Source organism: Marinobacter sp. AL4B, from assembly GCF_019916045.1.
Classification (GTDB): domain Bacteria; phylum Pseudomonadota; class Gammaproteobacteria; order Pseudomonadales; family Oleiphilaceae; genus Marinobacter.
The window spans coordinates 1-57671 of sequence record NZ_JAILWZ010000007.1; the positions used below are offsets into that span (position 1 = coordinate 1).

Sequence of the window (57671 nt, forward strand, 5' to 3'; positions counted from 1 at the left end):
CTCTGGCTCTGGCTCTGGCTCTGGCTCTGGCTCTGGCTCTGGCTCTGGCTCTGGCTCTGGCTCTGGCTCTGGCTCTGGCTCTGGCTCTGGCTCTGGCTCTGGCTCTGGCTCTGGCTCTGGCTCTGGCTCTGGCTCTTCGACAGTGTTTGCGGGTTCAGGCAGAGGGTCCAGCACAACCGGCTGCTCCAATTCGCGTGCTGGAGGCGTGTCATCCTCAGGAAGCTCACGCTCAGAAGGAAGCGACACCTCCGTGTTATCCGCAATCACAGGTTTTTTATCTTCTTTTGGTGCAGAGTCCGGCCCAATCGTAATACTTTTACGCACACGCTCAGGCGTGGCTGTCGCCTCTGGCATATTTTCAACCGTTTGGTCGTACTGCAAAGAGACGAGCCACCAGGAAATACCAAGCAACAAAAGAGCGAGTGCAGGCCAGCGAAAGTTTTTGATCGAGGGGACGTTAAAACGGGACAAACCGTGAGCGCCGGCCACCATGTCGAGCCACACACCCGGCGTCACCCGCTTTAACCGACCAAAACTGCCCTGACTCAGAGTATAAATCTGCTTTAACCGATAGGAAGAGAGCAACTCCTCAACAGAGCCGCCCACTTTAACCACGCGAGGCTCCAAATAAGCAAAAACGTCTTCTTGAGACAGAGGGGGCAGCGCAAGGTGGTGTACATATCCGGCATCAGGCTCTGACGAAAGCACCTGTTCGACGGCTTCGCTACCCGCAAACACGGGAACGGCTGCGGCGGTCCGATCGGCGGCAACAAATGCTGAGACAATAAGATTCAGAACATCAGGTGGACACCGGTCGGCATCATCTACGAGAAGTACCTGACGCTGCCCACGCTCAACACGACTCTCAGACCAAGAAAAATAACGGTAAACCGCTTCTCGAGGCTCAAAATTTTCAGGAATAGCCGAGCGAGATATGCGCTTAAGCTCTCGCGCCAATGCCGAAGCGCTCGTCAGGGCAGTCACCGGAACGTGTTGGAAGTCGAGCCTTGCCGATTCGCTCTTAACCAACTCGGCCAACAATCGCGTTTTCCCCGAACCAGGCGCTCCCGTCACAACCAAAGCCATGTCACCAAAGCCGCTGAGATGGCGCAGCGATTCCAAAGCATGTTGCCGCATCGCTCCGGGAAAGAACGGCGCTTCTAGTTCAAGTGGGTTCTCACTCAAACCGTAACGCTGCTGCAAACGCGGGAACAACCCACCGCCATCAAGGCTGTTTAACGTGTCCTGAGCCACACCTCATCCCTGTATTATTGTTTTCTGGGTAGACAACCGGTTAGCGAATAAATGCTTTCAAGGTCGCACGCAAGTTCTCAGGCTTGGAGCCTGCAGTAACCCAAGCATCGCCCAGTGCGCGCATGAGCACCAAGCGGATCTGGCCATCGACATTTTTTTTGTCCACAGCCATCAGGCTCATAAAGTCATCTTCCGTCATTCCTTCCGGCGCTTGGTCTGGCAAACCGGCACGCCGAATCAAGGCGTCAGCGCGGTTTCTGTCTGCCTCGCTAATATGCCCCTCGCGCACGGACAAATCTGCCGCCATCATCATGCCAGTGCCAACCGCTTCCCCATGCAACCAGTTACCGTATCCGGCAAAAGTTTCAATGGCATGTCCGAAGGTGTGGCCGAGATTCAGGATGGCTCGCAACCCGCCTTCTTTCTCGTCCAGCGAAACCACTTCAGCCTTGCAGTCACAAGAGCGGTAAATGGCCTCACCCAAGGCCACCGTTTCCAAGGCTCGCATCGCATCGATGTTATTTTCGAGCCAATCAAGAAACGCGGGCGTGCGAATTAAACCGTACTTGATCACTTCCGCCAGACCAGCTGACACTTCTCTGGCTGGCAAGGATCCAAGCGTATCGGTATCAATCAGAACGGCTTGCGGCTGATGGAACGCGCCCACCATATTTTTGCCTAAGGGATGATTAATGCCCGTTTTACCACCGACTGATGAGTCCACCTGCGACAACAGCGTGGTTGGAATCTGAATGAACGGAACACCACGCTGGTAACTCGCTGCAGCAAAGCCTGCCATGTCTCCGACCACGCCACCGCCTAAAGCTGCGATGGTGGTATGGCGGGTGTGACGATTTTCCAGCAAACCATCGAAGATGAGGTTCAGCGTCTGCCAGTTTTTATGCGCTTCGCCATCTGGCAGCGTAACCACATCAATCTGCTTTCCCGGAAAACACGCTTTCGCTTTTTCCAGATACAGCGGTGCGACAGTGTCATTGGTGACGATCATCACCTGGCCGCCGCTCACCCAGGGCGTGAGATCGTAAGAACCCAGTAACCCCGAACCAATAACGATGGGGTAACTGCGCTCGCCAAGCTCAACTTTGAGTTCTTTCAATACCTTGTACATGCTGACGACCTTCCTTCCGTCTTTGCCTTCTATGCCTTGGGGTTTTGGGACTGATTCTGTTCACCAATTGCCGAACGACAAGCCGAGGGCTTTTTCGGTCGGTGTACATCACGATATCGGCTAACTGGGTATACAAAGGGTCCCTGATCGCAAATAGCTGTCGTAACACCCCTTCAGGATCATCGTTTTGCAGAAGGGGGCGGTTGCGATCTTTTCGGGTGCGCTCGACCTGCTGTTCGATCGAAGTTTTCAGGTAGACGACCACTGCGCTCTTACGCAATAACGGATGATTTTCCTGGCGCATCACGGCACCACCGCCGGTTGCGAGTACCACGTCCTTTTCGGCGGTCATCTCGTCAAGCATGGCAGTTTCTCTTTGCCGAAAGCCTCCCTCGCCTTCGACATCAAAAATCCAAGGGATGTTTGCCCCACACCGCTCCTCGATAACCCGATCCGAATCCAAAAAACGATAACCGAGTTCTTTGGCGAGCAAACGGCCGATAGTGCTTTTTCCGGCCCCCATGGGCCCAACCAGAACAACGCGTTTGGGCAAAGACATAACTTTCCGCTCAACAATTTTTCAGGCGGATGAGAATAGCACAGGGCGCGCCAATCCATAACCTTGCCGAGCCACAGACACAAAAAAGCCGCCGGTATCAGCGGCGGCTTTCAGACTCTGGCCTTATTACTGAATCAGATCGCTTTTGATGATCTTCGGAGTGATAAAGATCAACAGCTCACTGCGCTCATCGATGTGCTCCGTGCGCTTAAACAGCCGGCCCAGATATGGAATGTCGCCCAGGAATGGTGTTTTGGTTGTTGTGGTTGCTACCTCTGACTGGAAGATACCACCAAGCACGACTGTTTCACCATTCGCAACCAGCACCTGCGTGGTCACTTCGTTGGTGTTGATTGACGGAATGCCCGCTGTCACCTCACCACGAGAGTCCTGGTTCACGATCAGATCCATAATGATCTTATCATCCGGGGTAATCTGTGGCGTTACTTCCAATGAAAGCACAGCCTCCTTGAACGACACGGACGTAGCGCCGCTTGACGAAGCCTCTTGGTATGGAATTTCTTCACCGGACTTGATCGACGCGCTCTGGCGATCTGCAGTCACAACACGAGGTTGAGAAACCACTTCCGCACGGCCATCACTTTCCAGCGCGGAAAGCTCTAGATCTACCAGGAAGTCATCACTGCCCCAGCCGATAGCGAAAGACGATGCACCTTCACCACTCACACCCAGATCCACCCCCAGAGCGCCTGGGAAGGTAATCGAATTACTGCCGCCGCTTGCAGCATCACGAGCTTCACTGAGCGTTCCCAAAGAACCACCGACAGTTACAACATCGTTGCCACTCACGTCGTAGGCAGCACCGCCCCAACGAACCCCCAAGTCCTCGGCCACGTTGGTCTGGGCTCGAACAATACGAGCTTCAATGGACACTTGACGCACAGGGACATCCCATGTGCTCACCAAGCGACGGATTTCTTCGAGTTTATCAGCGGTCTCACGCACTGTGATGGTGTTGGTGCGCTTGTCCGAGGATACGAAGCCACGCGAAGAAATCAGCTCTGCGTCCGCCTGAATAAGGCTTACAATTTCATCGGCCTTCGCGTAGTTAACCTGAATAATATCGAGTCGAACCGGCGCCAACTCAGCAATCTGCTTATTAGTTTCCAGCTCAAGCTTCTCACGGGCTGCAATTTCTTCAGCTGGAGCGACTAACAATACGTTACCAATCTGACGCTTATCCAGACCCTTGGTCTTCAAAATCAGGTCCAGCGCCTGATCCCAAGGCACGTTCTGCAAGCGAAGTGTGATGCTGCCACCCACAGTGTCACTAGCGACCAGATTCAAGCCTGTGAAGTCAGCAATAAGCTGCAGCACCGAACGCACTTCGATATCCTGGAAGTTAAGAGACAACTTCTCGCCAGAATACGGGAACTTCTCTTCACGACGCGTTTCCGCTTCTTCCTGAGAGATTTCTTCGACGCTAACCGTGAACTCGCGGCCAGACTGGTAGGCGATGTAGTCGTAATCCCCTTCCGGACGAATTTCTACTACCGCATTCCCATCTTCCATAAAGGTATCGATACGAGTAACGGGCGTTGCAAAGTCAGTCACATCCAATCGGCGGCGCAAATCGACCGGCACATCAAGATCTGGCATGGTCAGGCGAATACGCCCTCCCAGCTCTGTCAGGTTCACGGCGGACGAACTGCTGCCCAAATCGACAACCACACGTCCTTCGCCGGCTTTTCCTCTACGGAAATCGATGCCGGCCAGCGCATTTGCACCTGCCGGTGCAGACACAGTTGTTTGTTGTGAGCTGGAGGTTGCTGACACTGACGACCCAGCGCCACCAATCGTCATCACCAGTGAATTGTTATTCCGTGTAGTCTCATGCGGAACCAAATCAATCAGGTTGAATATCAAGCGAGTGCGATCTTTGGTTTCCACCACGGTCACACTCTGAGCGTTGCCTGATCCCAGCGGGATACTGCGTTTATTAATTCCGCTCGTTGTATCTTTTAGATCAACAGTAATACGTGCCGGCCGCTCGATGGTATAGCCCGTCGGCTCAGGTGGTGTACCGTCGAATTCCATGGTCACTTCCAAGCGTTCACCCGGCAGCGACGAAAACGTGACGTCTTGCAGCGTGACCGCGCTGGCCAGGCTGCTCCATAACCCCACGGCAATAATACCTACGGAGACATTTAGTTTTTTGAACATCGCTAGCCTCGACCCTAAACCTGTTTGTTCTTGCATATTTCTTGTCGTCATCATCCTGCCGCTCCTGAGCCCTCATCCAAAGACAAGGAGCGGGGGCGTTCAACCCATCCACCCCGGCCATTCGGAACGATTTCAATCAGTTCGATGCGAGTTTCACCGACCCCTACAATACGGCCATAGTTTTGCCCCATGTAGTTGCCAACCCGCACTCGATGTATGCCTGACGCGCCGTCCCGCACCAACGCAAAAAGCGTGCCGCCAGCACCTTCCAACGTGCCCACCATGCTCAGCGATTTCAGATCGAAATTCTCGAGCACCTCTCGCGGGCGATCCAGGTCCGGCTCCACGTCGGTGATGGGTTTTTCATCCACCATGGTCAACTGAACATCGACGGGCGGCTCAAACGGAGCTCGGCGATCCGCCGCCGAGTAACTAAAGGCCTCATAGGCCTTGAACTCTGGCAAGGGCTCTACGTGCCCCCGGGGTTTCGCCCGGGTATCCGCCATAAACTTGTCCAAATCCGAGAAGCCGTTGCCCTGGGAACAAGCCGTCAGTAACGACGCCAGACACACACCCAGCCAGGCTTTTCCTGCATGCTTCTTTGCCATGCTTACTCTCCAGCCCGGTAACGGTAGGTACGGGCAACAACCTGCATATCCAGTTGCTCGCCATTTCCACCGATTGGTTTAATAGTCAAATCGTGCAGCGTAACAATACGCGGCAAACTGGCCACGCTGCTGACGAACGAGGCCAGCTCATGATACGAACCTGAAACCCGCACGTTAATCGGAAGCTCTGAATAGAAATCTCTTTGGCGTTCTGGCTGCAGCTTAACTTCCTGCAGGCTCAGACCGCTGCCCAGCGCTGTGTTGGTAATATCCTCCAGCAAGCCCGGCACCTCGGTTTCACTCGGCAACTGACGTACGAGCGCACCAAAGGTTTCCTCCATTTCAACCATCTGAGCTTTGAACACCTCCAGGTTGGCAACCCGGTAAGCTTTTTGCTCGTAGGTTTGCTTCAGCTCTTGCTCTTTTCGTTCAACTCGGTCGAGTTGGGCGTACTGATCCTTGATGAAAAACCAATACCCGCCACCCAAAATCAAGCCAAATACCAAGAGAAATACAATCGCTTTAATCGGTGCCGGCCAAATGCCAGCATTGTTGACATCCAGATCGTTGATATCGAATTCATTAAGACTTTTCAGTGAGTCCGCGAGGCTCATTATTTATCCTCCCCTTCGGGCTCTGGCGTTTTCTGCTGAACCGATAGATTGAACTGACTGTAGCCAGCACGACGATTGTCTGCAGCAGCAACGTTGGTCAGGTTCGGCCCGGTAAACCACTCGGATTCGTCGAACTGACGCATCAGGTTAGAAATCCGGCTATTGGACTCTGCCATGCCAACGATATCCAGGCGCTCACCCGTCTTTTTAAGGTCGGTGACGAACAACCCATCAGGAAGCGTGCGAACCAACTCGTCAAACACCCGAACGATGACCGGGCGTTTACCTTGCAAATCCTGAATGACCTGCATCCGAGCGAGCAATTCATCACGCTGGCGCTTAAGGTTCTCAATTTCTTTGATTTGCTTATCCAGCTGCTTCGTAGCGGTCTCAATGTAGGCATTGCGTGATTGTTGATACGCGATTCGATTGTCCGTATCAGTTTTCCACAAGAACACCAAACCCGCCGCAATAATAACGGCGCCTAACATCATCACCACAAACTGTTTCTGTTTCTCCGCGCGCAGCTCTTCGCGCCAGGGTCTGAGGTTAATTTTTGCCATCAGTCGAAACTCCTCATTGCCAGTCCACAGGCAATCATCAACGATGGAGCGTCATTGCTCAGCGAGGATGCATTCACACGGGACCCCACCGCCATATCAGCGAACGGGTTAGCAACCAACGTTGGCGTCCCTGTTTTCTCTTCGACCATTTCGGTAAGGCCTTGAATCGAAGCCGTACCGCCCGCCAACACCACGTAGTCCACAGCGTTGTACTGGCTGGCACCGAAGAAAAACTGCAGCGCACGTGCAACCTGCTGGACAACCGCTTCCCGGAATGGGTTTAGCACTTCGGTTTCGTAATCATCCGGCAAACCGCCTTGCTTTTTAGCCAAGCCGGCTTCTTCTGTGGACAAACCATACCGGCGCTGAATTTCTTCGGTAAGCTGTTTACCACCGAAAATCTGCTCCCGGGTATAGACAGTCTTGCCTTCGGCCAGAACACTCAACGTGGTCATGGTGGCCCCGATATCCATGATGGCCACCACCAGTTCTTCACCTTGAGAATCCAGCTGAGGCTCGATCAACTCGTAGGCCCGCTCGAGCGCGTAGGCTTCGACATCAACCACCTTCGCGTTCAGCCCTGCGATTTCAAGGGCATCTTCCCGAACGTCAACGTTTTCTTTCCGGCAAGCAGCAAGCAGCACATCAACCTGATCCGGATTACTCTCGGACGGCCCCTGCACTTCAAAATCGATCGCCACTTCATCAAGGGGATATGGAATGTATTGATCCGCTTCCAAAGCAATCTGATCTTCCATCTCAAACTCGTTGAGACCGGAATCCATTTGAATCACTTTAGTAATGACCGCCGAACCGGAGACTGCAACAGCCACCTGTTTGACACTGGTGCGGGACTTGGACGCAACACGCTTGAGCACTTCGCCCACCGCCTCTACGTCTGTAATGTTTTTCTCGACAACTGCGTTGGCCGGAAGGGGCTCAACAGCGTAGCTTTCGACCCTATATCGGTCGCCCTGCTTTGACAGTTCGAGGAGTTTTGCTGAACTGGAGCTGACATCAACCCCAAGAACAGAACTGGATTTTTTTCCTATCAATCCGAACACGCGCTCACCCTATACCTGGTTGAATACACCCGGCGTTGGAGCCCCTCGGCTTCTTACCTGTTCGCGGCAGAAGGCTCGAGATCGCTCTCTTAATTTTATGCAGTTTCCCTGCTTGTTATCTGTTTTATATGTAAGAGAATTTCTTATTCATTCCGTCTACAATGCAATCTCTCAATTTTACGGGAGAGATTGCATCTTGGAAGGCCGCCAAACCTTCCTAAAGCAATTTCTCAAATAATAGACCTATATCTAACAGATGTCAGAAAAAAATGTCTCATTTGATGCGTACATCTCGTGTTTTTGCCTGGATCATTCTTACCGGCCTGAGTGTCGCCGTCATATTGTCTGCAAGCTTGTATCTGTATTTGCGACCTAGCCTGCCTCCCGTCGAACAACTTCTCGACGTCAAGCTGCAAACGCCTCTGCGGGTGTACAGTCATGACAACGAATTAATAGCAGAATTCGGCGAAAAGAGAAGGACACCGGTCACAATCGAACAGATCCCTACACTTCAGTTACAAGCCTTTCTGGCCGCCGAAGATGCACGCTTTTACGATCACTTCGGCGTAGACATCAAAGGCCTGACAAGGGCTGCGATCGAACTGATATCCACCGGATCGATTCAATCCGGGGGCAGCACAATCACGATGCAGGTTGCAAAAAATTACTTTTTGTCACGGGATCGGACATTCATTCGCAAGTTCAGCGAAATACTTTTGGCCATTCAAATTGAGCGCGAGCTGAGCAAGGAGAGAATTTTCGAACTGTACTTGAACAAAATTTATCTGGGCAACCGCGCTTACGGCATCTCGGCCGCTGCCCAGGTGTATTACGACAAACGCGTCAATGAACTCTCTCTCGCACAGATGGCTATGCTGGCCGGCTTGCCCAAGGCACCTTCCGCCTACAACCCCATCGCCGATCCAGAGCGCGCCCTTGTACGACGCAATTGGATACTGGGACGCATGGAAAGCCTTGGCTTCATTACTAGTGACGCTCGCGAGCTGGCCTCGGAAGCGCCAATAACAGCGAGCTACAACGCCCGGGACACCGATGTCGATGCCGACTACGTAGCAGAAATGGCGCGCTCCGAAATGGTTCGAAGATTTGGTGACACCGCCTATACCGATGGCTACAGCGTTACTCTGACCGTCGATGGCCAGAAGCAGCAAACCGCAACCGACACACTAAGAGCCGGCTTGGAAAACTACGACCGCCGCCACGGCTTCCGGGGAGCCATCGCTCAAGTAGATATTGACGGCATGACACCCGCAGAGCTTTCAGGGGAGCTTGCCAACTACCCTAGCGTGGAGCGTTTACTGCCGGCCATTGTCACGTCGATTGACGACAAAAATGGCGAAGTGCAAACCCATACCCGCGCTCTTGGCGCCACCACAATGGCTTTCGACACCATGAAATGGGCGCGGAAATACCGCACCCAAAGCTTCACCGGTCCAGAACCCAAAAAACCATCTGATATCGTCAGTGTGGGCGATGTGATTTACGTAAAAGCGCTCGAACCGACCCAAAACGCCGAAGACATCACCGCCATCACACAGAACGTTGCTTTAGCGCAGGTACCCGATGTTGAAGGCGCCCTGATCTCCCTGAACGCAAAAACTGGCGCTATCGAGGCACTCAGCGGCGGCTATAGTTTTGGCCAAAGCAAATACAACCGTGCCACCCAAGCAAAGCGCCAACCCGGCTCCACCTTTAAACCTTTCCTTTATTTAGCAGCACTGGAGAACGGCCGTACACCCGCCACCATTTATAACGATGCCCCCATCGTGCTTGATAACTCCGACCTTGAAGGCTCTTGGCGCCCGCAAAATGCTTCTGGGCAGTTCTACGGACCAACAACTCTGCGCAAAGGCCTGTACCGCTCGCGCAACCTGGTATCCATTCGATTGCTGCGCGACTTGGGCATTCGCACTACGCTTAGCTACCTTGAGCAGCTCAAAATCCCGACCGACAACATGCCAGAAAACTTGTCATTGTCTTTAGGAAGCGGCCTGCTCAGCCCCATGGAACTGGCTCGGGGCTTCGCCGTCATCGCCAATGGCGGTTATGACGTGCAGCCCTACTTAATTGAAAGCATCCGCGAATCCAATGGCACCGTGATTTACGAAGCACCGAAAACCATTCGGTGCGACCGTGACTGCGATGCGCTTGAGGAGCAATACAGCTCAACCAGTGAAAACACTGAAAACATCGAAACCGATGAATCCACGCCAGAAACGGTCGGGATTACCCTCCCAGCGTCTAGAAACTCTGAAGGCCCCCGAATCATGCGCAAGCTGGCCGATTCCCGTTCGGTTTATATCATGCATTCCATCATGCAAGACGTGATTCAACAGGGCACCGGTCGTCGCGCCAAAGCGTTGGGGCGAAACGATTTAGCCGGCAAAACCGGCACGACCAACGAGCAGAAAGATACTTGGTTTGCCGGATACAACCACAGCGTCGCGACAACGGTTTATGTCGGCTTTGATCAACCGGCACCCCTGGGGCGTGGAGAGTACGGCGCCAGCACCGCACTGCCCATCTGGGTTGATTACATGAAAACTGCGCTGGCAGACACACCGTCATCTTTGATGCCTCGACCCAACGGCCTGGCGAACATCCGCATCAATCCGGAAACCGGCAGACGTGCGCATCCTGATGAGGAAGGCGTTTTCGAACTCTTCAAAGAAGAGAACGCTCCCGCCCCACTAACGGCTGACGAGCTCGAGAACCCCTCGGGCGGGTCTGAGGAAAGTTTTTCCCGACAGATTTTCTAAGCCGCGGAGCTCAGAAAAAACCAACAACCACAAAAAAACCGGCGGGATCACCGCCGGTTTTTTTGTGCATGAAGCTGGACTACATCGGAGTTAGATGATGTCGTCCATAGACTTCAGCGGGTAGTGCGCAGGATAAGGTTGGCCTGCCACACCAGAATCCACAGCAGCACGAGCTACCGCAGCGGGCACAACTTCCAGCAAGCGAACGTCCATCGGCTTAGGAATAATATAATCCTTACCGAATTCGAGGCTGTCTACGCCGTATGCTTCACAGATTTCCTGAGGCACAGACTCTTTCGCCAGCTCGCGGATAGCGTTAACCGCTGCCACTTTCATTTCCTCGTTGATGCAAGTCGCGCGAACGTCCAGAGCACCACGGAAAATGAAGGGGAAGCCCAACACATTGTTCACCTGGTTCGGGTAATCTGAACGGCCAGTGGCCATAATCAGGTCATCACGGGTGGACATCGCCAACGCATGATTGATTTCCGGATCCGGGTTGGAGCACGCGAAAACGATCGGGTTCGGTGCCATCTTCTTCAGCTGTTCCGCTGACAGAAGATCAGGACCGGACAGACCCAAAAATACGTCCGCGCCATCGATAGCGTCATCCAGTGTGCGCTTGTCTGTGTCGTTCGCAAACATCGCCTTGTACTGGTTCAGGTCATCACGACCAGAGTGGATCACACCCTTACGGTCGAGCATGAAGATGTTTTCAGAGCGAGCACCACAGCTGATCAGCAGTTTGGTGCAGGCAATGGATGCTGCGCCAGCGCCCAAACAGACAAATTTCGCGTCTTCAATGTTCTTACCCTGCAACTCTAGGGCATTGATCATGCCAGCCGCAGTGACGATCGCCGTACCATGCTGGTCATCGTGGAAGATGGGCACGTTGCACTTTTCGATCAGTGCGCGCTCAATTTCAAAGCACTCAGGGGCTTTGATATCTTCCAGGTTGATGCCACCAAAGGTGTCTGCAATGCGCTCAACAGTTTCAATAAACGCTTGCGGGCTTTCGGAATTAACTTCGATATCGAATACGTCAATTCCAGCAAAGCGCTTGAACAGTACGCCTTTGCCTTCCATAACCGGCTTACTCGCCAGAGGACCGAGGTTACCCAAACCCAGGATAGCGGTGCCGTCAGAAATAACGGCTACCAGATTACCCTTAGCGGTATATTTGTATGCGTTCTCGGGGTCCTTCGCGATCTCGCGGACCGGCTCGGCAACTCCAGGACTGTACGCCAGAGATAGATCGCGAGCTGTTTGAGTAGGCTTAGTGACTTCTACACTTAGCTTACCCGGCCGCGGTTTGGCGTGATATTCAAGGGCTGCTTCTTTCAGATCTTGAGACATTGCCACTGTTCCGTTTGTCACGTTTAAAAGTAAAAGCCGCCTGACGCTCAGGTCGACGGAGCGCGACATTATGGCGCGCTCGCCCAAAAACGACAAGCTAAACCAGAATATTTTATAACCAGTCAATAGGGCATTTTGCTTATAAAAAGGATTGACGAGCAAATTTCAGGCACAAAAAAAGCGCCCGTAGGCGCTTTTTACATTCCGGCTATACTCAGTCTTTCTTAGCACCGATACGACCACCGAAACGCTTGTTGAACTTATCGATACGACCACCAGTGTCCATAACCTTCTGCTTACCGGTGTAGAACGGGTGACACTGGGAGCACACGTCCAGCTGCAGGTCGTGACCAACAGTAGAGCGGGTCTTGATCACGTTACCGCAAGAACAGGTAGCAGTGATGTCTTCGTACTTAGGATGAATACCTTCTTTCATGGCGAACCTCTTTCGGGCATGCCGCTACCTGATCACCGCCGGATAAACCGTTTTTGGGTCAGGCACCGCAATTTTGAATCAATTGAAAGACCGTGCACTACCACGCCCGGCCAGAAACAGACCGCGAATCTTACTGGCAAAGCTGGCCACAGGCAAGTATCTTCCGCAGTGACTATTGCGCCAAAACCATCAGCCGGCGCTATATCACCGATATTCAGGATACGCAGATACCGTGACACAGCCCAGAACCGCACGCATCGCTTTGAACCGCCCCTTGCGCCGGCTGTTCGATTACAGCATCCCGGACGATCTGGAGCTGACACCCGGCCAGCGCGTTAAAGTACCCTTTGGCCGACAGATATTGACTGGCCTGGTGGTTGAAACCGGCGTGCAGCCACCGGAAGGCATCGCCCTAAAACCCGTACAGGCAGCACTCGAGCCGTGGCCTGCGCTTCCGGACGGCACCTTTCGCCTACTCACCTGGGCCAGTGATTATTACCAACACCCACTGGGAGAATGCCTGTTTACTGCCCTTCCCCCGGCGCTTAGACGCGGCAGGCCCGCCGCACTAAAACCCGACGAGCAGTGGCAGACTGCCGCAAACGACGCCGCGCTGCCTGCAAACGCCCACCGACAAATCGCGCTCTTTAACACAATTAAAACCGCGCCAGGCATCACCACCAGCGCACTGGTGCAATCCGGTTACAGCCGTGCCCAGATCCGCTCCCTGGAACAAAAAGAACTGATCCAGCAAAGCATCACGACCAATGTGCAACCGCTCATTCCAGAAGCGGCGCTTCCAGCCCCTGTTCTATCCGACGCTCAACAGAAGGCTGCTGGAGATTTGCCCGAAAACACCCAGCAATTTTCCGCCAGCTTACTGTTTGGCATCACCGGTAGCGGCAAAACCGAGCTGTACCTGCACTATCTAAAAACGCGCCTTCAGCATGACGAACAGGCCTTGGTATTGGTACCTGAAATCAACCTGACACCACAAACCGTCGCCCGATTTCGCCGCTATTTCGGCAACCGCATTCAAGTATGGCACTCTGCGCTAAACGACGGCGAACGTCTGAGCACCTGGTTGAAAATTCGCAACGGTGAACCCGTCATTCTTATTGGCACACGATCGGCCGTTCTGCTTCCATTTACTCATCTTCGCACCATCATCGTGGATGAAGAGCACGACAGCTCCTACAAGCAAGGCGAAGGCTTTCGCTACTCTGGCCGAGATGTTGCGGTGTACCGCGCTCACCTGAACCAGTGCCCGGTCATTCTCGGCTCCGCAACGCCTTCACTGGAATCCTGGCATAACGCCAGCCAAGGCAAATACAACCTCGCGAGACTTGAACAGAGAGCGGGCAATGCCAAACCGCCCGAGCTAACCCTATTGGACATTCGTAGCCGGCCGCTGGAAGCCGGGCTCGCTCGTCCGGCTTTGACCGCTATAAAGGAAACACTCGATCGCGGCGAGCAGGCTCTGGTGTTCGTGAATCGCCGAGGCTTCGCGCCGGTCATGATGTGCTTTGACTGTGGCCACATGGAAGAGTGCCCTCGCTGCGACACGCGCCTGACCTACCACCGGCGCGACCGGGCCATGCGCTGCCACCACTGCGACTTCCAAACCGCAGCAAGCCACACGTGCCCGAAATGCAAAAGCGAAAATTTCAAACCGGTGGGCCAAGGCACCGAGCGCACAGAAGAAACGCTGGCAGAACACTTCCCCGACACCCCGATCGTTCGGGTGGATCGAGACAGCACGCAGCGCAAAGGCAGCATTCAGGCCATCTTGAAAAAAGTGAACAGCGGCGAACCCTGCATCTTGGTAGGCACACAAATGCTCGCCAAAGGCCACGACTTCCCGAACGTTACCTTGGTTACCGTTGTGAACGCCGACGGCGGCTTGTTCAGCGTGGACTTTCGCGCTCCCGAACAAATGGTTCAAACTTTGCTGCAAGTCAGCGGTCGGGCTGGCCGGGGCGACAAACCCGGCAAAGTACTCATTCAGACCTGCCACAGCGACCACCCATTGCTGAACGCCTTATGCCAAGGCAACTACCCCGCCATTGCGGACCAACTTTTGGCAGAACGAGAATCCGGACTCCTGCCCCCATTTCGGGCTATGGCCATCCTGCGCGCTGAAGCCGATACCATGCAAAACAGCCTGCAACTTCTGGACTCCCTGAAACCGATGGCCAGCACGCCCGGCGTTGAGGTGTGGGGGCCACTGCCCGCAGTTATCGCCCGAAAAGCCGACCGGCACCGCGCACAACTTATCTTGGTGAGTGATCACCGCAAACAACTCAACCGATTACTCACCTATCTCTGTCAGTATTTGGACCAAACCAAACTGCCCAGTAACACCAAATGGATGGTGGATGTAGACCCGCAAGAAACCGGCTGAGACTGGCAAAAATGCGAATCAGCGCAAGCCGTGCAAAACGTTACAATCTTTTTCACAATTTTGACCGAGCGAGCATTCCATTTCTGTTGGCTGTGCTATGATTTTCAGCAATCTAACCGATAAAGCTGAATAAAAACTGAGGTTGCGGTTCTCTCGCGGGGAATGCGCGGCGAAAAGGCTTTTGCTGTAACGAACACTGGAGATAAATAATGTCAGGGAAAATCCTTGCGCGCATGTCAGCGTTGTCGCTGACTTTTGTTTTGGCTGCTTGTGGGGGAGATGACAACTCAACTCCTCTAGTTCAAGTCAATCCCGACGGTGAAACGAGTGGCGGCGGCAGTGGCGGAACCGGCACACCTCCTGAGCAAGAATCCATACTGGCACTGGGCACAGGTAGCGGTGATTCATTCCAGGGAGGTCAAATAAGCCTCACAGCCTCTAACCTTTCCTCCGGCGGTACGACTCGTTTGGAATTTAACGTTGTCGATTCCAACAACGGGAACACACTAGCAACAGGACAAGAAACGACAGTCGCACTTTCCTCTACGTGTGACGCCGCTGAATTTGGAGGACAAGAGTCCTCTAGTGACGGCCCCCTCATAACAACCTCCGGAAAAATCAGCACTTCCTACACTGCAGGCTGTTCTGGCGCTGACACAATCACAGCAAGACTCGACAACGGAGCATCAGCCTCTGCCGTTGTTAATGTTGCAAGCCAAGAAATCGATACGCTCGAATTCGTGAGCGTTACTCCCTCGGCAATTGCGATTCGCGGCAGTGCGGATTCCACCCGAAAAAGCGTCTCCGAAGTCATATTCAAACTTGTAGATACAAACGGCAAGCCTGTCGTTGATGAGCAGATTTCTTTGGCGCTATCTACAGCGGTGGGCGGAATCAACCTCACAGAGAGCACCCCACGAACCTCCAATGACGGAACAGCCAAGACAGGTGTTAACGCAGGCACAGTAGCAACCATTGTCAGCGTGACAGCCACTTACGAATTGCCTTCGGGCGACAGAATTCAGACAACGTCTGACCCGATCTCAATCAGTGCAGCCATTCCCGACAGCGACAGCTTCTCGATCTCAGTACAGGAGAACTTCCTGCCCAATGCGCGCCACTATGACGGTGTTCTGGTTGGCATCAACATCAGAGCAGCTGATCGCAACAACAACAAAATCAACAATTCGATCGTAAACTTCATCACGTCTGGCGGATCAATTCCAAATGAGTGCGAGCTGTCTGAGGGCGGATGCTCGGTTAACTGGGAAAGCCAAGACCCCAAAAGGCCAGACACCGGCGTCATCGCAATTCTGGCACGAACCGTTGGTGAAGAAAGCTTCATAGATCTTAACAGCGATGGCATTTACACCGCAGGTCAGGACAAGTTCACTCCTGCAGAACATGACATATCCGAAGCCTTCCTGGACCGTAACAACAATGATGTTAGAGACGCCGCCGACGAGGAATATTTCGACTACAACGAAAATGGAGTCTTTGACGCGGCCGATGGCATTTACAATGGCACCGCTTGCTCAGACGCATCAGAATCTGCCAATCAGTGCACCAAAGATGTGAAAGAAGTGTTTGAAATAGCGCATTTGTATGCCACTAGCGACATCATCGGCATCACGCCTGTCTCACCGACACCGTTCTCGCCGGGAACCATTTGCTTTGATATTTCGGGCGATTTCCGCGACAGCAACAGTGCGCTGGTGCAAGGTCCGCCGCCTGGCAACACAAACGTGACCTTCAGCACGACGAACGGAAGCTTTGTTGGCGACAGCTCCTTCCCGACCACAACGTCTTTCAGAACCACACCGGTCAGACAGTGTGTAACAATCGAAGGCGATGATACTTCCGACTCAGGTATACTCACAGTCGAAGTTCTGCCCCCAGCCCCTTACGGTGGCCCCAAGTACGTCGAGAACTACACAATTACAGATTAAACGAGTAGTCATCAAAAGCCCGGCCTAACCGCCGGGCTTTTTGCTTACAGTCCAACTTTCCGTGATAATACGCCTCTTCTATTTTCAACGGGCGCCCTGCCCTGACACCCACTCTTCTGAAAACCGAGTCGTCTGACGCATGAAAGAGACCGTATCCGAGCTTCTCCAGTCCGCACTGGCCACCCTTCAATCTGAAGGCACCTTGCCGGCTGACCACACCTTCACGCCGCAGGTTGGCAACACCAAGGACAAATCCCACGGGGATTACGCCTGCAATATTGCCTTGGTGGCTTCAAAAGCCGCTGGTTGTCCTCCGCGAAAGCTGGCTGAAGCGCTGATCGCCGCGTTGCCGAAGAGCGATGCTGTTGCGAAGGTCGAGATTGCCGGGCCCGGGTTTATTAACTTTTTCATGAGCACCGCCAGTGCGTTCGGGATTGTGAACACGATTCTGGATGAAGCGGAGCAGTTTGGCCGTAATAACAATGGCAAGGGCGAAAAGGTTCAGGTGGAATTTGTTTCTGCTAACCCGACTGGCCCGCTGCATGTGGGGCATGGCCGTGGCGCCGCCATTGGCGACTGCCTTTGCCGCTTGCTGGAAGCCAACGGTTACGATGTTACCCGTGAGTTTTATTACAACGATGCGGGTGCCCAAATTAACAATCTGGCACTGTCGGTTCAGTCCCGGGTGAAGGGCCTGACACCAGATCACGAAAGCTGGCCGGAAGACGGTTACCGTGGCGATTACATCGTTGATGTGGCCAACGCCTACCTAGCCGGTGAAACCGTGATCGCGGACGACCGGGAAGTCACGGCTAAGGCTGACCCCGATGACCAAGCTGCGATTCGTGAATTTGCCGTTGCCTACCTGCGCAGGGAACAGGATCTCGATCTGAAAGCCTTTGGCGTTCAGTTTGATGTGTACTTCCTGGAATCCTCCTTGTACGACGACGGCAAAGTAGACGCCACCGTTGAGCGCCTGAAAGCCAATGGCTACACCTATGAGCACGAAGGCGCCATGTGGCTGAAAACCACCGAATTCGGCGACGACAAAGACCGCGTGATGCGCAAGAAAGACGGTGGCTACACCTACTTCCTGCCCGACGTGGCCTACCACCTCGATAAGTGGCAGCGTGGTTTTACCACCGTGATCAACGAGCAAGGTGCGGATCATCACTCCACCGTGACGCGGGTTCGCGCTGGTTTGCAGGCACTGAAAGCCGACATTCCTCAGGGCTGGCCGGATTACGTACTGCACCAGATGGTGATGGTCACCCGTTCCGGGCAGGAAGTAAAAATCTCCAAGCGTGCCGGTAGCTACGTCACCGTGCGGGATTTGATCGACGAAGTGGGCCGCGATGCCACTCGTTTCTTTCTGGCTGCTCGCCGGGTGGACTCCCAGTTGACCTTCGATATCGATCTGGCCCGCTCTCAGACCAATGAAAACCCGGTGTATTACATCCAGTATGCCCATGCGCGGATTTGCAGCGTATTGCGCAAGCTGGAAGCCGACGGGGTTCAGCGCGGCCGCACCGAATGTGTGGGCGATCTGAGCCTGCTGACACTGGACGAAGAAAAGGAACTTGCGAACCAGCTGGCCAAGTATCCGGAATTGATTGCCAACTCCGCCGCTCAGCGTGAACCGCACCACCTGACACACTACCTGCGTGATCTGGCTGGACAGTTCCATACTTACTACAACGCTCATAAAGTGCTGATTGAAGACACCGCGCTTCGCGATGCACGGGTGAGCTTGTACTTGGCGGTACGCCAAGTCATCGAGAACGGCTTAGGCCTGCTGGGCGTAAGCGCCCCAGAGGAGATGTAAGCAGCTCATGGCCAGAGATTATGCCAAGAAAGACCGCCCTTCCGGCAGAGGTGCTGCTGCGCCCCGAAAGCGAAATGCCCAGTCAGGCAAAAAGTCTGCGGCCAAGCCGAAACGCAGTGCACCTTCGCACTCCCAACAGGGTGGCTTATCTGTGAAGTGGATTCTATCCCTGGCCGCTGTGGGCGGCTTTATGGGCTTCATTGTGTATTTGAACACCCTGCCTACGGGGCAGGAGGTTCAACAGTCGTCACCCTCACAGGCACAGCAAACACAACCTCAAGCGCCTCAGAAGCAGCCCCCGGCGCAAACCGCCCGCAAAGAGCGCGATTTCCGGTTCTACGAAATGCTGCCGGAATCCGAAGTGGTTCCGCCCAAGGTTGAAGAATACACCCCTGGCCCCGCCAAACAGGCCTACGACTATGTGGTTCAGTCTGGCTCGTTCCGCAGCAAGCAAGATGCCGAGCGCCAGCGCGCCCAGATCGCCTTTCAAGGCTTGCGCGCGCACGTTCAACACGTGGTTCAGGACAACGGCAGTCAGTGGTACCGCGTAAATGTGGGCCCCTTCACTTCTCGAAGCCAGATGAGCTCCGCTGTTGATAAGCTGGTGGGCATAAATATTCAACCTCTGGTTCGAAAGATTCCCAAGAAAGGTTGAATTCACTTCAAGCGCCTCCATAACGTCTGGATACCAATCTTCATCAGGCAACTGGAGCCAAAATGACTACGATTGTTTCCGTCCGTCGTGACGACGAAGTCGCTATGGGAGGTGATGGCCAGGTTTCACTGGGCAACACCGTCATGAAAGGCAATGCCCGTAAAGTTCGCCGACTGTATAACGGCCAAGTCATTGCCGGGTTTGCTGGCGGCACTGCCGATGCTTTCACTCTTTTCGAGCGCTTCGAAGCCCAACTAGAAAAGCATCAAGGCAACCTGACCCGAGCGGCGGTGGAGCTCGCCAAAGACTGGCGATCCGATCGTGCGCTGCGCAAGCTGGAAGCCCTGCTGGCCGTGGCCGACAAAACCGCCTCGTTAATTATTACCGGTAATGGCGATGTAATTGAGCCCGAACAAGGCTTGATTGCCATTGGTTCCGGCGGCCCCTTTGCTCAGGCATCTGCCCGCGCGTTGCTTGAAAACACCGATCTGAGTGCACACGAAATTGCCGAGAAGGCTCTGGAAATTGCAGGAGACATCTGCATCTACACCAACCAGAACCGCACTCTCGAAGTGCTGCCCATACAAGACTGACCGGAGCGACCATGTCTGCAATGACTCCCCGTGAAATCGTTCACGAACTGAACAAACACATCGTGGGCCAGCAAGAGGCCAAGCGCGCCGTCGCCATCGCCTTGCGTAATCGTTGGCGCCGAATGCAGCTGGACAGCAGCCTGCGCGATGAAATTACACCGAAAAACATTTTAATGATCGGCCCCACCGGTGTCGGTAAAACCGAAATCGCCCGCCGCTTGGCGAAACTGGCCGATGCCCCCTTCCTGAAGGTGGAAGCCACGAAGTTTACCGAAGTGGGTTATGTGGGCCGCGATGTGGAATCCATTATCCGTGATCTGTCGGATATGGCCGTTAAGATGCTCCGTGAACAGGAGATGAAACGCCACGAGAACCAGGCCTTGGACGCGGCCGAAGATCGCATTCTGGATGCTCTGCTGCCGCCTGCGCGTGATTTCAACGAAGACGCCGCTCGGGATAACGATTCAGCCAGCCGCCAGATGTTCCGCAAGAAACTTCGCGAAGGCGATCTGGACGACAAGGAAATCGACATTGATCTGAGCAGCAGCGGTGCCGGCGTTGAAATTATGGCGCCACCGGGCATGGAAGAGATGACGAATCAGCTCCAGAGCATGTTCTCGAACATGGCCTCAGACAAGCGCAAAACCCGCAAGATGAAAGTGGCCGACGCCATGAAGCGGGTGAAGGAAGAAGAAGCCGCCAAGCTGGTGAACGAAGAAGAGATCAAGCAGAAGGCCCTGTTGGCCGTTGAGCAAAACGGTATCGTGTTCCTGGACGAGATCGACAAGGTGGCCAAGCGCTCTGAAAACACTTCGTCGGACGTATCCCGTGAAGGGGTTCAGCGTGACCTGCTCCCCCTGATTGAAGGCAGCACCGTGAGCACCAAATACGGCGCGGTTCGGACCGATCACATTCTGTTCATTGCCTCGGGTGCATTCCATCTATCCAAGCCTTCGGATTTGATCCCAGAGCTTCAGGGCCGCTTGCCGATCCGGGTTGAGCTGCAAGCGCTGACACCGGATGACTTTAAGCGGATTCTGACCGAACCGGATGCCTCCTTGGTACAACAGTACGAAGCGCTGATGGGCACGGAAGGTGTAACGTTAAACTTTGCAGAAGATGCCATTGCCCGCATTGCAGAGATTGCCTGCAAGGTGAATGAAACCACAGAGAACATCGGTGCCCGACGCCTGCACACGGTACTAGAGCGCTTGCTGGAAAGCTTGTCGTTCGAAGCCGGCGATCAGGTTACTGACGGTTTTGAGGTAACGGCTGACTACGTTAACGAAAAGCTGGGCGTACTTGCCGAAGACGAGGATTTGAGCCGGTTCATCTTGTAACGGTCTAACCTCCAACAAAAAAGCCCGGATGACGTCAATCATCCGGGCTTTTTTGTATCTGCTCGCTTATGGGCTTATCCCATCACTGCGCCTTGGAAAACAGATGCGTTACGTTGCTCAGTCCACTTGCCAAGCGACCTTTCTGCGCCTGCTTTTTCCGACCTTTGGCCACATACAGCGGTAAAAGCTCACCGTACAAACTGGTGCTGATGGTGCGCTGCTCGTCTTCGAGCCGGTCACGGCGTAGCTTGATGCCATACTGCGCTAGCTTCGGCTCCAGCTCATCCGCACGATTCAGAAGATCGCGGCGCGTCATCTGATAAGCATGTTCACACACCATTCGGCGGCTCTGAAAGCTGAATACGTTGGAGAAGAACAGCTTGGCGTCGTCCCGCGTGGGCTCGAACAGTAAAATTTCTTTATCCGGGTAGTCTCTAGCGTACTGGGCAATCCCCGACTGCATGCGTGAATACACCATCGTCCGAAAGGTTTGGGACAACAGATTCGGCATACCGGAGTGCGTCAGATCACCGGCCTTCAACGAGCCTGCACGAACGGCGGCGCTGGCATCGATGGGCACCTGCGGGTTGATGGCAAAAACCAGATCGGCTCCATCCTCAAACGCGACGGACGCATGCAACCCCTTCCGAAGCGTGCCATCCACATAATAGCGGCTATCAATATCCACCGGTACATATAGCCCCGGCGAGGACGTGCTGGCCTGTACTGCTTTGGAAATCGGCACGTGGTCCAAACCGGGCGCGCCAAAGCAGACCGCGTCGGAACTCTCTACATCCGCTGCAACAATATACAAGCTGCGCTTGAGTTGCCGGAAATCGTTGGTGCGGCCAAGCATGGTAAACGCGCGACGCAGGTAATCATGCAGCCCTTCGTTATCAAACAACCCGGCTGGCGCGGCCTGAGCCAGAATGGTCAGGGCTTCCAGTAAGCTTTGGTCGTAGGGATTGTTAATGAAGCGGCTAACCGCCGTGCTCAATAGCCGGGGCACCGCTAACAAGCGACTGCCTATCTCGCGAAACGCGGGGCGATAGAACACATCCGGATGGAACGGGTGTACCTCGGCCTCATTGCGCACAAAAATTCGGCACAACTGCGCAGTGGTCACCTGATTGGCCAAGTGGGACGCAACAAACGAGCCGGAGCTTACGCCAACGTAGACATTCAGATCATTAAAGTCGAGGCCATCAAGCGCTTCGTCGAGCGCCCGCAATGCGCCGATCTCGTAAATACCACCTAACGGCCCTCCGCCACCAAGGGCGAGGCCTATTTTGGGCGTGGGCTTGAGTCCGGTCGCGTCTGTCATCAACTATCCTTTGTAGGTACTACAGGTCAGATTAACAGTACTAAGCTACCAATTGATTTTAGAGTAAACACACTAACCGCAAAAGCAGCAGGTCAGAGCGTGGCCGGCTCACACACCGGCGTTTTTACAGGGCGAAGATATCGGCCGAAGCCCGCGTTTCTAAGGGCCAGATCGACACAACTTTTTATAACGTGGGGCGAATCCAGCAGCAGAACGTCTTGCAGCAACTGAACAGCCCATTCGCGATCCACGCTTCGGATCACCGATTTCACTTTCGGTAGGCTGGCCGCGTTCATCGATAACGAGTCGTACCCCATGGCCATTAGCAGCAAGGCTCCCCCCGGATCACCCGCGAGCTCGCCACAAATGCCGACTGGCTTACCCACAGCATGGGTGTCTTGCGCAATGCGCACCAAGGCCTGCAGAACCGCCGGATGGTATGAATGATACAGCTGAGCAACCCGCGGGTTATTGCGATCGACCGCCAGCAGATACTGCGTGAGGTCGTTGGAGCCTACCGACACGAAATCCACGCGATCAGCCAGTTCACGAATCTGATACACCGCGGCCGGCACTTCGATCATCACGCCCACTTTGGGCATGTGGACATCGTACCCTTCTTCCCGGACTTCGTGATAAACCCGATAGATCAGGTGCAGCGATTCTTCCACCTCGGAGACGTTGCTGATCATGGGCAGCATGATTTGCAGATTGTTCAAGCCCTCACTGGCTTTAAGCATAGCCCTGACCTGCAACAAAAAGATCTCAGGGTGATCCAATGTCACCCGGATGCCACGCCAACCCAGGAACGGGTTTTCTTCCTGAATCGGGAAATACGTCAGCGCTTTGTCACCGCCAATGTCCAGCGTCCGCATGGTGACAGGATTCGGAGCGAAGGCTTCCAACTGCTCGCGATAGTATTCCCGCTGCTCTTGTTCCGACGGGAAGCGGTCTTTAATCATGAACGGCACTTCGGTGCGATACAGGCCTATGCCTTCGGCGCCGTGAGACAATGAACGCACCACATCGGTCATCAGGCCGGTATTCACCAGCAAGGGCACCCGGTGGCCATCCAGGGTTTCGCAGGGCTTATCCCGCAGCTCTTCCAGCCCGCGGAACAGCTCATCTTCTTCTTCACAAATCGCCTGATAGAACGCGCGAAGGTCAGCAGAAGGCGAAGCGAAGATTTGCCCTTCGAAGCCGTCCACCACCAGTTCACGACCGCCCAACTGGTTGACAGGTATATCCACCAGCCCCATAACGGTTGGTACACCCATCGCTCGGGCCAAAATAGCTACGTGGGAGTTGCTAGAGCCTTTGACCGAAACTAACCCCACCAGCTGGCCTTTCGGCACTTCGCCCAGCATCGCAGGGGTCAGTTCTTCGCTGACCAATACGGTGCGTTCGGGGTATTCCAGATGCTTCTGTTCGCCTTCCTGCATGTGCGACAACAAGCGGCGCCCCAGATCGCGGATATCCACCACCCGCTCCTGCAGATACAAATCGTCCATCAGTTCGAAATGGCGTATGTACTGCTGAATCACCTGTTTCAGGGCACCTTGTGCCCAAATGCCTTCTTGAATTTTGCTGACCACTTCGCCGGGAAGTGCACTTTCATCCAGCATTCGCAAATAGACATCGAATAATGCCTGCTCTTCCGGACGAAGCTGCGAAGCCAATCGGTTGGCCACACGTTGGATATCTTCTTTGACCGCTTGAACCGCGCTCCAGAACAGTTCCAGCTCGCGGTCAATATCGTCGGAGGGCTTATCCGGAACAACATCAAGGTCGGCGGAGGGATAAACCACCGTGCCTGTGCCGATGGCGACACCGGGCGCGCCGGGCACCCCGTTAAAACACACGTCGTGGGCTTCTTCACCGGTTAATGACAGGCCGCTGATGGCACCTGTGGCTTCGCTGTGGGCAATGACCCCGGCCAATTGAGCCGAAATCGTTACCAGAAAGGCTTCTTCACCCTCATCAAAGCATCGGGAGCTTTCTCGCTGCTGCACCACCAGAACGCCCAATACCGCGCGATGGTGAATGATGGGCACACCAAGAAATGAGCTAAAGCGCTCTTCACCGGTTTCCGGGAAGTAGCGATAACGCGTGTGGGAAGGCGCATCTTCGAGGTTGATGGGCTCCTCACGGGAGCCGACAAGTCCGACAAGTCCCTCAGAATGGGCCAGACTGACATTGCCCACCGCGTCTTTGTACAGACCTTCGGTGGCCATTAGGATGTAGCGGTTTGAGGCGGGGTCCAGCAGGTACACCGAACAGACTTCGGTTCCCATTGCTTTTTGCACTCGCGAGACAATGATATCGAGTGCCTCGTTCAGATCACGGGCGCTGTTTACCTCTTGTACGATACTTCGCAAGATGCCGAGCATGGGGCTAATCCATCATTTTTGGTGTTCCTTCAAACGCCGGTTTGACTCTCCTTTTTGCCACTGTTCCATATTATGAAACAGTCTGGGGGCCAGTTCTCTCAGCGCGCGCCTGTACACTTCTCGTTTAAATGAAATCACTTGTCCCAACGGGTACCAGTAGCTAACCCACTGCCAACCGTCAAATTCAGGTGAATCTGTACCATCTACGCGAACATGCGCATCTGGTGACAACATCCGCAGCAGGAACCATTTCTGTTTTTGCCCCACACATACGGGGTGCGAGTTGTGGCGTACCATCCTTCTGGGCAGCCGGTACCTTAGCCACCCTCGTGTACATGTGATGATCTCCACATCATTGGCACTCAGGCCAATTTCCTCTTCCAGCTCCCGGTACAAGGCCTCTTCAGGCGACTCATTCGGATTAATACCGCCTTGCGGAAATTGCCAGGAGTCCTGCCCTATTCGCCTCGCCCAGAGCACTTCGCCCCTGTGGTTGGCCAGAATGATTCCGACGTTGGGTCTGAAACCGTCTGAGTCGATCACGGCACAGTCCTCGCATAGTCGGTGGCCGGCTGCTTTTCCAACCGACGAAATTTGTCCAAGTTGCTCTCATTCTTACAGAAACCCAATGGTTCAGCAAACGCCACTGCGTGCGACATACCTTGTGAAAGCCGTGCTAGACTGTCAGCTTTGTTTAAAAGCCTGTGACAATGGGAGGACGCGGCTTGACGCTCGCAATTTTTGATTTGGATAATACCCTGCTGGCCGGCGACAGCGACCACGCGTGGGGCGAGTTTCTGGTGGAAGAGGGTTTGGTGGACGAAGAAGTGTACCGCCAGGCAAACGACCGTTTCTATCAGGAATACCTGAATGGCGAGCTGGACGTTTTCGAATACCAGCGATTTGCTCTGCAACCGCTGTCCACTCACAGCATGGAGGAGTTGGAATCCTGGCGTGAAACGTTCATGGCGAAAAAAGTACAGCCCATGATGCTGGAGAAAGCCGCGACGTTGCTGGCTGATCACCGGGCGCAAGGCCATACGCTGATGATCATTACCGCCACCAATCGGTTTATTACCGAGCCGATTGCAGAGCTTTTAGGCGTTGATTACCTGATTGCGACTGAACCGGAGTTGGTGAACGGCCGGTTTACCGGCGAAGTGGCGGGAACACCGAGTTTTCAGGACGGCAAAGTGGTGCGCCTGAACGACTGGCTAGAAGCCTTCGATGAGACTTTGGACGGCGCTTGGTTTTACAGCGATTCGCACAATGATGTGCCGCTGCTGAAATTGGTGCAGAACCCGGTGGCCGTGGACCCAGACCCAACACTGGAGAAACTGGCGATTGAGAGTGGCTGGCCGGTGATGTCGCTTCGGGACTGAGGTTTTAGAGTCCGCTCGGCCGGCCACCGGTGGGACACTCTTCCGGGATACGCGGTGAATACATCCGTGTACGCTCGACAAAATCTTCCCTGATTTTGACGATCCCGGAAGAGTGTCCCACCGGCGACCTACTTTGCGCGGAAGCTTGCTACCTTTACAGAAAACCGGTCAGCGAGCGCACGAAGCAAGATTTGATGTAATCGGTTTCAGGAATCCCCGGCACAACCGGATGATCCGGTGCCTGATGCCCCTGCTCCAGCAACTGCACAAAACGATCAATCTTGCGCCCGCTACCGCGGATGATGTCGATCAGCTTTTCCTGCGACAAATGCATGGAACAAGACGCAGACACCAGCAGCCCATCCCGCTCAAGCAACCGCAAACCCAGCTGATTCAACCGGGCATAAGCCTGCTCACCGGCTTTCTGATCACGACGACGCGGGATCAACGCGGGTGGGTCCAGCACCACGATGTCGAACTTTTCTTTCTCGTCCGCCAGCGCTTTCAACGCATCAAAAGCATCGCCTTCAAGGGTGTCCACATTATCCAACCCGTTCAGCTTGGCATTGTGATGTACCGAATCCACCGCAGATGATGAAGCATCGACACAAGTCACCTGGGAAGCACCGGCACACGCGGCCTGAATACCCCAACCGCCCACGTAACTGAACACATCCAGCACCCGCTTACCCGGCGCATAGGCCTGCAGCCGCTGACGGTTCATCCGGTGATCGTAAAACCACCCCGTCTTCTGCCCGCCTGCCAATGGCACTTCAAACTGCGCGCCGTTTTCTTCAACCCGCAAAACGTCTGTCTCGGGGCCATGAGCAAATTCCACGTAGCTGGAAAGCCCTTCCACCTTGCGCATCTTGCCATCGTTCTTCAGCACCACCACGCGAGGATGCGCCAAACGCTGAACCGCCCGCACAATGGCGTCTTTCATCAGCTCCATGCCCGCTGTGGAAATCTGCACCACCACAACGTCATCAAAACGATCCACCACCAAACCAGATAAACCATCGCTGTCACCAAACACCCAGCGATAAAACGGCTTAGCAAACAACCGCTCCCGCAACGAAAGCGCCGCCTCCATCCGATCCGTCAACCGCTTGGGCGTCATTCCCTGCGCAGGTTCCCGACTGATCAAACGCCCACAAATCAACGCATGGGGGTTCACAAACACCGTACCCAATGGCTTATCGTTCGACGCCCGCAACTGCGCCTGTACACCGGCTTCGAACTCGGTTAACGGGCTGCGTTTGATATCCACCTCGTTACTGTAAACCCACAAGTGGCCAGCACGGAGACGGCGTTCTGCGCCTTTGCGCAGATATAAAATCGGGAAATCCATTAATTAGTTACCTGAAAAATTGGGCTGGGGTAATTTAGTGCGATTTAGCCTTCTGAAGCCACGTGCTCAGCGTAAGCATCAGGATCCATCAGGCCATCCAGCTCGCCTTCATCCGACAGCTTAACCTTGAACATCCAGCCTTCGCCATAAGGATCATCGTTGACGATTTCCGGTTCATCCTCAAGTTTCTCATTCACCTCAAGAACCTCACCAGTTACCGGGCTAAACACATCCGAAGCCGACTTTACCGACTCCGCAACACCCGCTTCCTCACCACCATTGACCGTAGCGCCCACTTCCGGCACGCTGATATAAACCACATCACCCAACTGCTCTTGGGCAAAATCGGTGATACCTACGGTGGCCGTACCATCAGCCTCAACCCGCACCCACTGGTGAGTATCAATATATTTAAGATCCGCAGGGATATTGCTCATAATTTGTGTGTCCTGTTGAAATTTTTGCGCAGTTTAACCGAAGAGCTTAGTTCCAGCGAATGCTACGGGCCAACTTCATAAATGCAACCAGATAATCTACCTCTTGATCCCGCTCCCGAAAGCCCAAAAATATCTGTTTTGGCATGCCTTCTTTGCCCAACTGCAGCGCCTTAATCGGCATTTTCTGTGCGTACTCATCCACTAGCCAACGCGGCAAAGCCGACACACCACGGCCCGCGGCAACCATCTGCAGCATGATATCGGTTGTTTCGATCGTTTTATGAAAAGCAGGCGCAGCATGAGCAGGTAAAAAGAATCGGGTGAAAATATCGAGTCGCTCCGGCGCTACCGGATAGGTAATCAGCGTTTCTCTTGCTAACTGATTTGGCTCTACCCACTCATTGACCGCCAACGGATGATCGCTCGCCACCACCAAAACTTGCTCATAATCGAACACGGGCTCAAAGCACACACCAGGGCGATGCAGAGGATCCGGCGTCACCAATAAATCGATATCATGGCCGAACAAAGCACCCATTCCGCCGAACTGGAACTCTTGTTTCACATCCACATCAACATCTGGCCACCGCTGCAAATAAGGGCCGACTACCTTCAATAACCACTGGTAACACGGGTGGCACTCCATACCCACGCGCAAGCTGCCACGCTGTCCCTTGGCCACTTGCCCGACCAGCATTTCAGCGTGCTCAAATTGCGGCAGAAGCCGGTTGGCGAGCGACAGCAGTTGCTCACCTGCTTGGGTAAACCGCAGCTGCCGTCCTTCTCGCAACCAGACCGGCGTTCCCAATTGCTGCTCCAGCTTCCGAATCGCGTGGCTCAACGCGGATTGCGTTAAATGCAGCTGCTCGGCCGCAGCGGTGAGCGAACCCTGCCGCTCAACCGCTCGAAATATCTCTAAGTGACTGCGTTCAATCATGCTCTAACCGTGAATTTTTCTCATGGATTGTTGAGATAATACCATTTTTATTCATCACAGAAACTTTCTAATCTAGCTCTCCTACTGACAGCATAAACCACTAAGGACAGCATCATGGTGACAACGCACAATCTAGGTTTTCCGCGCATCGGCGGTCAACGAGAGCTAAAATTCGAACTGGAACATTACTGGGCCGGCCGTAAATCCGAGCAAGATTTGGCCGCAAAGGCCGCTGAGTTGCGCCAAACCCATTGGCAACAGCAATCTGGCCTCGGCTTTGTGCCCGTGGGCGACTTTTCCCTCTACGATCAAGTGCTCGACATGTCTGTGACGCTGAGCAATCTGCCGGCTCGTGCGGCGGATAAAGAGGGTAACGAGTTAGATGCCTATTTCCGCGCAGCCCGCGGCCGAAGCGCTAATGACAGCCCCTGTTGCGCCATTGCAGCTGGCGAAATGACCAAGTGGTTCGACACAAATTATCACTACATCGTGCCGGAGTTCACCGCCGACACCGAGTTCAAGCTCAACCCGGAGCGGCTGCTCAACCAGCTGGCTGAAGCACAGCAGCAGGGTGTTGCCGCGAAGCCGGTTATCATTGGCCCGGTCACCTATTTATGGCTCGGTAAAACGTCCGACGACAGCAACCGCCTGGATTTACTGGAGCGTCTACTGCCCGCTTATTCGCAATTGCTGGAAATTCTCGCCGATGCCGGCGCTGAGTGGGTTCAGATTGACGAACCTGCTCTGGTCACAGAGCTGGATGCCAACTGGCGGTATGCTTTTAACCTCGCCTATCATCAACTGAAAACGAATCGCCCGAAACTGCTGCTGGCGACTTACTTCGGCGAGCTGCGCAACAATTTGCAACTGGCATGCGAGCTGCCGGTAGCCGGAGTTCATCTCGATGCCATCAGTGCACCGGATGAGGTAACCCGCATTGCCGACTGGCTGCCAACGCACAAGGTTCTATCGCTCGGCGCGATCAGTGGCCGGAATATCTGGAAAACCGATCTGAATAAAACGCTGGATTGGTTGGAACCGGTGCATGAAAAACTGGGTGATCGCCTGTGGCTGGCACCGTCTTGCTCACTGCTACACGTACCCGTCGACTTGTCTCAGGAAACCGGCTTGGATCCCGAAATCCAAAACTGGCTGGCCTTTGCTTTGCAGAAGTTGGACGAGCTGCAGGTACTCACCCGCGCTCTGAACGAAGGACGTGAAGCAGTACTCCAGCAACTAACGCACAATCAGGAAGCCATCGACAGCCGCCGCAACTCTACTCGCGTTACAAACCCAAACGTTCGAGCGGCAGTCGCGGAGATCAACGCAGAGCTCGGCAATCGTCAAAACCCTTACGCGCAGCGTATCGCGCTGCAGCAAGAGAAACTTCAGCTACCTGCGTTTCCGACCACGACCATTGGGTCATTTCCACAAACTCAGGAAATCCGCCAGGCACGCCTGCAATTCCGCAAAGGGGATTTAGCTGCAGCCGACTACGAAGCTCAAATGAAGGCAGAAATCGAACGCTGCATTCGTAATCAGGAAGCCCTGGGTCTGGATGTGTTGGTTCACGGCGAAGCCGAACGAAACGACATGGTTGAATACTTCGGCGAGCAGTTAGAAGGCTACGCTTTTACTCGCTTCGGCTGGGTGCAATCGTACGGTTCGCGCTGCGTTAAACCGCCGATCCTATTCGGTGACATCCGCCGCCCGAAAGCCATGACCGTTGACTGGATCCGTTACGCCCAGTCACTGACTGACAAGCCAGTGAAAGGCATGCTGACGGGCCCGGTGACCATCTTGAACTGGTCGTTCGTCCGTGACGATCAACCCCGAAAGGATTCATGCCTGCAACTGGCACTGGCCATTCGCGAGGAAGTTCAGGATCTGGAAAAAGCGGGCGTGGGTATCATTCAAATTGACGAAGCCGCTCTGCGTGAAGGTTTGCCACTACGTCAGTCGGACTGGGAAGGTTATCTGGATTGGGCCATTAACAGCTTCCGCATCGCCGCCAACGGAGTAGAGGACAGCACACAGGTTCACACGCACATGTGTTACTCAGAGTTCAACGACATCATCGAGGCCATCGCTCGTATGGATGCCGACGTGATTACCATCGAAACGTCACGGTCTGACATGGAGCTGCTGGACGCGTTCAAGAGCTTTGAGTACCCGAACGACATCGGGCCCGGAGTCTATGACATTCACTCGCCCAATGTTCCTAACAAGGAACAAATCATCAATCTGATGAAACTTGCCGCGGAGCGGATTCCGGCGGAACGGTTGTGGATTAATCCGGACTGCGGACTGAAAACGCGGAAGTGGGAGGAAGTGACTCCCGCTCTGGAGACCATGGTGGCCGCGGCGCAGGCGTTGCGGGCTTAAATGGAACTGCGAAGAGGGTGCGCCTTGTGGCGCACCCTCTTTTTATTTTCGACGAATGAGCAAGGTTATGGTTTACCAACCTTCTAAGGGTACGCCGTGTTCTTTGAGGTAGGCACCGTGCTCTTCGAGATAAGCTTTCGTTAAACCGGCAAAGTCTGCCGGATCCCCTGGCACTTCTTTCGCAGGAACTCTCAACACCTCCACCGCATTCGAAAATTGGCTCATTATCCAGACAACAACTTCGCCACCGGGGGCTAATCCCAGAACCAAGTTATATCTTGGGAGATAGCGTTCATCACCTTTTTGAGTATATGTAAGCGCGGGCTCGGCCATACGCTCTTCCAAATCCGGAGGCACTCGGATGAATGCGGAGTAGTACTTCTGTTCAGCAAACGAAAACCAATGCAATGCAATTAAGTTGGGAAATGGCTCCATACTTCCACCCGACCCAAAAGGACCGTCGTCGCCTTTCCAACAACATTCAACCCCTCCCCCTACTGGCCCACGCCAGCTTCTGACCCCCGACTTTTCCAAATGCGCATCGATCAACCACATGTGATAGCGCTCGGGCGCAGCAACAGTAAGATCCCAGTGTTTTTTTTCACCACTCCAAGAAACACAACCCGTTAGAAGAGTTGCGGTCATGAACGTCACGATAGCTACCAAGATTCGCATAAGCCATTCTCAAAGATTGCGATGGATAATTCGTTCACCAGAACTCACTGGAGCGTTTGGACTAAAATTTCGGCCTAGACGCAGCTGAAACAGTGCGTCCTTTAGCACAAATTTAAGCGGGTCGTAATTGACGGAATGGTGGGTGTATCGCTGCCGAATTAAATTTTTCTGGTCTGCTCTTAATTGAATTTTATCCTCTCCTGCAACAACTTTTCCCGTGATTTCCCGCGAAATAGCGATTAAGTCATTGGGCAGTCGCCCAACAGGACTATCGAAGCCCAAATGCTGGAACGGAACCCCTGTCTGAGCAGCTAACGTTCGCATAAGATGGAGCGCTACTCTTGAGTATTCACCCCGGATGTTGCGCACCATCCTCAAAACCAACTCTACACGCCCGCGCGGGGTTGGGTGCTCAGATTTGATCTTATAAATTTCTAAACTAGCATCGCCGAACGGACCTAGCTCTTCCGGGCTCGGATCATGGTATTCAGAGGATCTGACCGGCAAACTAAAATCGCCGATCCACCCTTCCGATATTTTGATGCCTTGTAGCTCTTCCAGGTTATCCCATTGCATCGTTTGGTCGGGCCTGTCAGTTCGGTCATCATCGACTTTATGATATTTACTGATAATCAAATCTTCTCGAAGAGAATCTGGGTACCCCCCGCCAACATCGGAATGCGCTCCGGGCAAAACGATTTCTCTAAAGTTTTTCGGAATCTCTCCATCCGCATTCCGCAAACTGTTCAATGCAAAATTTTCCCTGTATTCATCAGCAGCAACTAGATGAACAGCATGCTTGACACTACCCGGATCTAGATAAACATTGACCGGATCGTTTCGATCGTTACTAGGCGACAGATCCAACGCAGCCGGATTGATGACGGCCGAGACGGTATCAAACAATCCGACGAAACGAATCACCACACGCTCCGGCCAACCTATCCCTTTCATCATCAACGCCCGACCAAGCGAACCTTCTGCTCCCCGGTTTATCTCGCATGCAGCATGGCGTGCAGAAGCCGCGCCACGGCTAAAACCAAACAAATCGATAGTTAGACTCGCTATGCCATCTGACACTCCGAATGCATATATTCGTCGCGCGACCTGCAAAAATGCATCTTCTACTTGGCTAATAATCCCAGTTTCTCCCATTCCCGTGATCGCCCCAACAGCGGAGTCACCTCCTCCCGTTTTAGTGCCAATACCAGGAGCGTATACCCAAAACCTCCAAGTGAGCCCGGTATCATCAACGCTATTGGATTCCTCATATAAATCCCTAAGTTTGGCCACGTTACTCGGGGTGTTTCTGTAGCTCCCACCACTCGCCAGTCCCACCCAATATTGACACTCCTCCTCCGATATCTCCCCTCGCTCGAAGGACTGAACACACTCCTTAGCCACACGCTCCTCCAGCTCCCTCGAATTCTCGGCGTTATTCAAGGTACCATCGGTAAAGATGCCGATTTCGAGGTGAATTTCCTGAGGGACTTTTGTAGTTTCGGGTTCATTATTTAGCGCTGCGGATAGGGCAAGCGGTGCCACTGACTGCGCGGGGAAACTCGTGTTTGAGTTTTCGGATGTCGATCGTTGTTGGCGCGCCTCCTCTTGCTGTTTCTCGCGATATTCAGCGTCAAACTGGTTAGCACCTAAGTGCCCCACACCTCCGATGCCTTGGGAAGCGAGTTGCTGCGGCGTAATGCCGTGTCGGTTCAGTGCATCCACGCTGCTGCGTATTTCGGAGTTAGCTATACCGTCATCTAAAGCCCACTGCGCCTGCCCATCATCAGAGCTCCGCCAATACACTACTGGAGCTGAAGGCTCACCATCGACAACTTCATGGACTAACCAGAGTTCGCCGTCATCAATTCGACGCACGACTTCCTCAACCATCGCGGCACGGTAGCTTCTTGAGGCACGGCTACCACCGGGAGAGTCGCGGGATCGCCCAAGCAAGCGCTCAAGTTCGCCGTTGTTAGCATTATGTGCGTGATCAAGGATCAGACTTTTAGTTTTGGAGGCTGCAAAAAAAGGAGATTCCAGCCCAGGCAGGTCTGCGGCGCGCAAATCCCAGGTACTTACAATCTTCATGGCTCGTCATCCATTGACTGAGGACATTCATCCTTGTGAAATCGTATTCACAACGTTGCTATTGTAACGAACTGATCGCCCTGATCAGTGAACTGCCTTCCAATGGCATGCTGAGGATTTGAGGGAGGAGAGGGTTTTGCGGTCAGTACCCGGAACTATTCTCGTCCAGTTCGAACTCAAACTGGGTCGCCCTTCGCACCTCTGTATAAATATTTCCTGAAGGGTTTAGTTCGATCCACCGATATCCCGGTGCACGCGGTTCAACCGAAAAGTTACTGGCTCCAGCGGTGAACTGGATGCAGGTGGAGGGCGTCGCGAGCAATTGAACGCCATTCCGTTGTCGGTGAAGCTCTTGATGGATGTGCCCCCAAAGCACGACTTTCACCTGCGGATGTTTATCGATAATCCGCCAAAAGGCCTCTCGAGTTTTAAGGCCAATCTTTTCCATCCAGTCGGAACCAATGTCCACTGGATGGTGGTGCAAGCAAACCATTGTAGGCAGTTCGGGCTGTTCAGAAAGCGCGTTGTCGAGATGAGCCAACTCTTCGCCTGACAACTCACCAAATACTTTTCCATGAACGGAAGAGTCGAGCATGACAAAGTGCCAGCCGCCCTGCATCCATTCACTCTGATCAGCTCGAAACTCTGCTGCAATGGAATTCATCAGCGACGTATCATCGTGGTTGCCGGCGATCCAGAGAGAAGGACATTCAAAGGCTTCCAGCTGCTCACCAAAATAGCGGTAAGCTTCCACCGAAGCGTCTTGAGAGATATCGCCCGTGGCCAATACCAAGTCGGGTTGCCCATGCTCCTTGAGCACGTCTTCGATGACCGCCGCCAGGCTGTCTCGGGTGTTAACGCCCAGCAAGGCTCCGTCTGACTGCGCGGTCAGGTGAGGGTCTGTCAACTGCAGCACTCGTAATGGGTGCTTAGGATCAGAGTGGGTCATGCAAGCCCTGCTGTTATCTTTGCGGCTGGTTGGAATTTTTCTTAGTTTACGATGACTGTGGCTTATTACATTGGCTATGACTTAAGGTTATGTCACATTTTCGCCAATTGCGCCTGATATTTTGCAGTATTTGACAACCATGAGACAGGCTAAGATAGCAGTAACGGAATTTCCGTTCAGTCTCCACCCTGCCCAGCCGTCCAAGCCGCCTGCTCCAAGGGCAAATGACCAAAACGCAGGCAATAATCCAGCCAGTCAGCAAGAAAACCGTTGATCTGAACTTTTTCATCGGGATGGTGCATAAAGCGGTTCGGGTAATCGTTCACGGGGGCAATGTGGCGATGGCGGTAACAACTGATGACTTCGGCCATGGTGGCATCGTGATACACACGAACGGTCATTTTCGGATTGTTCAGCCACCGGCCGCTATTATGGATTTGTTCAAGTAACAAGGTTTCGGTAAACCTTGCAGTTTGCATGCGTTCGATCCGAACTCGGCCCAGGTACTGATCTTCCCGATGCAATTCGATTTCACACACGGCCTCGTCTTCAGCGTCAAGCTGCCTCAGTTTACGTAGCCGATGGTAGTTACCATCACACAGTGCTCCAAGCTGACGCAGGTCGGGGACGTATCGCTTTGGACGCTTTACCCATTCGGTCATGCCCGCCACTCCTTTCGCAGCCGGTCCCGGTTTAGTTGCAGCCACTGAATGGCGATGATGGCGGCCGCGTTGTTGATTCGGCCATCGGCGATCATGGCGAAAGTCTCTTCAGCCGAAACCACATGGGAAAGGATGTCTTCATGTTCGTGTTCGACACCAAAAACGCCTCCGGCATTGACTGTACTGATTTGGCCGCAATACAGGTGGATCATTTCGGTAGTGCCACCGGGCGATACCATGTAGTCACAGATTTTATCCAAACGGCTGAAGCTCAGCCCGGCTTCTTCCTGACCTTCGCGCTTCGCAACGTCTTCCGGGCTTTCGCCCTCTTCGTTCATGCCCGCAACGAGTTCGAGTAACCAGGGTGATTGGTTACGCCCGAGTGCGCCGAGCCGGAATTGTTCTAGTAATACGATTTCGTCGCGCTCTGGATCATAAGGCAGTACGCAGGTGGCATCGCCGCGGATGAAGAGTTCACGGGTGAAGATGGGCATTTCACGGCCATCGAAACGCGGGTGGGTCAGCCAGAGCTTGTCCATGCGGAAGAAGCCCTGGAAGACGGTTTCGCGTTTTTCGATTTTGACGTTGTTGGCTGTGAACTGGAACGGTTGTGGCATCGGTTCTTCCGGTTTGATAATCGGTTTTGAACGATAGCCGTTATTGTGGGGATGCTGCAAGTTACGGCCGAAGCCTCAGCGTTAAACAGAAGTTTAATTGGGCCGGGGTGGTGGGGCGGTTCAGAAATTTGCGGAGCCAGGGACGGCGGAGCAGAAGCGCCCAAGGATGGCTCGAGCGTTTTCTGAACCGCCCCACCACCCCGGCTCACATCTCCCAACCAACAGGCTGGGAGGTGTGAAGTACGAAAGTCAGACTTTGTCGTAAAGCTTAGAGCCAGACTCGACAAACTCGCGGGATTTTTCCTGCATGCCTGCGTCGATGGCACTCACCTCATCCATGCCCTGCTCTGCTGCGTAATCCCTTACTTCCTGTGAGATTTTCATGGAACAGAACTTAGGCCCGCACATCGAACAGAAGTGGGCCACTTTGGCAGAGTCTTTCGGCAAGGTTTCGTCGTGGAACTCCCGCGCCGTGTCCGGATCCAACGCCAGGTTGAACTGGTCTTCCCAGCGGAACTCGAACCGAGCTTTGGACAGCGCGTTATCACGAATCTGTGCGCCCGGGTGGCCCTTCGCCAAATCGGCTGCGTGGGCAGCGATTTTGTAGGTGATGATGCCGGTTTTCACATCATCCTTGTTGGGCAAGCCCAAGTGTTCTTTTGGTGTGACGTAGCAGAGCATGGCACAACCGAACCAGCCGATCATTGCCGCGCCAATGCCCGAAGTGATGTGATCGTAACCCGGAGCAATGTCTGTGGTCAGAGGACCGAGGGTATAGAACGGCGCTTCGTCACAGCATTCCAGCTGCTTGTCCATATTCTCTTTAATCAAATGCATGGGCACGTGACCGGGGCCTTCGATCATGCATTGAACATCGTGTTTCCAGGCGATTTTGGTGAGCTCACCCAAGGTTTCCAGCTCACCGAACTGGGCTTCGTCGTTGGCATCCGCAATGGAGCCAGGGCGGAGGCCGTCACCGAGGCTGAAGGACACATCGTAGGCCTTCATGATTTCGCAGATGTCTTCGAAGTGTTCGTACAAGAAACTTTCTTTGTGATGCGCCAGGCACCACTTCGCCATGATAGAGCCGCCACGAGAGACGATACCTGTGGTACGTTTGGCAGTCAGAGGTACGTGGTGCAGCCGCACGCCCGCGTGAATGGTAAAGTAATCCACGCCCTGCTCTGCCTGTTCAATCAACGTATCTCGAAAGATTTCCCACGTCAGGTCTTCGGCAACGCCGCCTACTTTCTCAAGCGCCTGATAGATCGGCACGGTGCCAATGGGAACCGGCGAGTTTCGGATGATCCACTCGCGAGTTTCGTGGATATTCTTACCGGTGGACAAGTCCATCACAGTGTCTGAGCCCCAGCGAATACCCCAAGTGAGTTTCTCGACTTCTTCTTCGATGGACGAAGTAACCGCAGAGTTGCCGATGTTGCCGTTAATCTTCACCAGAAAATTCCGACCGATGATCATCGGCTCAGTTTCCGGGTGGTTAATGTTCGCAGGGATGATCGCACGCCCTCTTGCGACTTCGTCACGCACGAATTCGGGGGTAATCTCCGCGGGCAGGCTGGCACCGAATGATTGGCCCGGATGCTGATCATCAGCCAATCCCTGTTCACGAGCCTCTTGCAGTTTCATGTTCTCCCGAATGGCGATGTATTCCATCTCGGGAGTGATGACGCCTTGGCGAGCATAATGCATCTGGGTGACGTTTTTGCCGGGCTTCGCTTTGAACGGTTTGCGCTCGTCCATGAACCGAAGCGGATCTAACAATGGGTCTTTCATGCGGCGGAGGGTGAATTCGGAGGTGTAGCCGTCCAGCGGTTCTACATCGCCACGTTCGGCAATCCAATTGGCGCGAACCGGTGCTAAACCTTTACGCAAATCAATTTTTGCATCTGGATCGGTGTAGGGGCCTGACGTGTCATACACCAGCACCGGCGGATTTTTCTCGCCGCCCAGCTCGGTAGGGGTGTCGGCCACCGTAATTTCCCGCATTGGCACCCGAATGTCGGCTCGGCTACCCTGCACGTAGATTTTTCGTGAGCTTGGTAATGGTTTGATTGCTGCCGAATCCACTTTTGCGGAGTCGCTGAGGTATGCTGGTATGTCCGTCATGTCTGCTCCCAGTAACATCTGAGGTGTCAGGTCGCGCATGACGGAACACTGCCCAAACGCCCTTTTAGGCAATTTGGCACTGATCGTGCAATCTTAATCCCTACGCCGGTATTATCCGGATCAGGTCGCGGGTTCTGCGTTGCAATCTCAGCCGATCGCCGGTTTGTGGCGATTCAGCACCCCGTCAAGACGCGAATATAGAATTCGTTGCTCACACAATGTGTGAGCATCTCAAGTGTAGAGACGAGCCACATTATTGTCCATAATGTGCCACCGATACTTTTGGCCATACTGTCGCATTAGCTTTCGACACGATGGCCTTCCGATCCTTGTATCCAGATCACGGATGCCCGGAGACAGTTTGTCAGGAGATACAATGAAAAAACGCTTACTTCCAGGACTGATCACCCTGCTTGCAGCTCAGCCTGCATTTTCTCTGGATTTGATGGAGACTTACGAAAAGGCGCTGTCTTACGACTCCGGCATTGCTTCGGCCATGGCAAGGTTTCAATCCCAGCAAGCCGCCAGTGACGTAAGCAAGAGCACACTACTGCCTCAGATCGGCGCCTTTGCCGAAGCCAATCACGTCGATTTCGACGCAGATAATGGCCCTGGCGATAGCTATAAGTCTCTGAACTACGGCGTTCAACTTACCCAGCCTATTTTCCGGGCAGATAACTGGTTCCGCTACGACGCAAGTCAGTTCCAGACCGACGCCGCACAAGCCCAATACAACCTGGCACAGCAGCAACTGATTCTTGATGTGGCCACAGCTTACTTCAACGTATTGCGCGCCCAAGATACGGTGACCACCGCTCAAGCCACCGAAGCGGCCATCCAGCGCCAGTTCGAGCAAGCCCAAGAACGCTATGACGTGGGCCTGATTGCCATTACCGAGGTCTATGAAGGCCGCGCCAGCTATGATGACAGCAAGAGCCTGCGTATCGCGGCTGAAAACCAGCTGAACGTAGCCCGAGAGCAGCTTGCCCGCCTGACCGGCGAATATGCCGTCGATCTGGAAAATCTGCGGGAAAACTTCCCGTTAGGCCGACCGAACCCGATGGACCCGGCATCTTGGGAAGCCACGGCACTGGATCAAAATTGGTCTATCCAGGCAGCCATATATCAACTGAACGCCAGCGAAGCCAATCTGAAAGTTGCGAAATCCGGCCACATGCCGACACTTGATCTGGTGGCTTCCTACGGTGAAACCGAGTTTGAAAACGCGAAGACGCCGCAGCAAGAAGGTACCCAGGGCGTCATCGGACTCCAACTCAACGTACCGCTTTACATGGGTGGCGGAACTCAAGCCGGTGTTCGCCAACAACGCTCTCTGGTTACCGTTGCCGAGCAGGATCTGAACACGGTTCGCCGGGATGTTCAGGTGAATACTCGCAGTTTGTTCCTGACAGTCAACAACAACGTGGAAACCGCTTCTGCGCTTGAGCAGACCATCATCTCCCGCCGCAGCGCTCTGGATGCAACGCGCGCCGGATACGATGTGGGTACACGGAACATTGTGGAAGTTCTGGATGCCGAGCGGGCGTTCTACGTGGCGCTTCGGGATTACGCTAATGCCCGTTACGACTACGTGATCAACTCTCTGCAGTTAAAGCAGACCGCCGGTACACTTAGCCCTCAGGACCTGATCGAGCTAAACAACTGGCTCAGCGAAGGTGCCCGCGGTATTGAAGCGATGGCAAACGACGGCAAAACTCTGGAAGACCCCACCGAGTAATTCCCGCCGGTTTTGCAAAGACACCCGGGCCGCAATTAGGCCCGGGTGCTATACCCTTTCGATGATCCCTTCGACCACTTTATCCAGCGCGCCCCGGTTATTGTTCACCACCGCCAGCGCTCGTTCGCCGTACGCTTTGCAATCCTGTGCATCGGACATTAATCGACTGACGGCTTGGGCCAGATCCTGGCACCCCTCAACCATTTGCACGCCCTGATCAGCAATCAAACGGTCATAAATGGTTTCGAAATTGAAAACGTGAGGCCCGGAAAATACCGGCATGCCCCAGGCGGCAGGTTCCAGCGGATTGTGCCCCCCGCGCTCAATCAAAGAGCCCCCGACAAAAGCAATATCACTGGCGCCATACAGGGTCATCAACTCGCCCATGGTGTCCCCAAGATAAACCTGAGCCTGCTGAGGATTCTCGCTAAGTGAGCGACGGGCTACCCGATAACCCTTTGCTTCGGCCATAGCTGCAACCGTATCAAAACGCTCTGGGTGCCGAGGCACGATGATCAATAACGCATCATCGTGCTGTTCAAGAATACTCCGGTGGGCACATAGCAATTGCTCGTCTTCACCGCTGTGGGTGCTGCCAGCAATCCAGACTTTACGACCCTCAAGCGTTTTTCGAATAACCTCGGAGGCCTTGCGGACATCGTCGGGGATATCCACATCGAATTTTACACTGCCGGTTACTTCTACACGGTCCGCTGCCACCCCAATACGCCGAAAACGCTCAGCATCCGGCTCCGCCTGTGCTGCCACCCAACTAATGCTTTTCATCACCGGGCCCGCCAGCCCTCTCACTTTCTCGTAACCTTGGGCAGATCGTTCAGATAACCGAGCGTTAATCAGAAAAACCGGCACCCGTCGCCGCCGGCACTGACGGATCATATTGGGCCAAATTTCGGTTTCGAGAATAACGAGAATACCGGGGTTCACGCGTTGCAGGAAACGCCGAATCGCACCGGGCGTGTCGTAGGGAGCGTAGGCATAGGCTACTTTGTCCCCAAACATCTTGCGTGCTTGAGCCAACCCCGTATCGGTCATAGCGGTCATCAGTATGGTTGCACCCAATTCCTTTGCAAGGAGCCGTCGAACCAAGGGGCCTGCGGCGATGGTTTCACCGACTGATACAGCGTGAACCCAGATAACCGGTCCCAGTATTTCTGGAACCATGCCGAGGCGATGCTGCCAATCCCGACGCAATGCGGGTGCCTTCCGGCCCTGCCACCAGAGCCGAATCAGGATAAAGGGCAAAACCAGCCGGATCAGCTGAGAATAGATAAAATGAAACACGCAGGACTCCCGGCAAAACAGTGCGTTATCATAGGGCTAAATTTGTCGAGTGGCAGCATCTTGCCCTCAGGCTTAACGTTTGTCGATTCAGGATTCACGATTTTGAACAAGAAGTACCGCAAACAACCCAGAAACACCGATTACTCAGCTTACCGTCACCCCCGTTGGTGGCCAACTTGGCTGGGCATATCAATTATGTGGCTGTTTGCCCAACTGCCCATTCGTTTTCAGTGGTGGCTGGGCAAAATCGCCGGCTTACTTGCATGGAAACTGGCCAAAAGTCGTCGACATATTACCGAGGTCAACATTCGACTGTGCTTTCCAAAACTTTCGGAAACAGAACAAGCAGAGCTTGTTCGAAAAGCCTTTATAGCTAATGGCATCGGCTTGATGGAATTGGGAATTGCCTGGTTCCGTAACCCTAAGAAGCTCACTGGCATCACCGAAGTACATGGCCTCGAACACCTTGAAAAGGCGATGGAAGATGGTCACGGCGTTTTGTTGTTGGGCGGTCATTACAGCACATTAGACCTCGGCGGCAGCCTGGTCACCGAATTTATCGATGCGGACGTCATGCAACGAGACCACAACAACCCTCTGACTAACGCGGTGATGACCCGTGCACGGGGCCGCCGTTATGAGACGGTCTTATCCTCCAAAGACTTGCGAGGCCTATTCCGCAGCCTGAAGAAGAATCATGCAGTTTGGTATGCCACCGACCAGGACTATGGTCGAAAAGACATCGTCTTCGCGCCCTTTTTTGGCATCCCGACCGGCACCATCACAGCGACATCGCGAATTGCGGATCGCAGCAAGTGCCGCGTGGTGCCATTTAGTCACTTCCGCCGCGAAGACAAACCCGGCTACGACATTTACTTCCACCCGCCACTGGAAAACTTTCCAAGCGGCGATGATCTGGACGATGCCACCCGGATAAACGCTATTATCGAGCAGGAAATTCGGAAAGCCCCGGATCAGTATCTCTGGATGCACCGCCGTTTTAAAACTCGGCCGTCAAAAGATGACCCAAGCTTTTACAAAAAAAGTAAGAAGAAGGGGTAACACGTGAATCCCGAAACCCGGGCGCCGGCGATCTGGCTGATTACCGATAACAAGCCGGGGCACAAAAATCAGCTAAAAGGGCTAGGCAACCGTTTACGGGTGCTCACCGGCGCCAGCATTCACTGGCTCAACGCTGCAGATTATTCAGTACCGCTCTGGCGCGCTCTTCTTGGCATAGCACCCGCTATGGATTCGCCGCCACCTGCGCCTACCTTGGTTATTGCTGCAGGCGCTGGTACGCACCGGCTATTACTAGCGCTGCGCCGTCTTCGAAAAGTCCGCACTGTGGTTCTGATGAAACCTGCCTTCCCGCTTGCTTGGGTAGATGCAGCGATTATTCCCGCCCACGACAACGTTAAAGCAGGACGCAAAACGCTCATCACCGAAGGCGTTATCAACGCGGTTACCCCGATGGCTCAATTGACCATAAAGCCGGAAGCGCTCATTTTAGTGGGCGGCCCTTCCCCTCACTTTGACTGGGACGACGATGCCGTTTTCTCCCAGGTGACAGATCTGATCGCACGATACCCCGAGTGGCGATGGACCATCAGTGATTCTCGTCGGACGCCAGCCCCTCTCACGACCAAATTGGACGAACTGCAAGGCCCCAAGGTCACCTTCGTTCATCATGATCGCTCTCATGACAACTGGCTGAACCATCAACTGGCGGGGTCAAAAGCGGTGTGGGTGACGCCGGATAGCGTTTCCATGGTTTGCGAGGCTGCCACCTCCGGTGTGCCCACCGGTTTGCTGAGCCTGCCTTCCCGAGGTCACAGTCGAGTCGCGAAAGGCGTGGACAGACTTGCCGAGCAAGGCTGGGTTTCATTCTGGCAAAATCGTGATCAAGTCATGCATGAGCATCGAGAGCGACATGCGCGACTTTGGGAAGCCGATCGCGCCGCGCGCTGGCTTATCAACCGATTTGCGAACTTGCCCAAGAGCAGTAACAAGGAGTCGTTGAATTGAGAATACTTCAAGCGCTTCCAGCCCTCTACAGTGGCGGCGTAGAGCGGGGTACCGTGGAGTTCGCAGCCGAGCTCGTCAAACGGGGCCACGAGTCCTTCGTGGTATCGAACGGAGGCCCGATGGCTGAACAGGTGCGCGGCCAAGGGTCCACGCACCTTTACATGCCGATTCACCGCAAAACCCCCGCGTCATTCGGCCAGATTTTACCAATGCGACAGCTGTTGCAGAACCTCAAACCCGACATCGTGCACGTTCGGTCCCGCATGCCTGCGTGGATCGTGAATCTGGCATTGAAGTCTTTACCGGCAGACGAACGGCCAGCCATCGTTTCAACCTTTCATGGCATGTACTCGGTGAATCCCTACAGCGCGGTCATGGCCAAAGCGGATCACGTGATTGCGGTTTCGAACTGCGTAAACGACTACGTTCAGAAAAACTTTCAGGTGCCGGACCAAAAGTTGACCGTGATCCAGCGCGGAGTGGATATCGAAGCTTTCCGCCAGCGCGCGGTCAACGAGCAGTGGCACGAGATTTTGCTGTCACGATTCCCCCAGCTCAGGGACAAAAAAATCATCATGATGCCGGGCCGAATTTCCCGCTGGAAAGGCCAGCTGGACTTCCTGAAAGCCATGGCCAGCATGGTGCAGGAACGTCCGGATTGCCACGGCATCATCGTGGGTGGCGCGGAGCCCGGGAAGGAACGTTTTTTACAGGAACTGGAAACTGAGCGAAGCCGGCTAAACCTGACCAATCATGTTTCATTTCTTGGTCAACGCAACGACATGACCAACCTGTATTTGTTCGCGAATGTCGTTTGTCACATGTCGACCAAGCCAGAACCCTTCGGTCGCACTGTCACAGAAGCACTAGCTTCAGGTACCCCGGTTGTCGCTTACAATCGCGGCGGTGCGGCGGAAACCTTGCAGGCTTGTTTTCGGGACGGGCTGGTCACACCGGACGATGCCGAGGCTTTCGCTCGCACCACTCTCAGAATGCTCGATCGACCAAAGCATGAGGTAGAGCTGCCCGAGCGGTTTTTGTTGCGGGCGCAAACGGAGGGGACGCTAGAGGTTTACGAAAAAGTTCTCGCTGCGAAAAGTACTCGCCCGCGATGAACGTTTTGATGTTGATGCTTTCAGACAACCCCGGCATTGGCGGTCTAGAAAAGCACACCCGGGAATTGGCCTGCGCTCTCACGGACAAGGGTCATCAAGTAACCGTCGCGGCCGCCTCCCAGCACCTGGATGCGATGGGAGGCTCTTACGGTATTCCCGTGGACGCACAGCGGTCACGAAATTCCCTTTCGTTGTTGCTCAGAGTCGTAAAAATCATCCGGGAAGGGCGTTACCAGGTTATACACGCCCAAGGCACCAAAGCCGCGTTTGTGTTGCAACGGCTAGCACCGTTTCTAAAAAATCACGCACGTGTAGCCAGCATTCACGGCTTCAAGTCGCGCTACCCCAAAGCCGGTGCCTTCCATAAACTGATCGCCGTTAGCAAAGCGCTTGCAAGCGACATCAATCACCCAAACGTTACTGTGGTTTACAACGGGACCTCCGTTATCCACCAGGCTCCTGCGGCACTCCCTCCGGATGCTGCCCTCCCCGTCTGGCTGGCGGTTGGGCGACTCGCACCGGTCAAAGCATTTGACCGATTGATCGAGGCCTTTCAGTTTTGCCCCGGCACGCTGCTGATCGCGGGTGACGGCCCGGAACATCATCATTTGCAAACGCGCATCGCCGCCACAGGCCAAACTGACAAAATTCAGCTTTTAGGCTTTCGTTCCGACATTCCCGCACTCATGGCCAGCGCCGATGGTGTCGTGATCAGCTCAGACCGAGAGGGGTTCTCTTATGTCTGTGCGGAAGCTCTCTTGCTCGGCAAACCGGTAATTTCCACCGATGTGCCCATTGCCAATGAAGTCTTGCCGAACGAACATATTTTCACGGGCGGTGAGCCAGCCGAATTTGGCAGGATCCTACTCCAAGACTTGCAGGCCGTAACCGCAAGCCAATTAAACGCACGAGCCTTCGCGAACGAAACGCTGTCGTTGTCTGCCATGGCGACCAACACAGTCGCCGTTTATCAACAGGCTTTGAATAAGCTTGCTTCAGAGCGAAGCCATAATTGACCGACTATACTGGAGCAACCCGCATTCCCAACTCACCACTTGGCCCTATGCTCGATTTATCTGACCAACTGCCCTTCGCTCAAGGTTCTAACCGCAAGTGCTTCAGGCACCCACTGGATTCTACCCGATGCCTGAAAGTGATCCGGCCTGAAAACATCACCGCGCGATATGAACGACAATCACCCGTTAAGAGGCTCCTTGGTAAAGGACGGATCAACGATAACGCTCAGGAAATACGAGCCCACCAACAACGTGCTATCCAGCAGCTTCTTAAACAAGGCAATGACGCTTTGGTTTGGGCCCATCTGCCACGGTTCTATGGTAGCACTCAGACCTCTTTAGGCATGGCCAATGAAAGCGAGCTGATACGCTGTATGGACGGTAGCGTTGCGCCAACACTCGAGCACCTGATCAAAACACAAGGTCTGACACCCGATCTGAACCTGGGCATCGAAGAATTTCTGGTCTGGCTGTCACAGGCCAAAATCCTGACCCGAAATCTGCTCCCTCACAATTTGGTTGTTTCAGACCAATTCGACCACCCGCGGCTTTTCCTGATCGACGGCCTGGGCGCACCGACCATCCCGCAAACACTAGATTCGGTGCCGGGATGGAGCTCGCGCTACATCAAGCGAAAAATCGAACGATTCAAGACAAGGCTTGCCTGGGAACAAAGCAATGAAGGCCTATCTTGGGAAGATTTCCAACACTTAAGATAAACCCTACAAGGCCAGCATGTTAGTATGATGCCCACTTTGAAGGTTAACGGAACAGTCCAACAGTAAATTGCGCGGAGTGCAATCATGATCCATCCCGTCATCATGGCCGGCGGCACCGGCTCTCGCCTTTGGCCACTGTCCAGGCAGCTAAATCCGAAGCAGTTTCTCAAACTGACGGACGACCATTTGTCGATGCTACAACTGACTGTGGCCCGGCTGGACGGCATGGAGTCGGCAGACCCGCTTTTGATTTGCAACGAAGACCACCGTTTCCTGGCGGCCGAACAAATGCGGCAGGCGGGTTATAACGATGCACGGATTATCCTGGAGCCATGCGGTCGCAATACCGCACCCGCCATTGCTCTTGCCGCCCTGCAACTGGTGAAGGCGACCGACAACAGCGCAGACGACCCACTAATGTTGGTACTGGCGGCAGACCATTTGATCCAGAATGTCGCGGCTTTCCAGCAAGGTATCCAGAAGTCGATCCCTTTGGCGCGACAGGGAAAGCTCGTCACCTTTGGCATTGTTCCCAGCCATCCTGAAACCGGCTACGGATATATCAAACAAGGCAAAGAGCTTGAAGACAGCTGTTACGGTGTCGACCGGTTTGTAGAAAAGCCGGACTTGGCAACGGCACAAGACTATCTGGCGTCCGGCGACTATCTGTGGAACAGCGGCATGTTTATGTTTGGTGCCCGTCAGTATCTCAGCGAGCTTGAGAAGCACCGCCCGGAGATTCTATCGATCTGCCAGGCAGCCGTTGAGGATGCTAACGAAGACCTTCATTTCACGCGCATTAACGAAGCGGTATTCGCAGAGTGCCCTGAGGACTCTATCGATTATGCGGTGATGGAGAAAACCCAAAACGCGGCGGTCGTTGCATTGGATGCCGGCTGGAGTGACATCGGTTCCTGGTCGGCTCTGTGGGATGTGTCCAAGAAAGACGCAAACGACAACAGTTTTATGGGTGATGTGATTGCCCACGACACCACCAGCACCCTGGCACGCTCAGAAAACCGATTGATCGCCACCGTCGGCGTGAGTGACTTGGTGATCATCGAAACCAAAGATGCCCTGCTGGTTGCCCACAAAGACAAGGTCCAAGACGTTAAAAAGATCGTCGAGCAACTCAAGAGCGACGGTCGAAACGAGCACATTAATCACCGGGAAGTTTACCGCCCTTGGGGCGTTTACGACTCTATCGACAGCGGTGAGCGTTACCAAGTCAAACGCATCACCGTAAAGCCCGGCGCAAAGCTTTCCGTTCAGATGCATCATCACCGTGCGGAACACTGGATCGTGGTAAGCGGTACCGCCAAGGTGACCAACGGCGAAAAAACTTACTTGGTTACGGAAAACCAGTCCACGTTCATTCCGGTTGGCCAAGTCCACTCGCTGGAAAATCCCGGTGTCATCGACCTCGAACTAATCGAGGTTCAATCCGGCTCCTATTTGGGCGAAGACGACATCGTGCGCTACGAGGACCGGTACGGCAGGTCATGAGCAAACTGAAGTACTTTCTGATCGCAGGCCTTTTGAGGCTCGTGGGTTTTTTGCCTTTGCGGGCCGCCCAATTTATCGGTAAATGGCTTGGTCTGCTTGGCTGGGCCATGAATGGCAGGTCACGCAAGACGACCGACACCAACATTCGCATTTGCCTACCGGAATTGTCTTCTGCTGAACAGCGCCTGTTGTCCAGAAACTCCATGGCACACACCGGCATGACCGCCGCAGAAATTCCGCTGATGTGGGAGTGGCCGGTTGAGAAATGCCTGGGGCTGATCAAGGAAACCAGAGGGCTGGAGTTGGTAGAAGAAGCGCTGGCCTCAGACAAAGGTTTGATTCTGCTCGCTCCCCACATTGGCAACTGGGAGCTGATCGGCCTGCTTTTTTCCTCACGCTACAAAATGGCCTCGCTCTATAGCCCTCCACACATCAAAGAATTCGAGGAATATATGATCCGGGTTCGAAGCCGTGTTGGCTCCGAGCTAGTGCGAGGAGATCGCCGGGGACTGCTCCGGCTAATGGGTATTCTCAAAGAAGGCGGCGTTGCCGGCATCCTTCCCGACCAATCTCCACGTGGCAAAACCAACGCCTACGCACCTTTTTTCGGAATGGAAGTGCGCACGATGACGTTGGTCAACAAGCTGATACTGAAAACGGGCGCGAACGTACTGGTGGCCTTCGCCGAACGACTACCTCAAAGCAACGGTTTCCGCATTATCGTGGAAGAAGCCGCACCCGGAAACGGGGATGCAGACCCAGTTGTCGCAGCAACGGCCTTGAACGAATCCGTCGAGAAGGTTGTTCGAATGGCACCTGAGCAGTATCAATGGGAGTATAAGAGGCTCCGGCACCGGCCGCCTGGAAACCCGAATCCGTATTACCCTGACAAAATCTGTCGCTGACTTGCCATTGCCCAATATCTGAGCAAGTACAGACAGGCATCTGACCAGCACCCGCGTTATACTAGCCACTTTCTATTACACGCTAACATTTGGACACTGGAACTTTATGACCCCAACGTCAATTGGTGTTGTTATCACCACCTACAACTCTCCCCTCTGGCTGAGCAAAGTACTGACGGGTTATGAATGCCAGACATTCACTAAGTTCCGGGTGATCATTGCTGACGACGGTTCCACCGATGAAACCCGTGCGTTGATCAATAGCTTTAAAGAGCGCGGCATTTTGGCGATCGACCATGTATGGCATGAGGACGACGGTTTTCGGAAATGCCAAATCCTCAACAAAGCCATTCGTGAAACGAGTTGCGACTACCTGATTTTCACCGATGGCGATTGCATACCCGAGCCAGGTTTCGTAAAAACTCACCACGACCTTGCTAGGCCGGGGCTGTTTTTGTCGGGCGGTTATATCAAGCTCACCATGCCGGTGTCTGAAGCCATTGCCGATGACGACATCCGCTCCGGTGTTATATTCAAGCAGGACTGGCTGGTGACTCACGGGCAGCCGAAGAATCACAAATTGTGGAAACTTTCCCCTTCAACGGGATTCCGTAATTTCATGAACCGCATCACCCCTGCCGCTGCAAGCTGGAATGGCATGAACAGCTCTACCTGGACTCAGGATTTGATTGCCGTTAACGGATTCAATGAAGACATGCAGTACGGTGGTTTGGATCGCGAACTCGGCGAGCGCCTCTGGAACTACGGCCACAAATCTCAGCAGATACGCTACAGCACGGTTTGCCTTCACCTCGATCACGCTCGTGGCTATTCCAAGCCCGAGATCTGGGCTAAAAACCGGGCTATCCGAAAAGCGGTGAAAGACAATAAAACCTTCTGGGCGGAAAACGGCATCGCAAACGACCGACCAACAGCCCCTAAATAAGTACAAGCCTCTGATCAAAGGTTCTGAGAATGAAAGTTAAAGAATATCCACCGTCGTTGTGGCGCACACTTCAGCTGAAATCGTTTCCTGCTACGAAGATCAAAGGTGGGCATTCTCAGAGCGCTGCCCAAGATGTTGTTATCTCGTTTACATCGATCGCATCGAGACTTGAGTACGCGCACTTGGCGGTGCGAAGCATTCTTACTCAGACAGTAACGCCTGAGCGCATTGTTCTCTGGCTTGGAAAAGACTGCGAGCCGAAAATCCCTCAACCATTGCTCAAATTAACCGGCGACATATTTAGCATTAGATTCTGCGAAGACGTGGGCCCCCATACCAAACTGATTTATAGCCTCTCTGAATTTCCAGATCGACGTATTGTCACCTGTGACGATGACCTGATGTACCCTAGGGATTGGTTGGAAAATCTCCTAAAAGCAGCCGAAGAGTTTCCAAATGAGATTATCGGCAATCAGTGTCGACTGATCACGGCGGCGGCTGATGGGGAGCTTTGGCCTTATAAAAAATGGCCATACGAACAACCGGGCGCATCGCATGCCAACACGCTCCCCCTAGGTTATGCTGGCGTTATCTATCCTCCAAAATCACTCCCCGAGTCAACGCTATCGCGCGAACTGTTCAAACAGCTATCACCGAAAGCTGACGATTTGTGGTTCAAGGCTATGAGCGCCGTAAACGGTACCAAATCCAGACGTTCTCCCTACCAGACGAGCAAGCCGCTGCCAATTCCATTCTCACAGGCCGTATCCCTGAAAAAGACTAACGTCAGGGAAGATGGTAACCGAGAGCAATGGTGCAAGCTTGCAGAGCACTTCGAACTGACATTAGACAGAGCTTAAATCGGTACATGCAATATTTACGGGACACACTGTTTCAGCAAGTTGATGTGGGCCACGGCATCACAGCCTTTAAGCGTACCGACTGGCCCAATGAAGACAGGGAGTCTGGCAGCTGGAAAGAAGCAATCGCAAACATGCTCCATGGAGAACAGCCCAAAGCTAGCGTCCCATGGAGCAAAGGTGCTTACAGCCCCGTCATACTAAAAGTAAACGCGCTGAAGTACTCAAGTCAGCGAGTAAGGGCTCTACTAGGAATTCAGCGCCATGGCCGATATGAATGGGCTACCGCCGAAATCCATACCGCTCTGCAGATGCAGGGGAAACCTTACATACCAAAACTGTATGCATACGGGTGGTCAAAAACTCGTTTCGGCTTGCCGGACAGAATATTCTCGATAACGGAATTTCTGAGCGAAACCAAAAGCGTTGAAGAGATTGCTCGCGACGAGGAAAGTTCCGAAATAGCATTACGCTTGGCTCTCGACACATTCCGCCAGGCCATCGACGACGGCCTTCTTCACTTAGACCCTTGGGCTGGAAATTGCCTAATTTCTGATGACCAGAAAAAATGCTGGCTGGTCGATCTAGAGTTTTCCAAGCTAAACAGTCAAGCCCCCATCGAACATACGCTGGGCTTTTGCTGCGGATTTTTCTACAAGGGAAGTATAACTAAACGCTTCACCCCTCTTGAGTACCGAGGATTTGTAGCAGATTGGTTTTCCCAAGCATTGCCAAACAGAAACTTGCAACTCTTTATCGAGAAGATGGATTTTTACATGAATAATCATGTGAAAAGGAAGCGGCGTTTCGCAGCGTTTTAGCTATAAGCGAAGCATTGATAGAAGCAGCCGCTTGAAAGCCCGAACATCCAGCCGGTTTACACGCAAAATCCGCACAAGCGTCCGCCTATAATCCTTTATTAGTCCCGCATCTTTTTGTCGTCTTGCCAACAAATTCAGGTAACGAGAGGCCAGCTTAGGATGACGATCAATAAAGTCCGAATGCCTATCCGCAACCAAAGCGTCACTTTGGGCCTGTTTAAGCAGGTTCTCATTGGTGCTCAGCCGAGGCCCCGCATGAACAAAACAGTCAACAAGAGGCGTTGTTATAGCGCCACAGCCGCTCCCGCCACTTAACATCCTAAACGCTAACTCACGATCCTCAGACACCGTAAGCGATTCATCAAACCCTTCAAATTGACGTAGGACTTCGGCTCTAAAGCACATCCCACTAGCTCCTACGTAGGCCACGGCTTCGTAGTCTAGCTCTGAAGAACGGGACTGCCGACGAATCATGCACGGCCGCTGACGGGCTACCGTACTTTTCCCGGACGATTCATCGTGAACGCTTAATGAAGACCACGCAAAATCAATCTCACCTTTATTCGAATCAAAAAATTCGATCATAGCTGCCGCATAGCCTGGGTGTAGCACATCGTCATCATCCAAGAACGCAATGTACTCGCCGGTCGCTTGCGCTAGCCCCGTATTACGAGCTGCGGACACACCACGAGCATACTCATGACGAAACCCAAAAACCTGGGAGCCCATTTTCTCGTAATTAGCAGCGGGACAACTTCCATCATCCACCACGATTATTTCGAGATCCTCATAGGACTGCTTCACTGACGATTCGACCGCTTTTTTCAGCCGATCAGGTCGGTTATGAGTAGGGATTATGATTGATAGTTTAGGCATAGCTCTCTCGCCAATTGGGTTTACGCGAGTGAAAAAGTATATCTGATTAAGCTTTAGCGTTCAGCGCCCGCATACTGCATTACACAAAGAACATAACCGCCTATCAGACCACAAACATGGTACGATACGCATTCTTTACCATGCCGCCAGCTTTTCAAGAAACCATCCATGTTCAAACACACCCCACAGGCTTTCCGTGCCTCGGACTGGCTAAACATTATCAATTTTGCTCCGCTCGTCTACGTCATGACCGTGATGTGGTGGATACCGGATGGTGACAAATATTCTCCAGCCATTATTCTTGCCATTCTAGTTTTTTTCATTGCGTCACAAGCTTGGAAAACTAGCCAAAGGGCTGAAAATAGTGCCAAACATCTTTTTGCGAGTGCCGTCACTGCATCCGCTCTAATTTGTGGGACTGGCTACTTACTTAACGGTGGCAGCATTTCAGAGTTAAGAACACTTGCAGCACTATCGATTTTTGCGTGGCTATCAACTGCTTTCAAGCTCAATTACTGGGCTTGGTTGGCAGTCATTTTTATTGCAGCAGCAGGTTTTGTTACCGTAAGCTACTACCAGTACTTCATTGAAGGAATACCTCGCACGCACCTTTATTACAACCCTATTCCTTACGCGACGGGTCTCGCTACCGTAATGGTCAGCTCTCTCTTTTTAGCAGTGACATCCCGAAAACTACCCGTCACATTATCCGCTTGGGTAGTCACTCTGCTTCTCTTTTCAGCGACTGCAATGACCGGGACTCGAGGAGTTGTTCTTCCAGCCGCGGCGATCCTATGCACTGTGACAATCTATTATCTTTGCGGCAGAAAAAAACTCAGAAAAACGGCGCTCGCTGCAACGGTGGCTACACTCACTCTCATCACTGCACTTGGCGCGCACATTTTTGAAGACCGCATCAATCTCACGGTAACAGAGCTGTCTCTCATTGCGTCTGGAAACAAAACCAGCTCAATCGGGCTACGCCTACAGTTTTGGGAGGCGGCATCCGTAATGGCGACGATGGAGCCACTTACCGGACTCGGGGAGGGTCACAAGTCTGTCTATCAAGATTTAGCGGCCCAGGGATTGGTTGACCAAAAAGCAGCAGCCTACGCGCCCTACCACTATCACAACCAATTTCTGGACACTCTCGTTAAGCAGGGAGTTCCCGGGTTGCTAGCTTTATTGCTCTTACTTGGCTTGCCCTTGGCGCTCGCGGCAAAATATTATCGCGACACGCCATTAGTGCTTGGCAGCATCGGAGGAATGACAGTTCTGTATACCGTAGCATCACTCACTGACGTCCCGTTCAACCACCCTGTGACGATCAACCTTTTCGTGTTGTCATCGATAGCACTGTTTAGCCTGAAAACCGAATCACAGCGCTAACAACGTTTACGGCACAACTCGCCTGTACCCAGCGAGCTTGCAGCGAGCGGCGCCGAACTTTCGCTTCAACCTTAATCGGCGCTTCTTTAAGTAGTTAGCAAAACCTTTCTCAGCTTTCTCACTCAGACCTGCACGACTACTTTCAATATAGCTTTCATTTCGATCTTCTGGGTGCGCCAGCCGGTTGCTAAAGTGAATGACCCCGTCCGCTTCCGTGACAAAAAACATCCCCCAAGCATCGGCCAGTTTTAACGACTCTCTTTGGGTCGCCAAAATACGTTCAGCGCTTGATCGAGTTATGCCATAACAGCAGGTACGAAGTACGTGAGCATTTGAGTACGGGGGGAGCGCATATACATTATCTCGCCCGGCCCCTTTGCCGACTATGTACTTCCTGGAAGGCAGACCTTCTTGGCCACCAAAGATAATCAAACCATCAGCAGGAATGGCCCACAGATCTTCGATGGATTCCGTTAAAGATCCATCGTCTCCGATCACATCGTCCTCAAGGATAACGGCTCGCTCAGCTTCAGTTTGTAGAAATAACTCAAGTGCCTTTATATGACTTAAACTACAGCCCACCTCGGCCGGCGCGAGTATCCGACGATGATTTACCATTGCGCTTGACGCGTAGCGGAAATAGTCTTGGGCCCCTAGTTTTCGGCCATCCACTGCCTCTACCAAAGTCATGGAGGAGTAAAGCTCAGGAAAACTTTTCTCTAAGCGCTCGCGACGAGCAGAGTCCCCTTTCATGGAGACCAAAAATATCGGTGTGCTTTTCATCAATCAAACTCTCGATCGGGTGCCGCATCTCTGGCGGCACGCTTGATGCGTAACATTTGCTTTTTCTCAAAGACCCGCTGTTTAAAACTTTCGGGATCAGACCTTAATCCCCCCGGACTTGCCCCCCAAGCATCCAAGTATGATGCGTGCAAGATCCGCGGCAAATCTTCGGGTGGAAGCCTCGCCCCCAAATTGGCCAAATTCGTAAGCGCCAGCGATTCACTCAGACCTCGCGGGTGCAGCCGCACATCATCCTCGTCCACCATTCGGATAACGTCATCGGCATTTATCAGGTAATTGGTCAAATTGCAGTCGAGTTGCTCAATCCCTAACTTATGGAGATCAGCTACACAGCGCCCTAAAAGGTGCAAAAGCTCTAAGACGCGAGCTTGATCATTTTGCTCGTAGGCTGACCTAAGAACCTCACGCATTGATCTATATCCCGAGAGGAATTCAGTAGCAAAACCAAAACACTGAAGTTTCTGAACCCACCCAGCATATACAATACCCGGCACCGGCCCACCTGCTCGCCGGATTTTCTTTCCTCGCCGTAGTGCTCTCAACCAATGAATCAATCCAAACAACGGCTTTCGATAGCATTTGATCGCAACTTCCTGCCCATCAACCAAGGCACGATAAGTAATGCGGGTGCGTCGAATATTGGAGTGAAGTTCTTCTTTAAACTCGATAGTGGCCATCAGTAAAAATTGCGCTCTAAAACATCAAATTAACGTTCTTCATGCTCATAGGCATGAAGCAGAACGTCCCAGTTCGCTTGTCGCTCTCTATCGCTTAGATGCACACATCGTTTCTCAACAGAACGACGTAAGCGACTTAGATTCCTCTGGCGCCACGGAGAATCTGGCCCTTTTTCAGTCGGTTCCACTAGCCTGCATCGATCGAAGTCAATCAGATAAATACGCTCGTCCGCCACCAAGATATTGTCACAATTCAGGTCCACATGATCCAAACCATGATCGTGAAACTGACGTATTACTCTACCCAACTTTCTCCATAGATCCTCACGAGTGATCGACGCACAGTCAGCAAAGGTTACAGCACCGGGTATACGTTTAATCAAAATGGCCGCCTGATACCAAAACCAACGACGCCGCCAGACAATCGCAGCAACAGGCTCCGGCACGGGCAAGCCCGCAGCATACAATCGTTCGAGCAGTCGATGCTCCGCCACCGATCTCGCACGCTCAAAACCTGTAAAAAAGTAGGTTACCTTAGAAAGGCGGGACATAAGCCCGCCCCGACGGTAGTGTCGAAGAACAAGATTGTCTGAATCTCGGCGAATAAACCAAGCCCCCCCTCTGCCCCCAGAGGAGACAGGTTCTGAACGGTCACCCCAGTAGTCGGGATAAAACCATGCTTCAGTAACACCGTGAAAGGCTTCAGCAACCACTAGCTTTAGCTGATCAGGAGGAGTAATTCGGCTCGTGGCAGAGTTCACAAACTATTTTCTCCGAGGCTGGCACTGACCGGAGCCAGATAAAGACGTTGATAGCTCATTAGGCTAAACTGGCGATCAGTTTACCAACGAGCCCTTCTGGGCTCCACATCCTGCTGTAAAAGATTCGTAAATGGCTCTTAATTCGATGAAATCCATCTGTATCCTCCGCCTATCCGCCATCGGCGACGTCACTCACGTCATCCCGGTTGTTCTTAGCCTTCAAGAGCAACTCCCCGGCGTTCATATCACGTGGGTCATTGGCAAAATCGAAGCCAAGCTCATTGGCGATTTGCCAGGGGTCGAGTTCATCATCTTCGACAAGAAAACCGGCCGTCAAGGCTATGCGGACCTGCGAAAACAGATGAAAGATCGCAAGTTCGATGCCTTGCTGCACATGCAGGTCGCGCTGCGAGCAAACCTCGCCGCAGCGTTGATTCCGGCCAAGATCAAAGTCGGCTACGACAAAGCCCGCAGTAAAGACTTGCACAGTTTGTTCATCAACAAGCGTATTGCTCCCGCGCCCCAGCAACACGTCAGGGATTGCCTGGCAAGTTTCCTTGAGCCGTTGGGACTCAAGGCAGCCCCTCCCCGGTGGCACATCCCTCTGACAGATGCGGATCACGAATTTGCTCGCAGCCACTTGGCGGCTGACCGAAAGAACCTGATCATCAGTCCCTGCGCCAGCCACACGTTAAGGAATTGGCCAGCCGAGCGCTACGCGCAGCTTGCAGACTACGCTATCGAAACGTACGGCATGAAGGTCATTCTGGTGGGTAGTCCTGCGCCTTTTGAAGCCGAGTACTGCACCGCCATCGAAAGCGCCATGAAGCAAAAAGCGGACAACATTTGCGGCAAAGACACTCTGAAGCAGCTCACGGCTTTAATGAGTGAGGCCGACCTTGTGGTTGCACCGGATACCGGCCCCGCCCACATCGCCAGCTCGGTGAACACCGATGTCTTAGGCATTTTCGCCGCCAGTAACCCCAATCGCTCAGGGCCCTACAATTCGCTGAAATGGTGCGTTAATCGCTACCCGGAAGCGCTGCAAAAGTTTACCGATAAAACCGTGGAAGAAGCGCGCTGGGGCGCCAAGGCAGAATTCGAAGGGGCGATGGAACTGGTGTCGGTCAAAGACGCAGCTGAAATGTTGGATCGCTGGGTGACCGAAAAAAACTGAACTAAAATACGCTGAAGCTTCCGAATACGGTCGAACCAATCGACGTTTAGAAGCTTCAGCAAACCGCACTATCATCCATCTTACTTGCGTGCGGTGTAATCCTGATAAGACTTTTCTTCAACAAAGCGTGAGCCTAGCGCCAGGTTCACTTCTTTTTTGATGGCCGCACGTTTGTCGTTGGTCACGTAGACAGCACGAGCGAGTTCAATAAAACGCGGGCCGAAGTTTTGATCCGCTTCTTCGTCGCGAATGTCGTCTTCGATTACCCAAAGCTCTTCGTTAACCGCTTTAAGCTGCTTTCGCAGATCCGCAATTTCGGCCGCCTTATCCTTTACTGCCTCATCCCAAGTTGCGCCCAACTCATTCAGCTCCAAACGCACATTTTTGACTT

At 53.5% G+C, this 57671-nt stretch carries 50 protein-coding genes and 1 riboswitch (1 of these 51 running past the window's edge); of the genes, 22 read left to right on the forward strand and 28 right to left on the reverse strand.

Going from position 1 to position 57671, the window contains the following annotated elements:
• The 8 genes from K5L82_RS00145 to K5L82_RS00180 all read right to left on the reverse strand — a co-directional run.
• Nucleotides 1–1254: AAA family ATPase (locus K5L82_RS00145; protein WP_223132755.1), on the reverse strand; the 1254-nt coding region annotated here is incomplete at its 3' end.
• A gap of 40 nt (nt 1255–1294) precedes the next feature.
• On the reverse strand, nt 1295–2371 hold the full coding sequence (gene aroB, locus K5L82_RS00150) for a 3-dehydroquinate synthase (protein WP_262492449.1): 1077 nt from the start codon (nt 2369–2371) through the stop codon (nt 1295–1297).
• Nucleotides 2352–2942: a shikimate kinase AroK gene (aroK, locus tag K5L82_RS00155; protein WP_133006478.1), complete on the reverse strand. Its 591-nt coding sequence runs from the start codon at nt 2940–2942 to the stop codon at nt 2352–2354. The genes aroB and aroK overlap by 20 nt, the downstream gene beginning before the upstream one ends.
• Before the next feature lie 126 nt (nt 2943–3068).
• Complete coding sequence (gene pilQ, locus K5L82_RS00160) at nt 3069–5177, reverse strand: type IV pilus secretin PilQ (protein WP_262492450.1); 2109 nt, start codon at nt 5175–5177, stop codon at nt 3069–3071.
• Nucleotides 5177–5734 carry a pilus assembly protein PilP gene (locus K5L82_RS00165; RefSeq protein WP_133006479.1) on the reverse strand — a complete coding sequence of 186 codons (558 nt, stop codon included), beginning with the start codon at nt 5732–5734 and terminating at the stop codon, nt 5177–5179. Before K5L82_RS00165 ends, pilQ begins: the two co-directional genes overlap by 1 nt.
• Before the next feature lie 2 nt (nt 5735–5736).
• The gene (locus tag K5L82_RS00170; RefSeq protein ID WP_114335870.1) at nt 5737–6348 is read right to left on the reverse strand and encodes a type 4a pilus biogenesis protein PilO; all 612 of its coding nucleotides are present in this window, start codon (nt 6346–6348) and stop codon (nt 5737–5739) included.
• Entirely contained in the window at nt 6348–6911 is a 564-nt protein-coding gene (locus tag K5L82_RS00175; RefSeq protein WP_133006480.1) for a PilN domain-containing protein, read from the reverse strand. The genes K5L82_RS00170 and K5L82_RS00175 overlap by 1 nt, the downstream gene beginning before the upstream one ends.
• The gene (locus K5L82_RS00180; RefSeq protein ID WP_133006481.1) at nt 6911–7975 is read right to left on the reverse strand and encodes a pilus assembly protein PilM; all 1065 of its coding nucleotides are present in this window, start codon (nt 7973–7975) and stop codon (nt 6911–6913) included. The genes K5L82_RS00175 and K5L82_RS00180 overlap by 1 nt, the downstream gene beginning before the upstream one ends.
• 269 nt (nt 7976–8244) lie before the next feature.
• Here K5L82_RS00180 and K5L82_RS00185 point away from each other — a divergent pair, with 269 nt between their 5' ends.
• Nucleotides 8245–10755, forward strand: a complete 2511-nt coding sequence (locus K5L82_RS00185) for a penicillin-binding protein 1A (RefSeq protein ID WP_223132757.1) — start codon at nt 8245–8247, stop codon at nt 10753–10755.
• Nucleotides 10756–10845: 90 nt separating this feature from the next.
• On the opposite strand, the gene K5L82_RS00190 is transcribed toward K5L82_RS00185, so the two are convergent.
• Together K5L82_RS00190 and rpmE are read right to left on the reverse strand one after the other, a co-directional pair.
• Complete coding sequence (locus K5L82_RS00190) at nt 10846–12111, reverse strand: malic enzyme-like NAD(P)-binding protein (protein ID WP_133006483.1); 1266 nt, start codon at nt 12109–12111, stop codon at nt 10846–10848.
• Between the two features lie 214 nt (nt 12112–12325).
• Nucleotides 12326–12547 (reverse strand): 50S ribosomal protein L31, encoded by a 222-nt coding sequence (gene rpmE, locus K5L82_RS00195; protein WP_114335865.1) that lies wholly within the window; start codon nt 12545–12547, stop codon nt 12326–12328.
• A 232-nt stretch (nt 12548–12779) separates the two neighbouring features.
• Here rpmE and K5L82_RS00200 point away from each other — a divergent pair, with 232 nt between their 5' ends.
• From K5L82_RS00200 to hslU, 6 genes are all read left to right on the forward strand, one after another.
• Nucleotides 12780–14951 (forward strand): primosomal protein N', encoded by a 2172-nt coding sequence (locus tag K5L82_RS00200; RefSeq protein WP_223132758.1) that lies wholly within the window; start codon nt 12780–12782, stop codon nt 14949–14951.
• A gap of 209 nt (nt 14952–15160) precedes the next feature.
• Nucleotides 15161–16900, forward strand: a complete 1740-nt coding sequence (locus tag K5L82_RS00205) for a hypothetical protein (protein ID WP_223132759.1) — start codon at nt 15161–15163, stop codon at nt 16898–16900.
• Between the two features lie 139 nt (nt 16901–17039).
• Nucleotides 17040–18725, forward strand: a complete 1686-nt coding sequence (gene argS / locus K5L82_RS00210; protein WP_223132760.1) for an arginine--tRNA ligase — start codon at nt 17040–17042, stop codon at nt 18723–18725.
• 7 nt (nt 18726–18732) lie between these two features.
• The gene (locus K5L82_RS00215) at nt 18733–19380 is read left to right on the forward strand and encodes an SPOR domain-containing protein (RefSeq protein ID WP_223132761.1); all 648 of its coding nucleotides are present in this window, start codon (nt 18733–18735) and stop codon (nt 19378–19380) included.
• Nucleotides 19381–19442: 62 nt separating this feature from the next.
• Nucleotides 19443–19973, forward strand: a complete 531-nt coding sequence (hslV, locus tag K5L82_RS00220) for an ATP-dependent protease subunit HslV (RefSeq protein WP_133006488.1) — start codon at nt 19443–19445, stop codon at nt 19971–19973.
• Nucleotides 19974–19984: 11 nt separating this feature from the next.
• On the forward strand, nt 19985–21313 hold the full coding sequence (gene hslU / locus K5L82_RS00225; RefSeq protein ID WP_133006489.1) for an ATP-dependent protease ATPase subunit HslU: 1329 nt from the start codon (nt 19985–19987) through the stop codon (nt 21311–21313).
• Between the two features lie 82 nt (nt 21314–21395).
• On the opposite strand, the gene K5L82_RS00230 is transcribed toward hslU, so the two are convergent.
• From K5L82_RS00230 to K5L82_RS00240, 3 genes are all read right to left on the reverse strand, one after another.
• A complete protein-coding gene (locus K5L82_RS00230) occupies nt 21396–22637 on the reverse strand; it encodes a patatin-like phospholipase family protein (protein ID WP_223132762.1) in 1242 nt (413 codons plus the stop codon).
• Nucleotides 22638–22729: 92 nt separating this feature from the next.
• A complete protein-coding gene (ptsP, locus tag K5L82_RS00235) occupies nt 22730–25027 on the reverse strand; it encodes a phosphoenolpyruvate--protein phosphotransferase (RefSeq protein WP_223132763.1) in 2298 nt (765 codons plus the stop codon).
• A 12-nt stretch (nt 25028–25039) separates the two neighbouring features.
• Nucleotides 25040–25570, reverse strand: coding sequence for an RNA pyrophosphohydrolase (locus tag K5L82_RS00240; RefSeq protein ID WP_114335856.1), 531 nt, complete (start codon nt 25568–25570; stop codon nt 25040–25042).
• A 182-nt stretch (nt 25571–25752) separates the two neighbouring features.
• Between K5L82_RS00240 and K5L82_RS00245 the strand changes: the two genes are divergently transcribed.
• Nucleotides 25753–26409 carry an HAD family hydrolase gene (locus K5L82_RS00245; protein ID WP_223132764.1) on the forward strand — a complete coding sequence of 219 codons (657 nt, stop codon included), beginning with the start codon at nt 25753–25755 and terminating at the stop codon, nt 26407–26409.
• Between the two features lie 154 nt (nt 26410–26563).
• On the opposite strand, the gene K5L82_RS00250 is transcribed toward K5L82_RS00245, so the two are convergent.
• The 3 genes from K5L82_RS00250 to K5L82_RS00260 are packed head-to-tail and all read right to left on the reverse strand — an operon-like array spanning nt 26564 to nt 29134.
• Nucleotides 26564–27760 (reverse strand): class I SAM-dependent rRNA methyltransferase, encoded by a 1197-nt coding sequence (locus tag K5L82_RS00250; protein ID WP_223132765.1) that lies wholly within the window; start codon nt 27758–27760, stop codon nt 26564–26566.
• 44 nt (nt 27761–27804) lie between these two features.
• A complete protein-coding gene (gene gcvH, locus K5L82_RS00255) occupies nt 27805–28197 on the reverse strand; it encodes a glycine cleavage system protein GcvH (protein ID WP_223132766.1) in 393 nt (130 codons plus the stop codon).
• Between the two features lie 46 nt (nt 28198–28243).
• Nucleotides 28244–29134 (reverse strand): LysR family transcriptional regulator, encoded by an 891-nt coding sequence (locus tag K5L82_RS00260; RefSeq protein WP_223132767.1) that lies wholly within the window; start codon nt 29132–29134, stop codon nt 28244–28246.
• Nucleotides 29135–29248: 114 nt separating this feature from the next.
• On the opposite strand from K5L82_RS00260, the gene metE reads away from it, so the two are divergent.
• On the forward strand, nt 29249–31519 hold the full coding sequence (metE, locus tag K5L82_RS00265; protein WP_223132768.1) for a 5-methyltetrahydropteroyltriglutamate--homocysteine S-methyltransferase: 2271 nt from the start codon (nt 29249–29251) through the stop codon (nt 31517–31519).
• Between the two features lie 72 nt (nt 31520–31591).
• On the opposite strand, the gene K5L82_RS00270 is transcribed toward metE, so the two are convergent.
• From K5L82_RS00270 to thiC, 6 genes are all read right to left on the reverse strand, one after another.
• Entirely contained in the window at nt 31592–32194 is a 603-nt protein-coding gene (locus tag K5L82_RS00270; protein WP_223132769.1) for a DUF2931 family protein, read from the reverse strand.
• Between the two features lie 9 nt (nt 32195–32203).
• Nucleotides 32204–34285, reverse strand: a complete 2082-nt coding sequence (locus K5L82_RS00275) for a T6SS phospholipase effector Tle1-like catalytic domain-containing protein (protein WP_223132770.1) — start codon at nt 34283–34285, stop codon at nt 32204–32206.
• 142 nt (nt 34286–34427) lie between these two features.
• Complete coding sequence (cpdA, locus tag K5L82_RS00280) at nt 34428–35234, reverse strand: 3',5'-cyclic-AMP phosphodiesterase (RefSeq protein ID WP_133006499.1); 807 nt, start codon at nt 35232–35234, stop codon at nt 34428–34430.
• A gap of 176 nt (nt 35235–35410) precedes the next feature.
• The gene (locus tag K5L82_RS00285; RefSeq protein ID WP_133006500.1) at nt 35411–35896 is read right to left on the reverse strand and encodes a DUF1249 domain-containing protein; all 486 of its coding nucleotides are present in this window, start codon (nt 35894–35896) and stop codon (nt 35411–35413) included.
• The gene (locus tag K5L82_RS00290) at nt 35893–36513 is read right to left on the reverse strand and encodes an NUDIX domain-containing protein (protein ID WP_133006501.1); all 621 of its coding nucleotides are present in this window, start codon (nt 36511–36513) and stop codon (nt 35893–35895) included. Before K5L82_RS00290 ends, K5L82_RS00285 begins: the two co-directional genes overlap by 4 nt.
• Before the next feature lie 249 nt (nt 36514–36762).
• Nucleotides 36763–38640, reverse strand: coding sequence for a phosphomethylpyrimidine synthase ThiC (thiC, locus tag K5L82_RS00295; RefSeq protein WP_133006502.1), 1878 nt, complete (start codon nt 38638–38640; stop codon nt 36763–36765).
• Between the two features lie 80 nt (nt 38641–38720).
• A riboswitch (TPP riboswitch) is annotated at nt 38721–38834 on the reverse strand.
• A 182-nt stretch (nt 38835–39016) separates the two neighbouring features.
• Here thiC and K5L82_RS00300 point away from each other — a divergent pair.
• The gene (locus K5L82_RS00300; RefSeq protein ID WP_133006503.1) at nt 39017–40378 is read left to right on the forward strand and encodes a TolC family outer membrane protein; all 1362 of its coding nucleotides are present in this window, start codon (nt 39017–39019) and stop codon (nt 40376–40378) included.
• A gap of 48 nt (nt 40379–40426) precedes the next feature.
• Here the strand turns inward: K5L82_RS00300 and waaA are convergent, their stop codons facing one another.
• The gene (waaA, locus tag K5L82_RS00305) at nt 40427–41680 is read right to left on the reverse strand and encodes a lipid IV(A) 3-deoxy-D-manno-octulosonic acid transferase (RefSeq protein WP_223132771.1); all 1254 of its coding nucleotides are present in this window, start codon (nt 41678–41680) and stop codon (nt 40427–40429) included.
• Between the two features lie 102 nt (nt 41681–41782).
• Here waaA and lpxL point away from each other — a divergent pair, with 102 nt between their 5' ends.
• The 10 genes from lpxL (at nt 41783) to K5L82_RS00355 (ending at nt 51596) form a co-directional block, all read left to right on the forward strand.
• Nucleotides 41783–42742, forward strand: coding sequence for an LpxL/LpxP family Kdo(2)-lipid IV(A) lauroyl/palmitoleoyl acyltransferase (gene lpxL, locus K5L82_RS00310; RefSeq protein WP_223132772.1), 960 nt, complete (start codon nt 41783–41785; stop codon nt 42740–42742).
• Between the two features lie 3 nt (nt 42743–42745).
• Entirely contained in the window at nt 42746–43708 is a 963-nt protein-coding gene (locus tag K5L82_RS00315) for a mitochondrial fission ELM1 family protein (protein ID WP_223132773.1), read from the forward strand.
• The gene (locus K5L82_RS00320) at nt 43705–44823 is read left to right on the forward strand and encodes a glycosyltransferase family 4 protein (protein ID WP_223132774.1); all 1119 of its coding nucleotides are present in this window, start codon (nt 43705–43707) and stop codon (nt 44821–44823) included. The genes K5L82_RS00315 and K5L82_RS00320 overlap by 4 nt, the downstream gene beginning before the upstream one ends.
• Entirely contained in the window at nt 44820–45839 is a 1020-nt protein-coding gene (locus K5L82_RS00325) for a glycosyltransferase (protein WP_223132775.1), read from the forward strand. The genes K5L82_RS00320 and K5L82_RS00325 overlap by 4 nt, the downstream gene beginning before the upstream one ends.
• Complete coding sequence (locus K5L82_RS00330) at nt 45836–46558, forward strand: PhoP regulatory network YrbL family protein (RefSeq protein WP_262492447.1); 723 nt, start codon at nt 45836–45838, stop codon at nt 46556–46558. The genes K5L82_RS00325 and K5L82_RS00330 overlap by 4 nt, the downstream gene beginning before the upstream one ends.
• Nucleotides 46559–46642: 84 nt before the next feature.
• Complete coding sequence (locus K5L82_RS00335; protein ID WP_223132776.1) at nt 46643–48064, forward strand: mannose-1-phosphate guanylyltransferase/mannose-6-phosphate isomerase; 1422 nt, start codon at nt 46643–46645, stop codon at nt 48062–48064.
• Nucleotides 48061–48969 (forward strand): lysophospholipid acyltransferase family protein, encoded by a 909-nt coding sequence (locus K5L82_RS00340; protein ID WP_223132777.1) that lies wholly within the window; start codon nt 48061–48063, stop codon nt 48967–48969. Before K5L82_RS00335 ends, K5L82_RS00340 begins: the two co-directional genes overlap by 4 nt.
• Before the next feature lie 106 nt (nt 48970–49075).
• Entirely contained in the window at nt 49076–49915 is an 840-nt protein-coding gene (locus K5L82_RS00345) for a glycosyltransferase family 2 protein (protein WP_223132778.1), read from the forward strand.
• A gap of 29 nt (nt 49916–49944) precedes the next feature.
• On the forward strand, nt 49945–50775 hold the full coding sequence (locus K5L82_RS00350; RefSeq protein WP_223132779.1) for a glycosyltransferase: 831 nt from the start codon (nt 49945–49947) through the stop codon (nt 50773–50775).
• 8 nt (nt 50776–50783) lie between these two features.
• Nucleotides 50784–51596: a hypothetical protein gene (locus K5L82_RS00355; RefSeq protein ID WP_223132780.1), complete on the forward strand. Its 813-nt coding sequence runs from the start codon at nt 50784–50786 to the stop codon at nt 51594–51596.
• Here the strand turns inward: K5L82_RS00355 and K5L82_RS00360 are convergent, their stop codons facing one another.
• Nucleotides 51597–52472 carry a glycosyltransferase family 2 protein gene (locus K5L82_RS00360; protein WP_223132781.1) on the reverse strand — a complete coding sequence of 292 codons (876 nt, stop codon included), beginning with the start codon at nt 52470–52472 and terminating at the stop codon, nt 51597–51599.
• A 168-nt stretch (nt 52473–52640) separates the two neighbouring features.
• Between K5L82_RS00360 and K5L82_RS00365 the strand changes: the two genes are divergently transcribed.
• Nucleotides 52641–53861, forward strand: coding sequence for an O-antigen ligase family protein (locus K5L82_RS00365; protein WP_223132782.1), 1221 nt, complete (start codon nt 52641–52643; stop codon nt 53859–53861).
• A gap of 6 nt (nt 53862–53867) precedes the next feature.
• Here K5L82_RS00365 and K5L82_RS00370 read toward each other — a convergent pair whose 3' ends face one another.
• Genes K5L82_RS00370 through K5L82_RS00380 form a run of 3 tightly spaced genes read right to left on the reverse strand, consistent with a single transcriptional unit; the run spans nt 53868 to nt 56103 of the window.
• Nucleotides 53868–54644, reverse strand: a complete 777-nt coding sequence (locus K5L82_RS00370; RefSeq protein ID WP_223132783.1) for a glycosyltransferase family 25 protein — start codon at nt 54642–54644, stop codon at nt 53868–53870.
• Complete coding sequence (locus K5L82_RS00375; protein WP_223132784.1) at nt 54644–55342, reverse strand: lipopolysaccharide kinase InaA family protein; 699 nt, start codon at nt 55340–55342, stop codon at nt 54644–54646. The genes K5L82_RS00370 and K5L82_RS00375 overlap by 1 nt, the downstream gene beginning before the upstream one ends.
• A 29-nt stretch (nt 55343–55371) precedes the next feature.
• On the reverse strand, nt 55372–56103 hold the full coding sequence (locus K5L82_RS00380; protein ID WP_223132785.1) for a 3-deoxy-D-manno-octulosonic acid kinase: 732 nt from the start codon (nt 56101–56103) through the stop codon (nt 55372–55374).
• Nucleotides 56104–56248: 145 nt separating this feature from the next.
• On the opposite strand from K5L82_RS00380, the gene K5L82_RS00385 reads away from it, so the two are divergent.
• Entirely contained in the window at nt 56249–57280 is a 1032-nt protein-coding gene (locus K5L82_RS00385) for a glycosyltransferase family 9 protein (protein WP_133007622.1), read from the forward strand.
• Between the two features lie 80 nt (nt 57281–57360).
• Here K5L82_RS00385 and K5L82_RS00390 read toward each other — a convergent pair whose 3' ends face one another.
• Nucleotides 57361–57671: the 3' portion of a DUF6165 family protein gene (locus tag K5L82_RS00390; RefSeq protein ID WP_133006519.1), read on the reverse strand. The gene runs 97 nt beyond the window's last position; 311 of the gene's 408 nt are visible here — the last part of the coding sequence; its start codon lies beyond the right edge, outside the window; it ends in the stop codon at nt 57361–57363.

Excerpts from the sequence above, each read along its gene's own strand:
- aroK (WP_133006478.1), bottom strand. The coding sequence starts at position 2,942 with ATGTCTTTGCCCAAACGCGTTGTTCTGGTTGGGCCCATGGGGGCCGGA.
- pilQ (WP_262492450.1), bottom strand. The coding sequence starts at position 5,177 with ATGACGACAAGAAATATGCAAGAACAAACAGGTTTAGGGTCGAGGCTA.
- K5L82_RS00165 (WP_133006479.1), bottom strand. The coding sequence starts at position 5,734 with ATGGCAAAGAAGCATGCAGGAAAAGCCTGGCTGGGTGTGTGTCTGGCG.
- K5L82_RS00170 (WP_114335870.1), bottom strand. The coding sequence starts at position 6,348 with ATGAGCCTCGCGGACTCACTGAAAAGTCTTAATGAATTCGATATCAAC.
- K5L82_RS00175 (WP_133006480.1), bottom strand. The coding sequence starts at position 6,911 with ATGGCAAAAATTAACCTCAGACCCTGGCGCGAAGAGCTGCGCGCGGAG.
- K5L82_RS00185 (WP_223132757.1), top strand. The coding sequence starts at position 8,245 with ATGTCTCATTTGATGCGTACATCTCGTGTTTTTGCCTGGATCATTCTT.
- K5L82_RS00190 (WP_133006483.1), bottom strand. The coding sequence starts at position 12,111 with ATGTCTCAAGATCTGAAAGAAGCAGCCCTTGAATATCACGCCAAACCG.
- rpmE (WP_114335865.1), bottom strand. The coding sequence starts at position 12,547 with ATGAAAGAAGGTATTCATCCTAAGTACGAAGACATCACTGCTACCTGT.
- K5L82_RS00205 (WP_223132759.1), top strand. The coding sequence starts at position 15,161 with ATGTCAGGGAAAATCCTTGCGCGCATGTCAGCGTTGTCGCTGACTTTT.
- argS (WP_223132760.1), top strand. The coding sequence starts at position 17,040 with ATGAAAGAGACCGTATCCGAGCTTCTCCAGTCCGCACTGGCCACCCTT.
- K5L82_RS00215 (WP_223132761.1), top strand. The coding sequence starts at position 18,733 with ATGGCCAGAGATTATGCCAAGAAAGACCGCCCTTCCGGCAGAGGTGCT.
- hslV (WP_133006488.1), top strand. The coding sequence starts at position 19,443 with ATGACTACGATTGTTTCCGTCCGTCGTGACGACGAAGTCGCTATGGGA.
- hslU (WP_133006489.1), top strand. The coding sequence starts at position 19,985 with ATGTCTGCAATGACTCCCCGTGAAATCGTTCACGAACTGAACAAACAC.
- K5L82_RS00230 (WP_223132762.1), bottom strand. The coding sequence starts at position 22,637 with ATGACAGACGCGACCGGACTCAAGCCCACGCCCAAAATAGGCCTCGCC.
- ptsP (WP_223132763.1), bottom strand. The coding sequence starts at position 25,027 with ATGCTCGGCATCTTGCGAAGTATCGTACAAGAGGTAAACAGCGCCCGT.
- K5L82_RS00250 (WP_223132765.1), bottom strand. The coding sequence starts at position 27,760 with ATGGATTTCCCGATTTTATATCTGCGCAAAGGCGCAGAACGCCGTCTC.
- gcvH (WP_223132766.1), bottom strand. The coding sequence starts at position 28,197 with ATGAGCAATATCCCTGCGGATCTTAAATATATTGATACTCACCAGTGG.
- K5L82_RS00260 (WP_223132767.1), bottom strand. The coding sequence starts at position 29,134 with ATGATTGAACGCAGTCACTTAGAGATATTTCGAGCGGTTGAGCGGCAG.
- metE (WP_223132768.1), top strand. The coding sequence starts at position 29,249 with ATGGTGACAACGCACAATCTAGGTTTTCCGCGCATCGGCGGTCAACGA.
- K5L82_RS00270 (WP_223132769.1), bottom strand. The coding sequence starts at position 32,194 with ATGCGAATCTTGGTAGCTATCGTGACGTTCATGACCGCAACTCTTCTA.
- K5L82_RS00275 (WP_223132770.1), bottom strand. The coding sequence starts at position 34,285 with ATGAAGATTGTAAGTACCTGGGATTTGCGCGCCGCAGACCTGCCTGGG.
- cpdA (WP_133006499.1), bottom strand. The coding sequence starts at position 35,234 with ATGACCCACTCTGATCCTAAGCACCCATTACGAGTGCTGCAGTTGACA.
- K5L82_RS00285 (WP_133006500.1), bottom strand. The coding sequence starts at position 35,896 with ATGACCGAATGGGTAAAGCGTCCAAAGCGATACGTCCCCGACCTGCGT.
- K5L82_RS00290 (WP_133006501.1), bottom strand. The coding sequence starts at position 36,513 with ATGCCACAACCGTTCCAGTTCACAGCCAACAACGTCAAAATCGAAAAA.
- thiC (WP_133006502.1), bottom strand. The coding sequence starts at position 38,640 with ATGACGGACATACCAGCATACCTCAGCGACTCCGCAAAAGTGGATTCG.
- K5L82_RS00300 (WP_133006503.1), top strand. The coding sequence starts at position 39,017 with ATGAAAAAACGCTTACTTCCAGGACTGATCACCCTGCTTGCAGCTCAG.
- K5L82_RS00325 (WP_223132775.1), top strand. The coding sequence starts at position 44,820 with ATGAACGTTTTGATGTTGATGCTTTCAGACAACCCCGGCATTGGCGGT.
- K5L82_RS00335 (WP_223132776.1), top strand. The coding sequence starts at position 46,643 with ATGATCCATCCCGTCATCATGGCCGGCGGCACCGGCTCTCGCCTTTGG.
- K5L82_RS00340 (WP_223132777.1), top strand. The coding sequence starts at position 48,061 with ATGAGCAAACTGAAGTACTTTCTGATCGCAGGCCTTTTGAGGCTCGTG.
- K5L82_RS00345 (WP_223132778.1), top strand. The coding sequence starts at position 49,076 with ATGACCCCAACGTCAATTGGTGTTGTTATCACCACCTACAACTCTCCC.
- K5L82_RS00350 (WP_223132779.1), top strand. The coding sequence starts at position 49,945 with ATGAAAGTTAAAGAATATCCACCGTCGTTGTGGCGCACACTTCAGCTG.
- K5L82_RS00355 (WP_223132780.1), top strand. The coding sequence starts at position 50,784 with ATGCAATATTTACGGGACACACTGTTTCAGCAAGTTGATGTGGGCCAC.
- K5L82_RS00360 (WP_223132781.1), bottom strand. The coding sequence starts at position 52,472 with ATGCCTAAACTATCAATCATAATCCCTACTCATAACCGACCTGATCGG.
- K5L82_RS00365 (WP_223132782.1), top strand. The coding sequence starts at position 52,641 with ATGTTCAAACACACCCCACAGGCTTTCCGTGCCTCGGACTGGCTAAAC.
- K5L82_RS00370 (WP_223132783.1), bottom strand. The coding sequence starts at position 54,644 with ATGAAAAGCACACCGATATTTTTGGTCTCCATGAAAGGGGACTCTGCT.
- K5L82_RS00375 (WP_223132784.1), bottom strand. The coding sequence starts at position 55,342 with ATGGCCACTATCGAGTTTAAAGAAGAACTTCACTCCAATATTCGACGC.
- K5L82_RS00385 (WP_133007622.1), top strand. The coding sequence starts at position 56,249 with ATGAAATCCATCTGTATCCTCCGCCTATCCGCCATCGGCGACGTCACT.